Below are 57,671 nucleotides of genomic sequence, written 5' to 3'. Positions count from 1 at the left end.
CAGGCATCGATGTTCGGCCCAACGTTACGGCTGTACTCGCCCTTGAGAATCTCCGGCGCCGAGCACGCGTACTCGACGTTCTCGATCCCACGCTTCAACTCACCAGCGGCATCTTCCAGCGTCTTGCCATGCTCTTCGCTGATCAACTGCGAGATACGCGCTTCGTTCTGCTCCAGCAATTGCTTGAAACGAAACATCACCTGGGCACGCTTGGCCGCTGGCGTATTGCGCCAGGCCGGGAAAGCCGCCTTGGCCGAGTCGATTGCACGTTGAATGGTTTCACGACTGGCCAACGGCACCTGGTGAATCACCTGACCGGTAGACGGGTTGTACACGTCGGCACTGCGACCGCTGTCGTTGACCAACTCGCCATTGATCAAATGCTGGATGAGGCTCATGCAGGGCTCCTGAAAAGTTGTTCTATTATAGAAGGAGAAATCAGTCGATCTTGTTCAGCACTTCGCCGACCGCATCGAACAGGCGATCCAGGTCCTGCGGCCGGCTGTTGAAAGTTGGCCCGAACTGCAGAGTATCGCCGCCAAAACGCACGTAGAAACCGGCTTTCCACAAGGCCATACCAGCCTCGAATGGACGCACGATGGCATCACCGTCACGCGGAGCAATCTGGATTGCACCAGCCAGGCCGTAGTTGCGGATGTCGATCACGTTCTTGCTGCCCTTCAAGCCATGCAGTGCATTCTCAAAATGCGGAGCGACTTCGGCTACGCTCTGCACCAGGTTTTCCTTCTGCAACAGGTCCAGTGCCGCCAGGCCAGCCGCGCAAGCCACCGGGTGGGCCGAATAGGTATAGCCATGCGGGAATTCCACCGCGTATTCCGGCGTCGCCTGGTTCATGAAGGTCTGGTATATCTCGCTGCTGGCAATCACCGCGCCCATCGGGATCGCGCCGTTGGTGACTTGTTTGGCGATGCACATCAGGTCCGGGGTTACGCCGAAGCTGTCGGCACCAAACATCGACCCCGTACGACCGAACCCGGTGATCACTTCATCGAACACCAACAGGATGCTGTGCTGGTCGCAAATCTCACGCAGGCGCTTGAGGTAACCCTGTGGCGGCACCAGCACGCCAGCGGAACCGGCCATCGGCTCGACAAACACGGCAGCAATGTTGGAAGCGTCGTGCAATTCGATCAGCTTGAGCAGCTCATCGGCCAGGGCGATACCGCCCTGCTCCGGCATGCCACGGGAAAAGGCATTGCTCGCCAGCAGCGTGTGAGGCAGATGGTCAACATCCATCATCGCCTGGCCAAACATCTTACGGTTGCCATTCACACCGCCCAGGCTGGTACCGGCGATGTTCACACCGTGATAACCACGTGCGCGGCCGATCATCTTGGTCTTGGTGGCCTGGCCTTTCAGGCGCCAGTACGCACGTACCATTTTCACCGCCGTATCGGCGCACTCGGAGCCGGAGTCGGTAAAAAACACGTGGTTCAGGTTGCCGGGGGTCAGGTCGGTGATCTTTTCCGCCAGCTGGAACGACAACGGATGACCGTATTGGAAGGCTGGGGAATAGTCCAAGGTGCCCAATTGCTTGGCCACTGCCTCCTGGATTTCCTTGCGCGTATGCCCGGCGCCGCAGGTCCACAGGCCTGACAACGAATCGTAGACCTTGCGCCCCTTGTCATCGGTCAACCAGCTGCCTTCGGCGGCCACGATCAAGCGCGGGTCACGCTGAAAGTTACGGTTCGCGGTGTAAGGCATCCAGTGCGCATCCAACTTCAGTTGGCTGGCCAGGAACGATGGGGCGTTTTCGGGCATGTTCATCAGCAAAACCTCGCAGGGCAAAAGGCAGCGTCGGGATTGAAAAGCATTGTTGCAGCTAAATTGCCACGACGATAAAGTCGGTGAAATCCAACTCTTCTAACCTTCAGTCAGGGCGCCACTAAACTATGAGCAGCCGTCGACCCGACCCTCTGGCCCAAGTCAGTGACTTTGATATTCGCCTGCTGCGTATCTTTCGCAGCGTGGTGGAATGCGGTGGCTTCTCGGCGGCGGAAACCGTGCTTGGCATCGGTCGGTCGGCCATCAGCCAGCAAATGAGCGACCTTGAGCAGCGGCTAGGCTTAAGACTGTGCCAACGCGGTCGTGCCGGGTTCTCGTTGACCGAAGAAGGTCGAGAGGTCTACCAATCCGCCCTGCAACTGCTGAGTGCATTGGAAAGTTTCCGCACCGAGGTCAACGGCCTGCACCAACATTTACGCGGAGAGCTGATCATCGGTCTCACCGATAACCTGGTCACCCTGCCCCACATGCGCATCACTCACGCCTTGGCGCAGTTGAAGGAACGCGGCCCCGACGTACAGATCCAGATCCGCATGATCGCCCCCAATGAAGTCGAACAAGGTGTCCTCGACGGTCGCCTGCATGTCGGCGTGGTACCTCAGGCCAGCGCCCTCTCCGGCCTGGAATACCAACCGTTGTACAGCGAACGTTCGCTGCTTTACTGCGCGGTCGGCCATCCGTTGTTTTACGCCGACGACAAGCAATTGGACGACGAGCGCATCGACAGCCAGGACGCCATCGCCCCTACCTTCCGCCTGCCTGCGGAGATCCAGGCCCACTACCAGGCACTCAATTGCACCGCCAGCGCCTCGGACCGCGAAGGTATGGCGTTCCTGATTCTCACGGGCCGCTATATCGGCTACCTGCCCGATCACTACGCCAACCTATGGGTGCAACAAGGCCGACTGCGCGCACTGAAACCGCCTACGCGTTTTTACGATTTAAGCCTGGCATCGGTCACGCGCAAGGGCCGTCGCCCCCATTTGGTGCTCGAAAGCTTCCTGGAAAGCCTGGCCGCAACGCGCTAACCCAGGGCTCACGCAAAAGCTGAGCAACTGGACAGCTTTTTGCAAGGGTACAAGTACCTAGAACCGTCCGCCTCGAGTTTGCCCGTCATGCCACCAGAATCTTCCAGCCCCAGCGACCTGATCTACGGCCTCAACGACCGCCCCAAACCTGCCCCGGCATTGCTTGCCGCACTGCAACACGTACTGGCCGCCTTTGTCGGCATCATCACGCCGCCGCTGATCATCGGCTCCACCCTGGGCCTGACCGCCCATTTGCCCTACCTGATCAGCATGGCGTTGATGGTTTCCGGTGTCGGCACCTTCATCCAGGCGCGTAGGCCGTTTGGTATTGGCGCCGGGATGATCTGCCTGCAAGGCACCAGTTTTGCGTTTCTTGGCGCCGTCCTGTCGGCGGGCTTCCTGGTGAAGCAACGCGGTGGCAGCCCGGAAGACATCATGGCGATGATCTTCGGCGTGTGCTTTTTTGGCGCGCTTGTGCAGATCGTGCTGAGCCGCTTTATCGGCCAACTGCGCCGCGTAATCACGCCTCTCGTCACCGGAATCGTGATTACCCTGATCGGCATCAGCCTGATCAAAGTCGGCATCACCGACCTCGGGGGTGGCTTCAATGCGCCCGATTTCGGCGCGCCCACCAACCTGGCGCTGGGCGTGTTCGTGGTATTGACGATCATTCTGCTCAACCGCTCCAACACTCCCTGGGTGCGCCTGTCGGCGATCATCATCGGCCTGGCCCTCGGCAGCCTCGCCGCCTGGTTCAGCGGCAAATTGGTGCCCCAAGCCCTGCCGGACCTGCCCCTGGTCAGCCTGCCGGTGCCGTTCCGCTTTGGTTTCAACTTCGACTGGAGCGCCTTCCTGCCCATCGCGCTGATTTATCTGATCAGCAGCATCGAAACCGTCGGCGACCTTACCGCCAATTGCATGATCGCCCGCCAGCCCATCAGCGGTCCGTCTTATATAAGCCGGCTCAAGGGCGGCGTGCTCGGCGATGGCGTCAGTTGCATGATCGCCGCCACCTTCAGCGCCTTCCCCAATACCACCTTCGCGCAGAACAACGGCGTGATCCAACTGACCGGCGTGGCCAGCCGCTACGTCGGTCTATACATCGGCGTGGTGCTGTTTTGTCTCGGCCTGTTCCCGTTTATTGGGGCCGTACTGCAGCAAATCCCCAAACCGGTATTGGGCGGTGCCACTCTGGTGATGTTCGGCAGCGTGGCCGCCGCCGGCGTGCGCATCCTCGCCCAGGCGCCACTGGACCGACGCAGCATGCTGATCATCGCCACCTCGTTTGGCGTAGGCCTGGGCATTGCTGCCCAGCCGAACCTGCTGCACCTGATGCCGACACTGGTGCAAAACCTGTTCGACTCGGCCATCACCAGCGGTGGTATGACCGCCATTGTGTTGTGCCTGTTATTGCCGGAAGCCAAAGCGGCCCATGCTGGCGCAAACCAAGCGCCGGAAAACGACACGCTGGAACCGCTTTGACGGTTTTATTGCATCGGGACTTGTCTGGGGCTTGAGGGTGGGTTATCTGTGCACACGTCGTCTCTATCGATCAGCACGGTAATCTCCATGAGCCTCGAAGTTCCTGCCCACAGCAACCACGCCGGTAAGCCCGCCAGCCGCATTCGGCAAAAGAACGAGCAAGCGATTCTGCGGGCTGCTGAAGATGAGTTCGCGCGCCATGGCTACAAGGGCACCAGCATGAATACCATTGCTGCCAGTGCCGGGCTGCCCAAGGCCAACTTGCACTACTACTTCACCAACAAACTGGGCCTGTATATCGCCGTGCTCAGCAACATCCTCGAACTGTGGGACAGCACCTTCAACGCACTGACCGCCGAGGACGACCCCGCCGTGGCCCTCACCCGCTACATTCGCACCAAGATGGAGTTCTCGCGGCGCCAGCCACAAGCCTCGCGGATCTTCGCCATGGAGATCATCAGCGGCGGCGAATGCCTCACCGAATATTTCGGTCAAGACTACCGCGCCTGGTTCAGCGGCCGCGCGGCGGTGTTCCAGGCCTGGATCGATGCGGGCAAGATGGACCCCATCGACCCCGTACACCTGATCTTCCTGCTATGGAGCAGCACCCAGCACTACGCCGACTTCGCCACCCAGATCTGCCGCGTCACCGGTCGCACCAAGCTGACCAAGCAAGACATGGAAGACGCCGGCACCAACCTGATCCATATCATTCTCAAAGGCTGCGGCATCAAGCCGGCCCTCTAAACGAAGCAACTTATGTCTTTCACGCTCACCGGCCTTTGCGAGTTTCGCGAAGAAATACGCAAAAGCCGCTTCATCACCCTCGCCGCGCCGATCTCCAGCCCGCAAGAAGCCCAGGCATTTTTCGAGCAGCACAGCGACCTCAACGCCACGCACAACTGCTGGGCCTGGAAGCTGGCCGATCAATACCGCAGCAGCGACGACGGCGAACCCGGTGGTACCGCGGGGCGGCCGATCCTGGCGGCCATCGAGGCCCAGGGTTTTGACCAGGTCGCGGTGCTGGTGATTCGCTGGTATGGCGGTATCCAACTAGGTACCGGCGGCCTGGCCCGCGCCTACGGTGGCGGCGCGAACAAGTGCCTGCAAAATGCCGAGCGCATCGAATTGATCAGCCGCGTGCCACTGAGTTGCGCCTGTGGGTTCTCCGAACTGAACCTGGTGAAACTGCGCGTCGCCGAACTGGGCGGGTTGATCGTGGAAGAGAGCTTCACCGCCAACGGCGTCGAGCTGCAACTGGCGCTGGGCGAAGCCCATATCGGCACCCTGCAGACGCAGCTCGCCGACCTGAGCCGCGGGCGCATCCTGCTGCAGCGCTGAAACTGCTAATGTTGTCGACTGAACACCCTGAACCGCGACTCTTAAAGGAAGCCTTCATGTCTACGCCAAAAACCGCACTGATCATCGGCGCCTCACGCGGGCTGGGCCTTGGCCTGGTCAAGCAATTGCTCCAGGACGGCTGGGACGTGACAGCCACCGTGCGTGATCCGAGCAAGGCCGATGCGCTGAAAGCCGTTGGCCCGGTACAGATCGAGAAGCTCGACATGGACGATCAGCAAGCGGTGATCGCCCTGAACCAGCGCCTCAAGGACCGCACCTTTGACCTGCTGTTCGTCAACGCCGGCGTCAAGGGCCCGGCCAACCAGGAGCCCGGCCACGCCACCCTGGCGGAAGTCGGCCAACTGTTCTTCACCAACGCCGTGGCGCCGATCAACCTGGCCCAGCGCTTTGTCGGGCAGATTCGCAAAGACAGCGGGGTACTGGCCTTCATGAGCTCGGTGCTGGGCAGCGTGACCATTCCCGATGGATCCGACCTGGCGCTGTACAAAGCCAGCAAAGCCGCACTGAACTCCATGACCAACAGCTTTATCACCCAATTGGGCGATCACAAGCTGACGGTTCTCTCGCTGCATCCAGGCTGGGTGAAAACCGACATGGGCGGCGAAAACGCACACATCGATGTCGACACCAGCGTGCGCGGCCTGGTGGATCAGGTAAATGCCTACACCGGCAAAGGCGGCCATCACTTCGTGGACTACAAAGGCGACACTATCGCCTGGTAACACCTCGCCCCTGTGGGAGCGGGCTTGCCCGCGATGATCTCAAGAGCAGCACGTTCCTACAGATAGACCCCATCAAGGACAATACGTAAACTCCTCATCTCGCCCTCCCCGGCGACCCTGGATCAGCAGACAGGGCAACACTGAGCTGGCAAACCTGAACCCATCATTCAGAGGAGCCGGCCAATGCCTGCGACCCGTATCTGGTTAAAAAACCCCCTCGCGATTTTCACCGCCAACGGCCTCGACGCCCGTGGCGGCCTGGTGCTGCAAGACGGTGTCATCACCGAAGTGCTGGCCCTGGGGCACGCACCCGCGCAACCCTGCACCCAGGTCTTCGATGCCCGCGAGTATGTGGTCCTGCCCGGGCTGATCAACACTCACCATCACTTCTACCAGACCCTGACCCGCGCCTGGGCGCCGGTGGTCAACCAACCCTTATTCCCGTGGCTGAAAACCCTGTACCCGGTGTGGGCGCGGCTCACCCCGGAAAAACTCGCCCTGGCCAGCAAAGTCGCGCTGGCGGAATTGCTGCTCTCAGGCTGCACCACCGCCGCCGACCACCACTACCTGTTCCCCGACGGCCTGGAAAACGCCATCGACGTACAAGTCGACAGCGTGCGCGAACTGGGCATGCGCGCCATGCTCACACGCGGTTCCATGAGCCTGGGTGAAGCCGATGGCGGCCTGCCGCCCCAGCAGACGGTGCAACAAGGCCAGGTCATCCTTGACGACAGTCAGCGCCTGATCCGCGAATACCATGAGCGTGGCGACGGTGCACAGATCCAGATTGCCCTGGCACCCTGCTCGCCGTTCTCGGTCACCCCGGAAATCATGCGAGCCAGCGCCGACTTGGCCAACGAGCTCGACGTGCGCCTGCATACCCATCTGGCGGAAACCCTCGACGAGGAAGACTTCTGCCTGCAACGTTTTGGCCTGCGCACCGTGGATTACCTCGACAGCGTCGGCTGGCTCGGCCCCCGCACCTGGCTGGCCCATGGCATTCACTTCAATCCGGACGAAATCGCCCGCCTGGGCGCCGCCCGGACCGGTATCTGCCATTGCCCAAGCTCGAACATGCGCCTGGCCTCCGGCATCTGCCCGACCCTCGACTTGCTTGCCGCCGGCGCCCCCCTCGGCCTGGGCGTGGATGGCTCCGCCTCCAACGATGCGTCGAACATGCTCCTCGAAGCGCGCCAGGCCCTCTATATCCAGCGCCTGCGCTACGGCGCGGAAAAAATCACCCCCGAAGGCGTACTCGGCTGGGCCACCAGAGGCTCGGCGCAGTTGCTGGGGCGTACGGATATCGGCGAGTTGGCCGTCGGCAAACAGGCCGACCTGGCGCTGTTCAAGCTCGACGAACTGCGCTTCTCCGGCAGCCATGATCCGATCTCCGCGCTGCTGTTGTGCGGCGCCGACCGGGCGGACCGGGTGATGGTTGGCGGCAAATGGCGCGTGATTGACGGGCAGGTGGAGGGCCTGGACCTCAAAAGCCTGATCGCCGATCACAGCCAGGCGGCGCGTAACCTGATCCATCCCCTGTAGGAGCGAGGGGGACGCCTAGTTCTTGCTCGCGAAAAACGTCAACGATAACGCGGGTTTTCTGGTTTAACGCGGCGCTCTCAGGTTCTTCGCGAGCAAGCTCGCGCCTACAGTCCCAGCAGCGACAACATGATAAAGGTCGCAAACAACACAAAATGGGTCATCCCTTCGATGGCATTGGTTTCGCCGTCGTTGAGGTTGATCGCGCTGACGATCAGCGTGATAAGCACCATCACTGTTTGCACCGGTGTCATCGCCATCTGGAACGGCTGGCCGGTGTAGAGCGCCATGGCCTCCATCACCGGTACCGTCAAGATCACTGTCGACAGGGATGCCCCCAACGCGATGTTGACCACCGACTGCATGCGGTTGGCCAGTGCGGCGCGCAAGGCGGTCAGAATCTCCGGCGCCGCCGAAATGGCCGCTACCACAATTGCGGTGATGACCGGTGGCGCCCCCGTCCCTTCCAGGCCCAGGTCGAGCGTCTTGGACATCACTTCGGCCAACGCGCCAATCACGATCACGCCAAACACCAGGGTGCCAATAGAAAACGCCAGGTTAACCGGCGGCGCCTGCTCGTCTTCCGGCAGTTTCTTACGGCGTTTTTCAGGGTAGCTGTAGCTGAAGAAATAACTGTGGGGCCCCACCTGCATGCGCAGGAACAGGGTGTAAAGCACCACCATCGCGCCGATGGTGAAGGCCGAGTAAATCTTCCAGTCGGCCTCAGGGATAAATTCCGGCACCACCATCGACACCCCCATGGCGGTGAGGATCATCACGCTGTAGGTCCGTGCCGAATCGTCATTGTAGGACTGCTCACCATGCTTGATCCCTCCCATCAGCGCAGCCAGGCCGAGGATGCCGTTGATGTCCAGCATTAGGTTTTTCTAGACACATGAATTCATCTAGAAGGTATAACCCTATACGAATCAACAGCTTAGATAACTATTTTGACACCTAAAACTTGACACCCATTTCCATGTGCTTCGGATACCTCAGACGGAAAAAACGCTGAATTCATCGACACTCCACCACCTCCCATAGGCTGAGAACGGAAGAGAGATCTCACAATGATCGATATGAGGTCATCGTGGCCAGGTTGCCCATCACCTCGGATTGACGGGTGGGAAGCCCTAGCGCACCGTCCATCGCCTTTGCCCCCCCCCAAATCACCAATCTCAAGGGTGGACAGCAGGCGCGTATCGCAGTGTTGTCTGCGGCGAGGCGCGGGATGTCCAGTCACACCTGAAAAAAATCACGGTTGCGCTGGACGTGATTCAAGCCGATTCGGAGCCTAACATTAGACTCGATACCACAAGCTAGGGGCCGAACACCAACCGGACTAAATATATGCGGAGGTAGTGCTTGTATTCCGTAGAACACGGCGACGAGATAAATCGATAATTGGTTCAAACGCTAAGTCAATATTGCTTTAATTAATGCCCCGCCAGCAATCCCGGCAAAGAGCTATTAGAGACCACCTGGTTGAGGATGACCAAGCAATCGCTCAGTGAAATACTCCCTAGGAACTAAGTACACTGGGAAGCAGCAACCGCCTTCCTTGCACTCACCCACGCTTAGGTATGCCGATAACGACGAACCCTCTCGTCCAGCCTAATCCTTCCCCCCCGGCGTATTCGCTGATCAGCGTCCAGGCCGGCAATTCCTTATCAGCGAAACACAGACCAACAGATATACCAAACAACATATCAATTGTCGGCCAACCTTTCACTGCGACGTGAGGTTAATGCAAAATCCCGTCCCGAAATACATGTAAGAGTATGCTTTTAATACACTATTTAAAACTTTATAAGCACGCACGAAAGTTCTTGACCAGAGCAACCAGATCACTACGCTATGCCGATTTCAACGTAGGATCTCATTATGCTTACCTACCAAGTGCAGGATGATCGCATCACATTCAAGTGGGATGATGATGAATGTATTCGCGACTACAGGATTTCTACTATCCACACTCCATCGTGGGTCGACAAAGAAGTGCTCTATAAAGTAGCCGAAGCGGTTAGGGTATTATGCGTCACTGGAGAGACTACTAGCTATTCAGGACGCTTCCGGGCAAGTAGATATATCTTCAACCACGTTACCAAGCTCCGGTTAAAGTTCCCACCTGCGGAAGATGACTGGAGCAACTTCATACTTACACACTACTCCCATCACCTCTACAACAAAGATCATAAGCCCAAAACCCGATATGACCATTGGAGCGCGGTGGCGTTTGTTTACAAAAAACTGAGGCGGGATGGATTCATACCGGAAGACACATTCATCCCAGATGCAAAAGCGAATTCCGTCAGTCAACCGGAGAATATGTCTCAACCGGCTGGTTACGGGACTGCACACACGCCTATTCCCAAAGGGCCACGATTTCTGCTTCCCAAAAAATACCTTGTGGAAGAAGGCTTGAGTTTTGAAGATGACGTGTACCTACTTAATCTTAAGAACACTCTCGAGACAAGGGCCGATGCCATTGTCGAATGCTCGGTAGACTACTGGAATCGAATGCTAAGATGCCACGCCCGAGGTGATGAGCTATGTAAGAACATCTCGAACGACGAAATCGAGGCGGTGCTTGAGAGCGGACAATTCAGCAAAAATGGGATTCATCTTGCGCATCCAGATTCGCCTACAGGTATTAACTGGTTTCTAGCCGTCGCTCGATATTACGCCGAACAGACTGACGAGCTTAAATCGATGACATTCGACGACCTGCAAGAACTACCTTTCTTCAGGCCCGTCATCTACAACTCCCATAGCAAGCCAAAACTTAGGGCACGACTATGGGAGGCTGCCGGCGACGACTGTATCGATAACAATACAGTTAACGAAACTTTCAACCGACTACTCGGCTACTTGTCACCCAGAGACTGCGCAGTTGCAAGTGCGATCATTGCATCAGAAAACCCTTCGTTCAATCCATCATCACTGACCAACATAAGGTTATACCGACGAGACGGAAAATTCTATCTACGCGGCAATAGTGACACCAAGCGAATAACAGTCAGCGTTAGCAAACCTCGCGCGCAGTCACGCAAGGTCTCTGTACTTCCCCCATTGAGCACTCGGATCGTTATGGATGTGATTCGGTGTACAAATATGCCAAGACGACGCCTTTTATCGGAGGGTAAGAGCGGGTGGAGGAAGCTGTTCCTTGTCTCGAGCAGAAACCAAATTGGCTCCAGTCCTAACTTTGCAAAAACCTTGACTACAAATGCTGGACTCTCTCTGCACGATTTATATAAAGATGAACTAGACAAAGTAGGCGTAACTCCAAGCATGGTCAATCTCTACACGATCCGATGCACTCAAGGGATTTTGGAGTTTTTGCGTACTGGTAGTCTCCAGGCCGTAGCGGACATGCTGGGTAACTCTTTGCAGGTGGTCAGAGATAAATATATTCCGGCCTGGATGGTTCATCGATGGGCGACGAGGTTTTTCAGGGTGCTACATCAAAAGGTCATCTTAGTAGCAACAGAGGGCGAGCCTTGGCAGTTAGCTGCATCTGACTTTAGCACTCGAGAAGAGCTACAGGCTTTTGTCCGACGGATACTATTAGGCCTTAAGAAGGGAGATCCCTTAAGCGAAGCCTTACGCTCGAAGCTTGGTCATTACTCGCTTGACCCCAGCTCTCTAATTGAAATGTTTGTAGAGCGCGAGCTGCTGTTTGATCGGAGTGCGGGTAGCCTTGCCGCGATCTACGCATACGCAGATGCCGTCGATAAGCTTGCACTAGAAGAACGCTCGGAGATCGATGAGCGAACCAGCGTGCCCCTATGGATCTTCCCGGTGCTCAGGGATTTAGTAGCGAAAACAGTTTCCCTCGATTTCGATAGCGCATCTAACGCTGAGATGGCTATCGCGGACAGGGTCTCGGGCGATTCCATGAGTGAACTCCGGAAATCGCATGCTCGTGCGACCATCCTGAAACACGACCTTCGTCCGCTAGTCTCGCTTTCTGTTTGGAAGGCCGTCTAATGGAAGACTTTTCATTCGACGAGCGTCGTATCAAAGCGATGATCGAACAAGCGGAACGGCAAAGCAAAATCTATAGAAGAAGCCACAGCTATCAAGCAGATTGGCTGGTAAGGGGCGGGATCGGAAGTCAGGAATGGTTGGTCAGTTTTCCTGGTGGATCAAAGCTTCAGTGCATGAGCTTTGATCGCTTGATGGCGGACGGCACCAACCTCACCGACGACTCTAATAAACTGCTGCTAGAAACGGTGCAGAAATGGTTATTTCACTGTCGCATGGGCACCATTACAGGTAAACCAGTCGCGGAAGGTCGATGGATTACATACTTTAGCTTCGCTATAAATTTGGCAGCACGCGCCAATCTTTATAAAGACACTTATGAAACCTGTACGCATGGCTTCCGGCTCTTCGATGAGGACGCGTGCAAAGCTATCGCCGAAACTTTCAGTCAGGGTGGATGGACTGCTGCTTTGTTGTTGAAGGAGCGTTTCATTTCACACCTGCTTGATATCTTACCTGTCTCCTTCTCATTAGAGGATCTCATATCAGCCCCTGACGCCCTACCAGTTGAGCTCACAAGAGAAGCGATTTCCTACTTCACTCGAAACGATCTCTATGTCTCCAGCGCCCAAAGCAGCACCTATGATAAAGGATTGCTTTCAAGAGACTATATTGGCTCCATTCTCGGTCGACCTTCAACGTCTCTGCATAATGCAAATTTCCGCCTGTTCATTAGGCAGTTTGAGCCAACCTTGGCCCATGACGACTTACTACAAAGAGGTGTGCGCACAAATCTTCACAGCACTCAAAACACTAAGACATTAGATGAAGCAGCTGACGGGGCAATGAGCATCAGCTCTTTCCTGGATACTATGTCATGCCTAAAATTGTTTTTCCAAGGCCATGATATCCTGCCCGAAGATATCCCCGACATCAAACTGAACATCGATCAACTTGCCCTTAATTACAAGCCACATTTAAAGCCAGGTGGCCACACCAAATTGTTACCTCTTGATATTGGCTTCAAATGCCTGAACCAAGCCTGCAAGTGGATAACCGTCTACGGGAATGCCATCGTTGAATCTCTGATTTTTTATATCGAGCAATTCGTCTCTATTGACGAAGATAATTCATTGTCGAAACAGTCCGTAAAAAAGAACGAGCTCTTCCAGAAAACGAAACACCTTTGGATGACGACAGGTATCGAAAACCTACCTGCGCAGCCGCTATTCCAAGCGCTCGCCATAAGCAGGCTCCAAACCAAAGAGAAGAAAAATTTCCCTGTAGACAAAACCAACTACAAAATGGTGATGGAATCTTTTTATGGCGCTTGCGCCATAATTATCGGCATCATAAAACCTATTCGGAACATTGAGCTTAGCACCCTAGAGCGCAACTGCCTTTCTACCGACCGGGGCAACAATGGCGCCTTTATGGGCCACATGGTCGGCAAAACTGGGGAGTTGGGTGCAAACGACTTCATTGAACGCCCTATCCCCTACGTTGCGGCTCATGCCATCCAGCTACTCCAAGTGCTCGGCGAAAAGCTGGCAGGTATCTATGGGGATGAATCGGAGTACGCACGGAGGCTGTTCTATATTCCTGGCAGGGGATTCAAATGCCCTAGTGGCGGAATTCCCGAATGGAAAGTAAACTTGTGCATTAATACTTTCTGTGATGCTGTCCACCTGCCCGTCGATAAATTGGGTCGGCGATGGTATGTGCGCATTCACGAGATGAGAAAATTCTTCCTCCTGCTCGTACACAGGCACGTAGGAGATTCAGGGAAGGAGTTGCTGAGATATATGGCAGGTCACTCCAATAGGAAGCATATTGACGATTACACAGATTATGAGCCATCAGATTCGGAAGCCGTCCGATATGAGTCCGAATGCATCGACGACAAGCTCATTGCTCTTGAAAACGGCTTACTGTCCAAAGATACAAACCAAGGGCTTCTAGCACTTTACACAGAAGCCTTGAAGCACTTTAAAGCCACTAGCATCGCCTCGATTAGCAACAAGGAATTACTCAAATACCTAGACAAAATGGTGCAACAACCTGAGTTCGATATGACCACATATAAAGTCAGGCTTGAAACTTACGATGAAGAAATCTACACCATCGATTTCGCTATTTGTCTAGGAGGCCAAAAAGATGAGAGATACAACAAATAAAAATCTCCACTCTCGTCACACTTGGCTTTCACAGGTGCTATCTAAAGAAATTACACCGTCGAAAGCCCAGCTTCGAGCTCTATCCTCGATGCGAGGCTTCTGCAAACTGGAGGTCGCTGGCTGCTTCACATCGATTTCGCTCAACTCCCTGAAGCAAGCGGCTAAGGTTGCACAGTTTGGCAGCTCTGGGTCAAGCCTGTGGGACAGGATGCTACAGATGAGAATTATGGCATTCGCCCTGTTGACTCCCAAGGTTAACCCGGCGCCGGCGCCTAACCTTCCTTCAGACAAGGATCAGGCACGCATCGCGCTGCTGGAGGCTCACATCGCCTCGATGGCGTACTTTGACATCCTGACTTTCCTAGAGCGTGTTGACCCTCAAAGCACCCGTAGCGCTGATGAAATCCGTGCAGCCATCGCACTTAAAGTCAAAACGTCCAAGGCCAAATATCACTCTTTCCTGATAAGCGACCAGATATTTTCTTCAGAGAAAATGAAGGTTATCGACGGCGGCAAAAAGGATGGGTAAGCAACTCTACACGGAATATGAGTCCGTAAGCGTACCAGACAAAGCTATGCCGGTTCGGAAGACTGGGGCGTTCATTGGAAAGCCACGCATTATCGAAAATTTCGTACTTATTCGTTGGCCCAACGGGAGGCCATGTAACCTTGCCAATCTATGGATGGATGAGATCTGCGCGTCCACCGGCGCCAGGGATTCTGCGCGGGTAGACGCGGCGCTCATCACGCACTTCGTTCGCTTCTGCTCTGTCAAGAACATTCAATTCAGTAATTTCAACGAAACTAATTTTCAGGATTTTACTAAACAGCTAGTTGAAGAAACCAAATCCACCCTTCGTGGTATCGAACCAGCAAGGAACAACAACCGCACCCGGCTAATTCAGCATACCATGCTTAACTTTCTGCACTGGCTAACCGAAAATTACCCAAATCTATCTAAAACACCATTGATAGGCTTAAAGATTAGCGGTGCAAACATCACGATCTCTTACGAAACAAATCCCAAAACCAAGCGATGCTACATGGTTCATCCACTGCTCGTAGCTCCCGTGCCGTACAACGATGACAAGGTGGCAATAGACGAACATATCATCCAAAAAATCCAGGATGAGATTTTCCGGAAGCGAGATTGGGAGGATCTGCCTGCTAGCTCCAGACTTAAATCAATCAGTGACCTCAAACTTTACGATGCTACCAGTGCGTATCTATACGAACGGCGGATGTTCACGTTAAGAATGATGAAGCTCACAGGACTACGTCCTGAGGAGCTGTTTGACCTCGACCTTGAGCTCAATCAAAACATTTCGAACACACTAGAGATTGTGATCCCCACTAAAAAGCGCGGAACTCCGGCACCCTTACGCCGTTTTAAAATCAATGCTGCAGATGCAAGGCGGTTTGCAATTTACGTGGAAGCTAGGAAGGCTTACATTGATTTCCTAGCAGATCGTAATATTTTTTTCGACCAGCCCAACAATATATTCCTAGGTGAAAACGGTAGTCGACTGAAAAAAGAGTCAATCACTAAGGAGTTTGACCGACTGTGTTTAGGTGCTGGTTTGTCAGGTACCCGTGTTTGCCTCTCTATGTTTAGACATCGTTTTGTCACACGTCAAATAAACATCAGGCTGGAGGAAAGATTCGCCGCGACCCCCGGTCTAAAAAACGGGTGGACACCGGCGCTGCGAGACGATGTTTGCGCAGAGGTGGCCCAACTCACCGGCCACTCAGACCCTGCTTCTCTCCATCATTATTTTCACGCTGAATACAAGGCGCTCACCTCAAGTTCTACCTACAGTTCGATGCTTGAAGCCCAGGACGAACTGGACTCTGTTAAAGACACGCTCACTGCTCTGGAGCATAAATCCAAGCTGCAAAAAATTGATCTGTCGGTTGAGATCAGAAGCGTCAAAGCCCTGGTTGAAAAGCTGGAAATGCGACTAAGCAGCCGCGAGAGTGCTGAGTAGTGCTGCTACACCACCCGAACGGCCTGAGTCATCACGGTGCCACGCGCTACCGGTGTGGGTTCACCGTTACCAAGGAGAATAGTCAGATGCGAATAGTCCGGGCGCTATGGGATCTCATCCGCCAAGACCGCCGTCCTCAGCGTGAGATTGAGCGCGAACGTGCGTTCATCCAAGCCGCGAACAGGCTCAAGACCCTTAGGGTATCGCCGGAAGGAGCCATGTTCATTGATCCCGAAGAGTTCCGGGAGCAGATTGTCTGCGCACGTGAGCAGTTGAAGCACCTCGTACCCAACCCAGGAGCACCTGGCGGGCCGTCCCGACCATCTGAGAACCATAGGGCGGATCAGCGCGCGGATTCCGCTGCAGAGGCTTCTGTGAGGCCCATGGACTGTATTGAGGCGGTGGCCTGGCGTCGGCTTCCCAGTGGCGCTGCTGTGCGCTACGTGTGCCTCCAGTCCACGCATACCGGTAGATATGCCGTAGCTATAGCCAGCATGTTCTCGGGCTCGTCGGAGATACTCCCTACTTGGATCGACGGCAACGTCAACAGACAGGTCGCAAACGCGCTACAGGGCATTGATTTCCAGTGGTACGCGACTGTGAGTGACGCGATGAATGCTTGGGATGCAGAGCTCTGAGCGCCGTGCACGCTTCACTGGCACCAAGGGCCCCAGGAAGGCGGGTTCTCGACGATATCGATTGAGATGCTGAGCTCGCGCTGCATGCGCTCGAATACCCTGTTCAGGGTCGGATGGGTATCGGACTCCTTCAGTGTTGTCACCAAGAGCAATAGCTCTCGACCTTGAGCCAAGGGCATCTGGACGTCGCAATACACTGTGTCGTCATCGTCTATCATTCCCATCGAAAAATCCTCATAGGATGCTCTTCGCTTCTGGCTTATCCGGCCTGGTGTTGGGGCGTGCCCCTGCGGGGATGGTCTGTCGTGAACCGAGTCTTCGTCTCGGCCCTCCGGGCTTCCATGCCGCACGCCTGCGCGCTCCGCTTGCGTCACATTGCCCTCTCGCTCCACATACAGTTAACCTAGCCCCTAGCTTCGATATCGTATGCTAAGGGTTTCAGCAATAGTTTGACGCTTATGCATCGCCCCTCCTACTCAAACCTCTTTCCTCTCTCCCTCAAAAAGTTAATAATTTTAAGTTGGCTCATCCAACCGCCATAAAAAAGAACAAAAAAACTTGCCTATGTAGGCGTTAGCCATGAATTCCCTTGCGCATAATTCCGACTATATTGCCGATTTGGTTTAACAGTTCCTTCGCCTCATCTTTTTCGAGTCCGTGTAAGTAGTGCTGGAGTCGCTCGATCTCAGAAACTGCTCCTGCATAGTCCTTACAAAGCGCGAGTATCTCTGCATACTGCCCCCTGACCTGAACCATCCTTCCGATTAAGCCCATCTCAGAGACTACACGCAAAACTTGTTGCTCAAGAATTTCTCTAGCTCCCACATACTCACCTGCTTCGGCAAACTCTTCAGCTGCATCCTGCCCCAACCTCACGAACGAATCGTATGCATTAACCATATTGTAGAATTTCATGGCATGGATGCGAGAAAAGCCTGACTTGCGTCCCTGCGCATTCAAAATTTTCGCATACAAATCCAGCGAGTCCGCAAGATGCTTGATGTCCTCACTCACGTCATCTGACCGCTTGATCACTTTCCAAAGTACATCTGGATTTTTGCCGAGGACATCTTTTGGCTCAAGCCCTAAAATCTCATAATATCCATCCATAACTGCCTTGCACAAAAGCTCTGCTGCTTTGTAGCGCTTAAGCTTCCACAGTGCGAAAGCATGGTTATAGTCGAATATCCGCCTGTGGATCGAATCTGGAATTTTTGGGGCAGCGGACTCAACCTCTCTCCCCACATCTTTTTCATGACCGAGGTATGCTGCAAATAAAATTTTTTTCATAGCTAGCGATAAATGCTCGCGAAACTCAAAGCCGTGAGCATCTAGAATTTGCTCCATCGTTGATAGATGGCATGAAGCTTCATCATAACGACTGTCTCTCATGAGAGAGAATACAAGTCCGTCAAGTGCCCAGAACGTTTGTCCTGGATCTAAACTTCCCGAGCTTACTGCACTAGCCAAACTAGACGCTACATCTACCAGGATCCCCATCTCATAGAATGTCTCCTCACCAGCGAGTTCGATGAGCGGCTCGACGTCATTAAGCTTAATGAAAACTTGAATCAGAAGTGCAATCCGCGAAGTGTCACGGTTTTTCTCCATTCCCTGGATCAGCAACTCCTTCAACGTCAGCAAGGCGGCAGTGACCGCAGGCTCACCCATGAGCTCCAGGTGACGTAGGCCTAGGGCACGGACGGCATCATGGACTTTGAGCGTTTTGGCGCCAAACACCTCAACTGTCCCCGTTGCCTGGATTTTCTTGATTACCGCAGCTGCGCCACCCGGCGACAGCTTGAGGGTGGTTTGCAGCAGGCGAACCACTTCTTCTTGCGTTAACCCGGTGTCGGCCAAACTGACTACAGCCAAGGCATTCTGTGTAACTGCGTCATAACCTTCGTAAACACGAGCCAGGATAATCTCCTGAGCGGTCTCAGCGACGTTTGCCTGCAGAGCAAGGTCAGCGCAGAGCGTTTCAATGTTCCCATCGTAATCAGCTTTGGCAATCGCAATGGCACTATCGACATATAGCGGAAGGCCCCCAGTATAGGCACGGAGCTGCTGGAGTGCCTGAGGACTGCCGTAGGCGCCCGCGCCACTGGCCACCTGCGCAACAGTGTCAAGATCCCAGCCCTGCAAAATCTCACGACGCAAACCCATGACGGCTTCGAGCTCACGTACATTTTCATGAGGCTGGCAAAGGAGTATGAAGCGGATGTGCCGAGTGGCGTTAAGGAGGTCGCGGATGTTCGTTACCGGTACACGATGCGCATTGTCGACAACAACAATCAGAGGCGCCTCAGCCTGCTCCAGGAATCTGTCGAATGCCCGAATCGCTTCGTAACCGCTCGCCCCTGGTAACAGTATCTTCCGAATACCATCAGAGTCTCGCTTCATGTATTTGGAGGCGAGCTCCCGCACAATCGAGCTTGCCAGAGCGGGCCCTGGTAGGTCACCAACATCGTAATAAGCGCATGGCTCAGGACTGTGTAGAGCCGCATGAGCGGCCCATGTGGTCTTACCTGCACCGGACAACCCGCAGATTATGCGCACCCGCTCCGCTGAAGTGAGCTCAGGCTCATTCTTTTGCGGCCTGTATGAGAGAGGCGGTGTTGGGAAGTCCTGCAGTTGAACAACCAACTGTTCGAATAGGCCAGGTAGCTCTGAGGTGTGGAAAACATGCCGAGCGTTTCCGCCCCCCGCAGCACAAGCGAGCATCACCAGGCCCGCCATTTTCCAAGTCAAAGAAGAAGGCGACAGCAGCGAGAAATTCAGCTTTTCAGCCTCTGCCGTACACCACTGAGCAGCCTCCTCCAGAGATGTCCAGGCGGGAGGAAGGCAAGCTGGACGCAACGCGCTTGAACCAGCGGAAAGGTATATCAAGTCAACGGACGCCTTCTGCTCATCAACCTCAGACCGGAGGGTTTCCCCTAACACTTGGTTCGCGACGATGACGAATTGGGCTGCACCTGGCCGCCGCCCAGCCTTGTGCTCCTGCCTCAGGATCTCGAAGCGCTCCAGAGCGCCAGAAACGTCAACCGGCATAATGGGTTTCGAGCGCGTTTTTACCTGGACGTACACTTGGCCAGCTTCAGTGTTGAGCTCGACGTCCTCGTCCCGCTCGACCAACACTTCACGTACGCCGGAAGATTGCGCCAACAGTAGGCACCCCACAGCGTACAAGTGCTGATAAAGAAACCCCTTATGAACAGACTCAATGCGCTTGAGTTGTGCAGGGTCTAGTACGTCGTTGTGAGGGATCTGGTCATTCGGTTGCATGGCAATTCCATTCGGCATGAGGTAGAGAAGCTCTTCGCGAGAAGTGCTGGCTAGGCGACAGCTGGCGTGGCAGCCTTTGTGGGTGACCGATAGCGGCAGCTTTCTGATCTCAGAAAACTGGTCTGTCCCCCAAGATGCCGTAATCCCTAACACCGCTAAGTCTATAGACATCGGTGGCCTTTTTGACCCGATCAAGGGACGGAAGAGTCTGACTCAATATCAGGTAAACAGACCTTTGATATTTCAAGCTTGAAAAAAGCGTGGCAGGCGTTCATCAAAACGGTCGCGTCGTGGAGGGCACGGTGGTGCTTGGTTGTTGGGAGGAGGCGGTAAATGTCACTGGCAGCCTCCCGGCCCACAAGCACCTCCAGAGGCTTCAACTGGAAGGTGGGCATCAGGTCTGCTGCTTCGTAGAGGACATCGAGCCAGAACCCGTCTTGTGGAGAGTCGCTGCAGAGAACCTGCCCTGAAAACAGCTGATTCATATGCCTGGCCACGACGTCGGCGAGATCACCTTGCTCAAGCAAATGATCTTGACTAAGACCATGCATATCTTGGGCATCAAACGACCAGTGCGTCCAGTAACGAGCAGGCTTGATCAGCGAGCTGAAAGTGGTGTCACTCGACACGACAGCTACCTCGATGGGATAGCTATCCGGTGCTATCCCTGAAGCCTCGAAATCGATAAAAAACGAAGGCCGCGCCATCCTGTTGCTCCTGTTGAAAGGCTGCGATTTTCAGCTATGCAGAATCAATCGCTCTAGCCGCTAGCGCATGCGCTACCCGGTGATTATGCAGGTGCTGCATCTCACGCTCCCATTCATCTAGAAACTTCTCCCAGTCGGTGGCGTAAGGCCCATCAGCAAGCCTGGTTGATCCGATGCTTGCCTGCAGGAAGCGTTCTCTCCACGGTTGGGGTATGTCGTGTTCCAGGACGATGTCGATGCCCGAATGGTGATGCTGTACAGGCACGGAGTCACGTACGTCCATGAGGGCGAGCGGTGTGTCGATTGGAGGTATCCCGTTTTCCTCTTGGCCGTCGAGGTGATCCAGGATGGCAATGGGTTCTGATGCGTCCGGATTACCTGGATGAAGATTGGCGAGTGCCCATAGTGCTCTTCGCCTAGTTTTCTCAAGCTCGCGGAGTTCATCGTGAGTCATTCGGCCTCCTTCATTTCCATGACGCGGGGGATGTTTGTGGCGTGCCGCCCCTGACGGAAGGGCCGTCGTGAATCGAGCCACGGCAAGCCGCGTCTCGCCCCTTCGGGCTGACATCCCGCACGCCTGCGCGCTCCGCTTGCTTGGTGCTCGTATAGGGGCGAAGTTTCGCGCTACGAATCTGGGACTTCCACTGCGCTGTCCGGCAGGTGAGGCAGTCATTGCATGTACCCCACCGTGCCGCCAAGTCTGTTACTTATGGAATTTACTGAAGCGACTCGAAAGCGCTGCAGACGCAATGATTTCCCATGTCTCTGGGTTACATGCCACAGTTCTACGCAGTTAGAGCTCATAGCCCTCAAACAGGTTGCGTCACGGGTGGTGCTGACTCCTTCCATCAATCCCCGAGTTGAACATCTCCAGGTTGTCGACCATCGCGGATTTACAGCCTTGTCGAGATTGACCTGAGGTGTTGCAGGGGAAGGAGAAGAAAAACTCAAACGTCAGAAAGTAGGAGGCCCCGCATAGCGGGGCCGTCACATAACCTAGTCTCTTCACCGCTTCGTGTAGCGCGGGAGTGGAGGTTCCTAGGGCTGCATATTCATTTTATGCGAAGAGCTCTCGCTTTCGAAACCCCAGATTGGGATTTAAGTTAGAAAACTTTCTGGCGTCTTCTGTGGGGCGAGTTGAGGTTTCCAGCGTGCTGGAAGCGGAGTACGGAAAAGTAGTAGTGATGGAGAAGTAATCAGAAGCGTAGCGGGTGAAAAACACAACCGCCAGAAAGGAGGAGGCCCCGTAGAACGGGGCCGTCACATAACCTAGTCTCTTCACCGCTTCGTGTAGCGCGGGAGTGGAGGTTCCTAGGGCAGCGGGGTTAGATTACCACCATCGACATACACGTCAACCCCCAATTTCGGAAATCAAGGCTCAAATCCTGGCTTAGGAAACGAAAAAATCACAGAAACCTTGGCCTGCATAAACTCCTTCTGAAACCGTCTCCGCTAGCCTGCGAGCCCGTGGCAAGCTCATACGCCGACAAGTTATGGCATTTTGCTTTCCGCCTGTGAGTCCTGCCTGTACCATCGCATCAGCATGTGTGAATTTATGGCGTTCAAGGGAGCTTGTGGGTAGATGGTCTGGCAAACGTTGGAGGCGAAGCTCTCCACTCCAAGAATGAGCCGCTACCTCAAAGGGCATCAGGGCAATCAGGATCACGCGGCTCAAGCCTACGTGCATAATATGCGGATTGCGGAGTCCCTAGTCTCGATTTTTCACGTGCTTGAAGTGGCGTTGCGGAACGCCATTCAGCGCGAAATGGTGCGTGAGTACCAGCGCGAAGACTGGTTTGAAGAGTTTGATGGCAGCACCAACGGTGACCTCGCCTCCAGCTATGAGAAAGTGGCAGACGCGCGGACATCTCTGAAGAAACGAGGGGTGACTGCCAGTGCGGACGACATTACCGCCGAACTGAGCTTCGGCTTCTGGACATCGTTGTTTAACCGGAAAGCCTTTCCGGACGTATCGAAGCCCCTTATGCGGGTTTTTCACCACGCTCCCAAGAATTCCAAGAAAGCAGATGTCATCCGCAGCCGTCTGAACAATGCAAGGGATTTACGTAATCGATGCTTTCATCACGAGCCGCTTTTGTGGCAACCGATCTATTTTCTGCATCGGGACATTACGGAAATCGTGCAGTGGATCGACCCAGGTTTATGCACCTGGCTCAAAGCCAATGACCGATTGCCGGCTGCTGTGGCCGACTGGAATAACTGGAAGGAAGCCGCTAGGCGCGCAGCCGGACAGCCTAGTGCTGTGGAAGCCGGTGAAGTGAGGCCAGAGGCCGTTGTAGTGGCTCAGTCAGCTCAGGTCGAAGTTGCGATGAAGGGCGATGAGAACACGACGGCAGCCAAGCCAGAGAAGAAATCTCGGCACGATAAGCCAGTGGTGAAAATCTCCGTCAGAGTGAAAGCGGACGCTCAACACAAGCCTGGTGCAAACCCAGCGCCTAAACGCGAGCCTGCCAGAATTCGCAAAGTGGAGATTCCACCGGCAGCTGAAAATGCAAGCGAGCAGCAGCCGCAGGCCACCGGGGGAGCTGGTGTTCGGCCAATATTGAGTCTTAATCGGAAGAAACCGGACTGAGTTATCAGCGCCAGTTTAACCCGACTGCCCCAGACGACTCGAATTAATACTCATCCCAATCGTCGTACTGCTCATCAGACTCGGGCTGGCCATCCTCACGCGTCAGATCATCGGTTATGAATCTCACTCGACAAACCTTATGTCTCACCAGCGTGTCAGGAACGTATTCAATCGCAGGCGTTTGCGATGAGTTGGTGCTAAGCAAGTCATCTAGGTTCGCGAAAGCAGTTCTAGGCTTGAGTGAGGCCACCACGGCATGATTAAACAGAGTCAGATTTGTACCTTTTCGCACTTGAGCCGATTCGAACAGTACACCGTCGAGCGGCGGGTCGAATTGTGTCGCTAGGTACTCTGCCATGACTTGTGTTGCCAGGTATTCGTGTTCCTGGTTCGGAAGCACTGGAACGGTGATTTTTGCGTGGAGCGTTTTCAAGAAGATGCGCCTACCCATTTGCTCTTCATAGCTGGCGTCAAAAGCACTCAACGGCCTCGCTTCGTAGGCTTCATCCAAAGCAATGAAATCCAGGACGCGAACGGGTCTTGTGAGTTTGAATTCGCCGCTGACGACTCGTCCTCCTACTGGCGGGCGAAGCTCGGCAACACAGGTTTTTCGGTCAAAAGCGCCATAAAAAGCGGCCAATCCTTTAGGGTTCATTCGACCAGCCCCTGCGGCCTCCTTGGGTGGCGGGCCGAGTTCTGCAGCAGGGTTGCTAATGATCGAGTCGTATTCTGAAGCGGAGTCACAGCGTCTGGCACGGAAGATCTGATCGTTCGCAAGCTCTCTGACAACGGACATCGAGCCATCAGGGCTTTTGAAGGATGATAGTCCTCGAAACAGCCAGTCCAGAAAATCCTTGGCATGCTGGCTAAAAAATCGATTCCCATGTTTCATTTCGTTCTGAAAATTCAGCCATCGGGTTTCTGCTTCTCTTGGTCGAATCACTCTCCACTCATAGTTCTCATCATCGCTATATCTAGCCTCTCCGCCTTGCATGATGTCGTAATGGGAGCTTTCGTTGAGGTCGCAGAGGACACGCTCGACGACCGGGTCGTCCTCATCCAAACCAAGCAATTCTGCGACATGGAAGATAAGGGGATCGCCAGTCTGCTCTGTCTCAGAGCGTTTTCCATTGTCATCGTACTGATCGTATATCGCTCCAGGATGGCAATACTTCTGGAGGACATCGTCGACCATACTGACCAGATTCTCGAGTGGGATAGCCTTACGCTTTTTTAGGCAGAACGAGCACTCTGCAGCCACGCCGGTTCGCCTGATCAACCTTTTAAGATGGATTTCGTTCAAGCATTCGTGGCAGATCAGGTCTTCATCCATGTTTTACGCCTAGCAGAATTCAATTGGCGGCGATTCTAAGTCAACATGGACGCTCGGCCCGATGAAAAACTTGCTGCACGCCGAGTCGCAGCCTTCAGGTTGCCCCATTTGAGGCGATACCTGGCTTGGGATGTTTTAGCTGCTGGGTCTAGCTCAGCCAAGCTTCCCAGCGTTAATACTTTTAAATGGAGTTGATTTTCAGGTTATGACCGCACCACATGCCGCGACCTACCGACGTCCCGCAGACTGGAAGCAATTCGAGCGTCTGTCACTAGCAGTAATGAGCTGCGTCTTTAAAACCAGATTCGACCAATACGGTCGGGAAGGCCAACGGCAGCATGGCGTGGATCTGTATTGCCGCCTCAAAGATGGTTCTCTCATCGCCGTTCAGTGCAAGGGGCGAAATGAGAACCTCGGCAAAAATCTGACCCTCGCGCAGGTAAACCAAGCGGTTCTCGAGACAGAAGACTTCCCGTTCAAGATCGATCACTTCTTCATCCTTACCACCAGTCCGCATGACAAGCTTCTCACCAATCGAGCTTTAGAGCTTACGGAAGAGCGAGCTATCGCTGGAAAGGGAACAGTGGACGTATGGGGCTGGGGGGCGCTTGAAGCTGTAATTCAAGAGAACGCCTCGCTTCAGGAGTCATTTTATCCTGACTACAAACCTAAGATTTCTCTTCGTGGTTGGATCCTCAGGGTCGGGTTGGCGAGCTGCTTTGCCGTAGCTGCCCTCGTGGGGATCCATAAGTACCTGGCCTATCAAGCCGATACAGCACAGATGAATCAGGCGACAATTGAGGGCCTCGCTGAGTATATGGATCTGAATGATCGGTTGATTCAGATCTATGAGGGTTGCCTTGGAATGCTGGACAAAGAGACGTTTGCCTTCTCATATTCTTTTCAGCAGTTTTGCATCGTTCCAGTGGAAAGGACACTGAATGCAATGGAGCATCAGGTGCAGCACGCCAGTTTAAAGATTGATATTGCAGCGATTAACCAACTGGATGTGCTGCTCAACCTTCTACGAGAGGATTATCGACAAGGATTGATCGCCAATCAGATGACTGATTTTTTTGAACAGGGCATCAGGGATAGCCAGAAGGCACTATGCATTCCTAACAATTCTGATGCGTCTGCTGAACGCTTGAAGCGGCTGCGCAAGCCAGCTGACGATGCGATGAATCGGCAGTTGGAGTTCTACTTCATCCTCCGCGATTTTATCCTGCCTGGGCTTCAATCCATGCAGGCAAATGTGCTGGTCGCAGCTCGGCAAAGTAATCGCCGAGGCCTCTCAGAACAAATGCTAAGTGACGCGCATCAGTTAAGCGAGCTACTGAAGCAGCGCCACCAGTATCGAATGGAGGAGCCACAGCAGCCTTTCACTCTGTCTGCTGTGAAGCATTTGAGTTCCCGAGGGATAACGATATCAGGCGAGATGGACACCATGATTGAAGATGCCCGCTACGCCCACGTTTTGCTCAAGGGGATTCGAGCATCATTTCTTGGCAAGCACGAGGACGTGAGTGAGCTAATTGAATGCGGGGTGTATGTTAAGGATGCCGGAGTAAGGTTCCGGAAGGATGAAGAAGCCATTAAGGCCTCCGCCGTACCAAACGCCTGAGATGAGCAGTCAGACTCTTGCTTTACCGAGGCGTTGTCTCCGGGCGATTAGGTAGCGCAGGTGCACAGAGGTATGTCACATGACGCAACCACTCTTCGATTTCGACCTCAATCGCGTTTCTCGCCAGCACTACATAACTGGCAAAGCCGCAATCAATTTCCCCTGCCCAGGATGCAGCACTGGTGGGTGGCATTTCCTGTCTTATTTCGACCGAGATTCGGTCGTCGCCAAAGTGTCTCTTGCAGGGATTCACTACCCGGATACCGATGCGTTTTTTGGTGACACGGGCATCACTGATGTGACCGAGCAGCTCAAAGAGCGTGGCTGGCGCGTAGAGGACAAACGGCTCTTTATGGCTGATCACTACAGAGCTGCTGCAGACATGATCGTGAAATGGGCGTTGAGCGATTCAAGACACTGCAATGTAGAGATCGCGGAATGGTTCCCTTCCCCAGAGGCGAGAAGTCAGCTGCTTGGTGTACTGGATCGTGGGAAGCCCAAGCTTTCGGAACTGAACAGGCTGCAAAAAGTGGAAGCTTGGCTAAGCTCGCAATAGGTGATGACGTCAGGTTGGTCAGTAAGACAGCCGTTGTGATACGTGCCGAATGAGAGCAATGGATATGCGCAAGAAGTCTCAGTCATGGTTTGTCCCGCTCCTGATTCTATTCGCTGTCCTGTGGGCAATGGGGAAGAAAGACACACCTCCTGCCCCTGCGCAGCCCAGCACCTTGAGCGCGCCGAGTACGCTGCCGTCAACTTCTCCTGCCTCACCGTCAACACTGGCCCTTACCTCTGCAACTGAGCAGTTCGTGAGCGCTGACAACCTCAATGTTCGGAATCACCCAGGCGGAAAGGTTATCTCCAAACTGAAGCGCGGGGAAAAGGTTCAGGTTTTCGAGACGCAGAATGAATGGGCGCGCATCAGCATTGATGGTCAACCAGCGAAGTGGCTGTCGTCCAAAAGTCTGTGTAGTGGATCGGGCTGCTACGTCGTGTCGAAATCCATACCAGCGACTCAGCCTGCACAGCCTTCTCGCCAACATACTCCAGCTTACGGCTCCTCGTGCCCCTGTTCCTCTGGAACAGTTTGCATAGGGCCAAGAGGCGGTAGGTACTGCATTACCTCAGGCGGAAACAAGCGCTACGGCGTTTGAGCGATCATCTGATGACGTATCGCCGGGGGTTACAATTTCGCAGGCGCTTTGGAGACGTAAGAACCGATAGACGAGGCCGTCTAGTGACGATAGGTTTCGTTGAAGATAGCTGAGTATTGCCTATGAATCCGTGACCCGCCTTGCTTTACATTTCAGGTGGTTCACCCTCTTTTTTTACTTTTTCAGCTCAGGGCTCGACATGCATACCATACGGAAAGTGGTAATCCAGAACTTCAAAAAATTCAAATCGCTCACGCTCGATTTCGAGCCTGGGAAGAGTGTTCTGATTGGCAACAATGAGGCAGGGAAAAGCAGCATATTGCTCGCTCTAGACCTCGCGCTCGGCGGGAGTCGCAATCGCATTGAAGCTCTGGGTGCTGAAACCCTGCTCAACCAGGATTCGGTGACCACCTTCCTTTGGGGAGAAAAGCCTAGAGAAACTACCTGAGCTGATAGTCGACGTGTTCCTAGAGGAAGGTGACGAAGAAAGCCTGTATGGAACCAACAACGCCCACCAGCGCCAGACAGACGGTGTGCGCATGATCCTTGCGGTGATGGCCGAGTATGGCGAAGCGGTACAAGCCATTTTGGCTGATGATCAACCGAACTTCCCATTCGAATATTACGCGGTGCGGTTTGAAACGTTTGCCGGCAGGCCCTATGCAGCGTTCAACCGCCCCATCAAGCATATGATGCTAGACGGCTCACGTATTGATGGCGATCACGCATCTCGTGAATACACGCGAGCCGTGTACGCTTTCAACGCCCCCGTTGAAGACCGCTATAAACTTGAGAACCTCTACCGCCAAGGCAAGCATGCATTTACAGGACAACATCTTGCAGCGCTCAACGCTGACCTACCCGCGTATCAGTTTGACCTACGGAGTAGCGTCCGGTCGAACTTGGAAACTGACCTGATCATCACGGAAGACAATATTCCGCTTGAGAACCATGGGAAAGGACGGCAGTGCTTCATCAAGACCGAATTTGCACTGAGCAAGCACAAGCAAGGAGGCTTAGATGTAATGCTATTGGAGGAGCCTGAAAATCATCTCAGCCATTCCTCTATGAAAGCACTTGTCGCCAAGTTAGCGGAGAACGAAAGCACACAGCTTTTCATCGCAACCCACAGCAGCCATATTTGTTCAAGGCTTGATCTTCGCCATGCCCTTTTGATCGGCCCGAATGCAGCTGCCGGCTCACTTAAAGCCTTATCACCTGACACCGCAGAATTCTTCATGAAGGCGCCGGACAACAATGTCCTGGAGTTCGCGCTTTCCAAGAAGGTGATATTGGTTGAAGGTGATGCGGAATTCATCCTGGTGGAAGAGTTCTATAAGCAATGCACCAATGGGCGTCTGCCGCATGCCGATGACGTTCACATAATCTCTATTGGCGGCACCAGCTTCAAAAGGTACATGGAGCTCGCTAACCTGCTTGGAATTCGGGTCGCAGCCATAAGAGACAATGACAAGAATTATCAGAAAAACTGCATAGAAAACTACGTCGACTTCGCTTCGGACAATGCCAAAGTCTTTGCCGACAAAGACGATGATCGTTCAACCTTCGAAATAGGGTTGCACAACGACAACGTTGAAACCTGCAAGGCCGTCTTCGGCCCAGGACGAAAAACCCTTTCACCCTTGGAATACATGCTGGCAAACAAGGCAGAAGCCGCGTTTGAGCTACTCAAGGGAAAACCAGGTGAGCTCACCGTTCCTGCCTACATCGCGGAGGCAATCCAATGGATAAACGAGTGATGTTCGCTGTGGCAGGGTCAGGGAAGACCACCTTGCTAGTGAAGCGTCTGAGCCTAGAAAAGCGCGCACTGATAATCACCTACACAGAGAACAACTACCGTCACTTGCGCGATAGCATCATCAAACGGTTTGGCCATGTCCCAAAAAACATCAACCTGCTGAGCTATTTCACGTTCCTCTATAGCTTCTGCTATCGCCCTCTGCTGCAGGTACATCTGGAGACGCGAGGAATCAGCTTTCGAGCTCCGCACGCCCGTACGCTAAAGCTCAAGCGGGACAATATGGCGTATTACGCCACTACGAGCGGCAGCCTGTACCACAACCGCCTCGCAAAGCTCGTGGAGACCGCTGGTGCAATTCCTGACGTGATGGCGCGAATGGAGCGCTTTTACGATGAGTTTTATGTCGACGAAGTTCAAGATCTAGCAGGTCATGACTTCAACCTGCTAATGGCATTAGCAAAAGCCAAGCTTGCGATGCTGTTTGTAGGTGACTTCTACCAACATACTTTCGACACCAGTCGTGATGGAAACGTGAACAGTTCGTTACACGCTGACATTGGGAAATACGAAAAGCTTTTTCAAAAAGCGGGTGTGACCGTCGACAAAGAGACACTGAGTCGAAGCTGGAGGTGTGGCGTCACCGTATGTGATTTTATTCGTACACATCTGCAGATTGACATGCAGTCACAGCATGCATATGAAACCGAAATCATTCCTCTGGCGAATCAAGCGGATGCTGACGCCGTGCACGCGGACGCCAGCGTGGTGAAGCTGTTCTACCAGGAGCATTACAAATACGGATGTCTGTCCAACAACTGGGGCGCCAGTAAGGGGCTGGATCACTACATCGATGTGTGCGTTGTGCTGGGTACTACTCACTGGAAGATCTATCAGACGTCCTCGCTCGCCGCGCTCCCCCCACAGACAAAAAACAAGCTTTATGTTGCCTTCTCACGGACTCGCGGAAGGCTGTACCTAGCGCCCGAAAAACTTTTCAAACCATTTAAAACGGACTAGGTCGTAGCCATGGGTGGTGATGTCTGGCGTAAGACCTTGTCCAGAAAGTATGCTCAGTATGAAGGGGAACCGCTGGGCATGACACCTAGCGTGATCAGTCGAAAGACTGGCCCTGCTCCATCTCCCCAATCCAGCTGTATGTGCCGTTTAGCCAAACGAAGACGCTGTTGAGCACCTCGCGCAAGTGCCGGATGTTGATATGCGTAACGTCTGGGAGATGGTCTTTACCACTGTTGGTCGTCGCATACCGAAACGCCATCGAGTCTGGGTCGACGTTGTCCAACTGGTGAATGAACTCGTGAACAGCAGTAGCGTTGACGTCAGAGCGCTCTAGACCCAAGTCCTTGAGCAGATGACGCAACTCCGACCACAGAGGCATCAACGGATGCTTATCGTAGTTCTTGGGCTCTTTGCCTGTCAGAGCGCGAGCACTCTTTAGCATCAGCTTGAACTGCAGCTCCAAGGAGTGGCGGTACAGAAAAAGCAAAGGATAAATGCCACTATCCAATGGCACCAGCCGATTCGCCATCGCCTCCACAAGACCGTCGGCGGCATCTTTGTATGCAAAAGCATAGAGGTCGGCACGAAAGTGAGACCAGTTCAGCATCGCGTTGTACTGCCAATCCTCACCCTGGATAAACAGCTGCTGGCCGGAGAAGTCTGCCGGCCACTGGATGGCCTCAAGCTCCGGGTCGAGCATCGGTAGCGATTCCTCATCCATATCGTCTCCTCACGTTGGCCATTCCATGGTGTAGAACTTTACGAATCTGGGTGGACTACCGGCAACCAGTAAGTGGTTTTCTGGCTTGGGCTACTGTGCGAGAAAGCGTGATCTCAGGTTCAGATCACGGTGTCCTTTTTGCGGGATACTGACATCGAAAAATGGCTCTGATCTATGCTGGGCACGGTTTCGTGTGCCTAATTGAGCCTCAGACCTGAGCACGGTCAACCGCCAACGTACCACAGCCGGTTAACTGTGCTCTTAGGCAGTTCTAATTGCCGGCAAACCTCCGCTTGAGAAAGGCCTGCCGCCTTAAGATCGCGCACCGCTTTGAGTCTTTCTGCGGCAGCGATTCTCTGGGGTGTAGTGAGCTTTTGGGGTTCGCCAGGTAGCTGCTCATCAAGAACACCAAGCTGCATGAGTTCTTTCATTGTGTCGTTCAGAACTGAGCGCGCGGTCTTGCCTTCATCGGCTGCGGCCACCAGTGTGAGAAAGGAGAGTGGCATTAGGCCTAGCGCTTTAGCTAAATCGGCACTGAGATCGACGGTTGCCGATGTCATCGATGCTTCCAAGCGGCTTATGTGTGCTTGGTCAGTCTGATGCTGGAGATCTGCTTGCGACAACCCATGTCGAACCCTCAGCCACTGTAGCGTTGCCGCATACGCCTTCCGCAAAGACATCCAGCGCACCTCTCCCCAAAAGGAGACGGTATGCCCCGTTTGATGAGTCCCACACAAATGTATATAGTCATTGCGATGGAACAACAGACGCGCCACCTTTGCGATCTGTACGTGCGCAGAACCCTATTTTCTTTGTCGCCAAGAGGATCATCAATTTATGGCTAATTCTCCTGAGCACGAGCTGCTCCAGGATTGTAGGCAGTCCTCCGCTGGCACGTCTCTATCTCACACCGAGGTGGAGGCATTGGTAGCGCAGCGCTTCGGTCGCAAGCCTTTTTGCACTGTTGAGGATTGGCTCATCTTTCATGTCGACGAGCCCCCTGAGTCGCTCGCGAAAGTGCGAGCAACAGGCCTAGAGCCGATGTTCATGTATGCCCATTGCGTCATCCATGACGGTCATGGCCGGTTCCCGCCAGGGGGATGGGTACGCTCAACCCTGTGCAAATCGTTCGACGGTGTTTGCCTTTTCGAAACGCGAAACACGGTGTACGTGCTCATGGGAAAAGGGCGCGAGATGACTGCCTCGCTGAAGACAATATTTGGCTTATGTTAATCGCAGGTGCGCTTCGCGGGCCTGCTCTACACGAGATACACGATGTTCAGGATTAGCATGCAAGACCAGGCCGGCCCGGTGGGAATGTTCGGGGACGGTCTCGCTCATTTTCACGCGGTGTCGCGATCCCTGGTCACCCATTGGTATCACGTGAGCCTAAAGCGACGACACGAAGATCGCTTCGTAGCTTACGAAGAGATGTTGAGCGACGAGCCCCGTTTGGTTGAGCTGCTTGTCTCTCAGAACGAGAACGTGCTCGTGCAGGAAGTTCAAGTCGTCACTCCAGGGTGGATGAACAAGGGGTCTAGCTGGAGGATGGAGAAGCTGACCTCGCTCTCAATGGGATTCAATCAGGCTGAAGTGCCAATCTGCGTCTTGAAGGTCGAGAGTGGTGATGTGTACGTCAATACTCATCAGCGTGATTTGGATGTTGAGTCTCTGACGGGATTGAGGGAGCTATACCGGAGGACTGCTCCAGAGACCACCGTAACTCCTGGATCGAGAGGTTCGTAACCATGGAAGAGATCAACACGGTCGCAGTCGATTTGCACGTGAAACGCTACTCGGACTTTGACCTGCTTCGCCTCGCCAAGGCAGCGAGCCAAGATTACGACGGGCTGGTTACTGCGTTTCTGGTGGATGTTCACATTTATGCCTGCAGCGCCATTGGTGTCGTGTTCAGTCACATTTGCCCAGGGCCATATCAACGATTTGCGGATGGTCGTCTGATTCGGACATCGGACATTCAGTCTGTGACGAAGCAAGGCAGGTTTTGGGTAATCAACACGGTCAACTCGAAATACGTTGTTGCGACTTTCAGGCGGAACATCGGACGGCATAGCCTGCGTGAGTTCATACGTATTGCGGGTGATCGGTTTATCCCAACGCCGAGTCGGCTGCATTAAATCCTCTATCGTTGTTTAACGGTGCCCTTTGCGACGTTATGCTGTGGTGAAAGGTTTTAAGGCTATCAACTAGCAGACGGAACTATCTAAGAGTAGGTCTCGCCCGAAGTGCAGGGCCGAACCGCCTGGACAGATACCGCTTTGCGTACCCACTGATGAACGCATAGCCTTCTTCGATAGTCAGCGAGGCGGTCTTGATTTCCTTCGCCTGCTGCTTGAAGCCATGCCGTGACTCGAAACCACTGATCGAAAAATTGTTAGCAGTCAGCTCAAAGCTTTTCTGGATCTTCTTGTCTACAGGCACAGTCAAGCCGTACTTGGCCGTGTAGGACTCAATCGTTTCGAGAATCTTGTAGTAGGTAGTCCAACCACCCTTTTGTTCAAACAGCTTGACCAAGTGGTAAGCGTCTTGGTACTCGCAAGCAAGCGATACAAGGTGAAAAACCATTGCACTGTCTTCCCGATCACTGCCTCGCTTCGCTGAGGTTGGGAGAGCACCAAGAAGGCCATGCAGATTACGCTTTTCGACGTAGTTTACGCTCCGGCCTTCACGCAAAAGGCGCGCAATCAGGAAGGGGTGACGCTGCTTCCACAGCAAAGCCATAGCTCCGTTGAACAGTGAAAGAAGCTCGTGCGCTACCTGCCAGGCCCCATCAGGGTCATCTTCGGTATCGTCGAAATGCGAGGAGCTGAAGCTGAAGTGGTCATTTGTGCAGTCGAGGTAGTCGTCGACGCCTCCCCATACCCAAAAATGGCCGTTGTTATCGTTCTCGCGAGAAAGCTGATGCAAGTACATGGGGATGCCGCTGGTAAGTTCGACTTCCCATTGAATCGTGGAGCTCATTAGCGTCGTAACCTCAGAATCCGGGGCTTGCAGCCTGCCTGCCCAGCGTGAAGGACGGTGAATCTAAGGCAGGCAGCTGCAGGTCGGCAAGAGGGGGCCGCTCCCCGCGTGCAGGCCTAGGCTCAGAATGGCAGATCTTCCTCGCTGATTGGCTCAGGCTCCACCGGCGGCTTGGGCCTGAGGGCTTGGTGGATGCTTTCTAGTCGTACTTGGAGCTCATCAAAAGTCACCACCAATACATCCTTCAGGCCGCTTCGATACTGCTCGAAGGCACGCTGCTTAGCCAGATCCTTGGGAGTTCGGCCAATGATGACGATTGCCGCAATGGCGTGTGCGTGAACGCGCTCATCAAGCTCCTGGGACAGACCGAAGACCTCCCGTTGGAGCACGCTGCGTTGGCTAATGATCTGACCGACTGCACCGCTTAGCTCATAGGAAGGCACGAATGTCTGCCGGTATGACTGACCGAGCAGCTCAGTCTGAGGATGCTTGATCTCGATGACGGCAAGATTTCCGGTTGCTCTGGCGGCCATCAGGAAATCCGAGAACTGACCGCCCCGGCCACTGAAGCCTTTACCGCCGATGTATGGCCGGTCTGCAATCTTCTTCACCGGATACCCAAATGCCATGTCGAGCACGAATGGGTGTTCGCTTAAGAACCGCTGCCATCTAGGTTCGTTTGCTTTGTTGTCCATCATTTTTCGATAGATCTCAATGAGTTCTCCGAGTGTAACCAGCTCGATTTCTGCCTTGAGATTGAACAGTGAGTTGGGCGCAGATTTAGCAAGCGCAGGAACGTTTTGCTCCGTCAGCTTGGCTGCCTGTTGTTGATCTTTAGGCGAAAGCCGAGGCGACAGGGATCCTAGAGAAACCAAGTTAGCGAGAAGGTCAGGAGGCAGCTTCCTGGCGCGTGGAGGATAGAGCTCAGGCGCAGCTTCATGAAGCAGGCTTGTATAGCAGGCAAGCTTCTTGTCAGACGCTGTCTCCCGCTGGTGGCGCTGGGTTAACCGATCCAGGCTTTTCCGCAGCTGCTCTAGACGAGCAACGCCCAAGTAAAACTCGTTGCCTTTGAGTTTCGCATCGTTGTGACCAGTACCACCGTGTATCACGATGGTATCAACCCCCTTTAGGCTGCTCAGTGCCTGGACGATGCACCTGTATTCGTACTTGAAGCCAAGGCCGTAGCGCCAATCCGTATAAAGCCCTTCCGGAAGTCCATCGAGCAATTCATCTACTTCGTAAGGAGTGGCAGGATGGGAGTACGGTGTATAAACAGGTCTTGTAATGATGATCGACCTGATTCCGTGATATCGGGGCTGACCGTACTCGGGGTGTTCGGTTCTAGGGTTAATGGGATAAATGGTCAGGTAAGACGGTGCAACCTCCAGCAGAAGGTGCCAACCTGGCTCATTCTCTGCCAACGCGACGTCGCTGTAATAGACCCTAGAAATCCCATATATCTCGTCACCGATGGACTCGTACTCTTCATCTGATTCGATGGCCGAGAGTTCTTCCTCGCTCAAAGCCCCAGTGTCTTCGAGATCAAACCGAAGGAAAGGCCCTCCGTCGATGCGCTGCTGCATGGCGTACTGCGAGGGCCGCATAGAAGGCATAGTGCTGTCGTCCCTGATCAAGATAGTGATCGCCGAAGGCGTTATACCGAGTCTAACGAGCCGCTTGAGCTCCGGAAAGACGGGAACCAAAAGCTGATTCGCCGGCGGCATCAATGAGCGCCTGTGGCTCAAGGAGGAAGGTATGAGGCCCACTGACGCGATACGAGGAAAGGAAGGGGAGATTCGGCGCCTCATCGAGACCTATGGCTTCACTGAGCCAAAACTCTTCGGCTCTGTCGCTCGAGGCGATGATCACGAAGGAGTGACCTCGATCTGCTCGCCACCATCCCTCCAGCAATGGTCGGCAAGATTTCCCTGTTCGACATCGCCGGCCTCGAAGACGAGCTCCAGGCGTTGGTGGGTGTGTGGGTCGACTTCCACGTCCGCAACAACATGCCTGAACACCTTGGGCAATCTATCGAGCGTGAGATGGTTACGCTCTAGCTGTGAACATGCTAGCGATGATCCTGGCGTCCAGCAGGGCATGGTGAGGCAGTTCTTCCCCATCATTCGTCGCGGTCAGGGTCGTGGCATCAGTGGGAAAGTTTCTGACGTTCTTGGGCCATTTCCCATCGTGATAGGCGAGCTCGCAAAACAGCTCCCAGTCGTAGACAGGTGCGTCAGTGACAACCTCGAGCTCTTCGTCGTAGGTTGCCAAGAAACTTAGGAGCGCCGACCTGGCATCGGTCAGAGACATGGCGTACTCACCGCCCCAGAGCTGGGGCAGTACGATCTTCTTCACGAAGTCACTGCAGTCATCAACCTGCCACGTATCCTGCAATTCAACGTAGAATTCCCGGAAATCCTGGCCAACCAGAGCCAGGGAGATCAGCTTCGCCTGCGCGCTGAGCTGAGAGAATTCAGAATCTAGAAAGAGCCTCATGCTGTTGAAACTCCGTAATGACTAAGGCACGCCTGACTATGGCGCATGAGGGGCAATTATGGGAGATGGCCCTCGAGCATTTTGGCTCAGACGGACTGCTCCAGGTGGTTGTAGATATGTGGAGAGATGCTGCGCCTCCGCCGAGGCCTGTCGTTGAGCACCTGACAGGCGACAAGGTAGGCCTGGAAGTCCTGAATATACTGAAATTGCCCAAAAGCGAGTCGGAGCTTTTGTACCGGGCCGAAGTCCAGTTCCAGGTGTCGTGACGTTGTACGCTCTTCACGCCAGTGACCTCGCGGACGGGCTCATAACGCGGCTGCCGAAGGAGCTGCTTTCGCGAGCATGGAGAGGCTCATGTCTCGAGATCGACCTGGGCATTTGACTTCACCTATGCCCTAGACGGGCACTTGCGGAAGCCGTCCCGACAAACTTTTTAGCTTACTGCCCCCCCATTGAGATGTTTATGAGCGCTGATTTAACAGAGGAAGAAATGCGTCGTGCCCTTTTCGGTACGGGTCAGCCAGAACATCAGTTGCCCGCCGCTCCGGTACAGGAGCCAGTGCCAGTGCCAGATGTTGTGTTCACGAAGCCGGTAGTAGCTCCCGCAGCCAAGAAAAAAATGGCCAAAGCATTCACGCCGAGGCTCGGGGTCACTCTCCGGGTCGGGAACGAGTTTGAAGGGAAAATGTATGAGCTGATTCATGAGGCCGACACGCTGAGCTCGCTACTAGCAGAGCAAGAGGCTGTGAAGGCTGCTAGAAAGAAGTACAGGTATGTTGAGGTGGTCTCGGTCAAGTCGATGTAGACGCTCCCAGCAGTGTATGGGGCGGACTACGTAACCCGACCACTTGAGACTGCAAATTTAGAGCGAATCGATTGAGATCTAGCCACACGCCTAGCAAGGTTCGCTGAACATAGCGGCGATGTTCCTGCATCATTGTGGCCGTGAGAAAGTTTGCCGAAGGTACGAAGCTGCAGTAAGAAAAGTGAATTCATCATATTCTTCACCGAATATTAACCAAGCATGAAATGACTATAGATCAAAAGCCCTAGGGATAAATAAAGGTTTGCTAGTATGAAAAAAGATTTCAGCGCAGATAAAAAATCTAGGCGCAGCATGGGGTTGATAAATTTTTTCGCCGGGCAGAAGCCTCATACTTATGGGGCATTGTATTTTGTGAATATTATTTTATTTGGGTTTCTATATTGGCTTACCCCTGGGTCTTTTAAATGCGCGCTAAGCCTGGGCGTTTCTATGTATTTTAGCGTGGTCACAGCGACCACTCTCGGCTACGGAGATATTACGCCTAACTTAGGTAACCCCTTTATGCCTATGCTAGTGTCGGTTCAAGTTTTAGTTGGTATAGCGCTAGTTGGTTTATTCCTAAATGCTCTCTCTCATCGGTTAAGTGAGCAAAAAGACAAAGCTACCCAAGATCTGGAGAGTGCAAAAAAGGAAGAGCAAATCTCTAGGGCTCTGGTAATGCTTCGCCCTGTAGTTGAACAAGGCTTGCGCACCTTAGCGCAGCTGTATAAATTCACAGCGCCTGCCGAAAAGCTCGAATATAAAATCAGACCGAAAGACTTCTTAACTGATGACTATGCGAGACAGGTAAATGCGATGGTGTATTACAACCTGCATGAGTATGTAAATGGAAGCGTGCCGATGTACTCTTACTTTATCGAGGAGAACAAAAAGTTTTCCTCTCAGCTCGATAAGTATTTAGACACTTTTGCGCACAGCCTGCCCGTAACAATTCTTGTACTGCTTACAGACCTTGGTCGACATCGTTTTCTCAATGTTCCAAATATGCATCGCAATATACACCATATTGTTAAGATTCAAAGCCCGGGCAGTATTTATCCAGATAATTTCCCCGCGCCGAGTGATGGGTTTTCTCAGGGGGAATATGAAAATATTATCAACTTTAATATTTTGTTTTTAGAGCTGATCTACGAAATGGATCGACGCAACCCGGAAAGTCCTGTAATGATGACTATTAGCTTGCGAGACAATATCTACCCTCGCGTTGGCGCGGGTCTTCATCCGACCCCATATTAGAAGAACAAACGGCCAAAAGCAGGAATGCTCGAGACCGCCGTCGAACTAAGCAGGAAAAGCGGCCTCGCTGATCAGGCTTTTTATATTTAGCACTTCTGAATAGTGTTACTGGCTGTCGGTTATCCGACTACGTACGCTTGTTAGTGCCGATGCAAAACTGATCCACCTGGGCTAACGTCGCAGCCATTTGAGGCTGCCCATGTCAAGCAGCGGAGATCAAAGTGTTGGCCCGCCAAGGGCACAGCATTCGACAGACCGCCAAGACATTGGGCGTGTCCCGCAACACTGCTCGTGGCTATCTCAGAGAACCTTCCGTCCCGCGTTACTCTCGTGTACCCAGAGCCGCCAAGCTCGACGCCGTTCGTGGCTGTACGCACGAACGAGTCAGGCAGGCTCACCAACTCTGGCTAGGAATGAGCCTGCCGTTTGAATCGATGACTCCGGGCGAAAATTGGCGAATTGATCTACGCTCCCGTCAAACCTCCTAGCTTCGCTGATTAGATTCGAATGTTTAACTCAAGTCGACTCAACATTGATGGTATGCTTCGCAATGGAACTGAGCCGGGGATGGCGCCTAGTTTTCGAACGTACTAACGCACCGTGTTTGTAAGTTAAAATCTGTTGAGCTACAGTTAAGGAGAGAAGTAGGTGAGCGAGCAGGTCGACAAGGAAATTGTGTTTCACCCTATCAATATAAAAGTTAGATTTGAGATTCCTGCTGGAGAACACTCCTCTGCCGCCGCTCTGATGCGGTCTCTGTGTCCGGCAGACGATGCGCCAACTTTACACTTGCTAGACGTCTGCGCCATTAGCCACATCAAAACTCATTTAAAAAAGCCGCCCGCCCCCTCCGCTCCTGTTCGAGAGTCGATTTCTGAACTAATTAAGCTCGATAAACCTAGGGACGGGATCTCGTATATCGCAGCTTTTCTTGAGATAATCAGTGATTTGAAAAAACCTAGAGCTGATGAAGATCTCATAGCTGAAGTTTCAGGCGACATAGCCGCCATGCAGAAATTTTTCACTAAAGCTAGAGTGTATGAAAATAATCTTATAACACCAGCTATGATTCTCGAGCTCAAAGGTGAGCACCCTGAAGAGTTGGGCCCAGCCTATCTTGAGTTTCTTATATACGTTAACTCAATGGGGCTGCATGATAAGCCGCTTGCAGAAAGACGCCTTGAACTCGTTGCTGATATATGTTCTAAGGCGCAAAGTCTTGGAATCTTGAAAAATCATCCGGTTGTAATTGTTTCGGTCGCTTGTGTCTATAGCTTTTTGCCTGCTTTTAAGGTCATGAAGCTCAAGAAAAATCCTGACGAGTTCGATGCGAGCAATGCACTGGGAGATATTCAGTTAGTACAGCGCATAGCCAACTTTTCAAATATGATCCTTAATGTTTGGATTGCTCATGGAAAAGGGTACGCAAAAACTAAATTTTTCACAGATGATAGGAATTTGCGGTTGTTGCTGGACTGCTTCACGGTAACGAATGTGACGCGCAAAGAGATCGAAAGCCAAACTACAACCAATTATCAGATGACCACTGACTTTGCGCGCTTACTCCCTGTGCTGCACACTGAGGCCGGGCATATAAAAGGACTTGAGGAGGAGGACGAACGCTATGAGGTATATCGTCTTCTGGGGATTGCTTCATCCTGAACTCCCTGTGAATTCTATGACCCTTGCTCAATCGTCCATCGTGGCGTTTTGAGCGCTCTTCAAGCGGAGCGCGCCGACCGCGACGGGGCAGAGACTTGAGGATGAAAGCCCGCAGGGCCAAACCCTGGCGCAGTCCGGGTTTGGTTTACGCCAGCCGTGCCCCGAAGGGGGCAAGCCCAAAACGGATCTACCGGAAATAGCCATCCAACTACGAGACAGGATGGTCGCCAAAGGTCTCGCGAAGCAAGCTCTGCATCATCACAGATGCAGGGCCTTCGAGAAAGTGCTCCTGACCGCTGATATAAAACCTCACGGGATTGATGTGAACGACAGTCGCACCATGCCCCAACGCTCGTACCCATCGCTGAGGTGATTGAGCGCAAAGTTAGGGCTTCCGCAGAAACCGGCGCTGCGTTCGTGGCGCTTGATGAGTTGTTCAAGCCGTGACCTGACTGAGCTACCCGCATCCTCAGCGTCCTCTCGCCTGCACGACCGTGATCTCTCGTGCGAGCCTCTGAAAAATGCTGCCGCCCACCCAACATGAGAGTATTGCGCGATGTCATATTGATGTCTTTTCGTGGTGTAATTGGTTGGTTGGTTGGTTGGTTGGTTGGTCAAGCTCACGCATATGGAAGGCGCCCGTGTATATAACCCGTATTAAGATTAAAAACTTTCGCTCGTTGATTGATGTGGAAATTCTGCCTGTTAACTACACTGTTTTGGCAGGTGCTAACGACGCAGGAAAGAGTAATGTGCTACGAGCATTAAATCTTTTCTTCAACAACCAAACTGACGTGGGTAAGCAGCTAGTATTTTCAGATGACTACAGTCAAAACGCTGTTGGCCGTGCAAACAGAGCAAAAGAAATTATAGTTGAGCTCGAGATTCAGCCTCCAAGAAATTACACGGATAGTGATCCTGTTGTGTGGCGAAAAACTTGGCGCGAAGAAGCTTTAATGCCATATGATGAACACATGAAGATGGTCGGTGATAAAGCCTTTAGCGCTCGTTCAAAAACGGAGTATTGGCTGCGCCAAATAGGCTACGAATATGTTCCTGCGATTCGAGGAGAAGAGTTTTTTAACACGCTTAAAAGAAGACTTCATAATACTTTGGCGGAGACCATCGCACCAAAGCTGGCTAAAGCTTCAGGGCAATTCTTGAAGAGTTTGCGTACAGAAGTACGAGGAATTGAAGTTGAAGCGTTGAGGATACTAAGTCTAAAGACTGAGTTTTCTTTGCCAACCGACTTGGGCAGCCTTTTCGAAATCCTCGACTTCAAGACAGCGGATAAGCATGCAGCGACACCTTTGCAACACCGAGGCGATGGTGTCCAAGGGAGGCACATTCCTGTGATTTTGCGATTTTTAGCAGATCAACGGAAGGCAAACTTCGCCAAAGGAAGGCCATCACCCGAAACAATATTTGGTTATGAAGAACCAGAGAATAATCTGGAGTTGGCTAGGCAGGTTGAAGAGGCTGAGGAGTTTTACCGATGCTCAAATGTAATTCAGATACTTCTCACAACGCATTCGCCTGCATTTTACAGTATCGCAAAATCACAAGATAAAGCACGTGCTTTATATGCTTCCCGCATAGACGGAGCGACAGCGTTTGTAGATTCAACAACTACTGCAGCTTTGGATGATGGGCTAGGATTGATGCCTTTTATCGAGCCCTACCTGAAAGTTGCTTTGGATCAGCGACGGCAACTATTTGAACAGTTAAAGGAGGTTCAAGGGCAGTCCCTACACACTGATCTACCTGTGCTTTGCGTTGAGGGTGATACAGATAAACTTATCCTTGAAAAAGCCTGCTCTATACTGTTTGGCCCAACCATCCCATTCAAAGTGGTAACAAAATCAGGCTCTGGTGCCGGTACTAACTGGGTTGTCGGGTATGCCACAGCTCGGGCCGTCATGACGGATGTGAAAGGTCGCACTGCAATTTTGCTGGATGGTGATGAGGCTGGTGCTGCGGCAGAAACCACCTTAAGTCAACGGATGGACTCATTAGACCTGAAAGGGAAAATTAAATATTTCAAGCTCAACAAAATTAATGGGGATGATGAACTCCGACAAGCTCTAAAGGCTGGCTTTGAGTTATCAATTGCGATTGAAGAGCTTTGCGGGGCTGCGGCTTGGGATCATGCAGAGTCTAAGCTCTGGCTGGAGCCACGCCCGGACGTGGTCAAACTTAACTCTCAAAATTTAGACATTGATCAATCCTTTAATAGCCTTCTGACCACAAAGATCGCTAATGAAAAATGCCGTAGGTTAATTGCTAATCGTATCAATTGGATGAAAAAAAATGACTTCTCAAAATTTGTTATAAGACAGATGGAGGAAACAAAACAAGTCCCGGTGAGCGTGGAAAAGCTAGTCACTGAAATTCATAGATATTTTTCACGGTAGTTTTTAGTTGAAGGGTGATATTACCAAACGCGGCACACGTCATCCAAGGACGTGAGCCGCGACGCGTAATTCTTAGTTCTGCCTGGTCGTTCAGGCGCTAATTGGCCCAGAGAAAGACTGTGGATGCCGACCAACGCTAGCCGGATTCAGTAGAGCCCGCTGGATGTTCGTCATCCTCCCCTACCGCGCCCTTGATCTCAAAGCGCTCATCAAATCCTGGATACGCAGTGTTCACATCATCAAGGATGGCATTTACCAAGTGCAGCGCATCAGCAATGGTAGGTTCTAGCATCCGGTGGTATGCCAGTGGGATGCGATGGAACCGGTGCAGAGGGTTCAGGCAGTGAGTGAAGTTACTGTCCCTTATTGCACCCCATTGACCATGAACGAAGCCCGAGGCCCAACCGTAGTACCTGTCGTAGTCATCCTTCGTGCCTGACTCCTCTGCTAGCCTGCGAAGATCTTTACCGGCCCAATGGCCCAGATCGATCTCCACGTACTCTTGGAAGTAGTCTTCGTTCGCCAAGGTTTCCAAAGCCTGTTTGGTCACAAACCGAGCCTTCTGACCAGCCATCTCCTCGTGCTTGAGCAGTGCCAGCTTGGCTTGGCCGGCGCCATAGGAGCGGAATTTTTTCCACATCTCGTCGTTCCCACAGCGTACAAGATAAGCCAGCGAGATCCTGCACTCAGTGAGAGACCGAAGCAGTAGCCTTCCGGTAACGGCTGAGCTCAACGGCCCCATGCTCATCTCGGCTAAGCAGGCGAGAGCGAAGAACCCGAACCCGAAAACGCCATCATGTTTCTGATTCAGTCCAGTGGTGCTCAAGCTCGTGAACCAGTGAGCCAGTAAACCTTCACGGAGATCATTGATCGTATTGCCCAAGATTTTGGGGTCATGGGCAGATTCACCTCTGGCCTTCAACGGAGCTGGGAGGCAGTGGGTATGTTCCAGTGTGTAATCCCAAAATAATTCGGGCCAGATGCTCGGTTCTTGATCCGGTTTGACGCTGATTACAGCCATTTCCATGGATCTAATGGAGGGGCGGACTGATCTCATATCTCCTCGGTGTGGATATTCGATAATTTCCTGAATCCGCTCCGTCATCTCCTCCATGACGAAGATTTCCCCTAGCCCTAGTTTGAATAGTACGCTTAACCAGCGCACATCCGTTGCTTCTTGAGACTGGTGGTCAAAGGTTTTCAGTACCGCCTGGCCAAGTGTCTGCCAGTCGTCCTCGGTTGCTTCAGCAGCGAGTGCTGCTTTCCACCAGTCTTGGCCTGGAAGGTTCTCGAGGAGCAGTAACGGACGCAACGCTTGCAAGCCTGAATGGCAGCGGAGCACCCGGCTCACGAGGGCGTTAAAGAGTTCTCTCGGCTGGTTCGGCAAATCAGAGTGGCGAAGCGACCAGCCCAGTGCTGGTTTTGACTCCTGGTCGTGTTCATCACGCCGATAGCGAATGCCGATGGATGCGATGTCTCGAAAAACTTCGATTGCCTCTTCACGCGGTATTACGGTGACGATCAGACAGGCCCAAAGCATCTCCGGCAGGCGAGTGTTCGCCCATGACGAGAAACTCATCCCTGTGAGTTGCATCATGGGAGGTATAAGGGCTTTGCCTACCCTTTTATGATCTGCCAGTGATGACGTAACCTTTCCGGAGCGGTTTTGCTTTTTCTTCCTGTTAGACATGAGCTACTTCCTGTTTGGCTATGCACTTTTCAAACCGTCCCGAATAGACGCGTTACGACGAGTTCGTGCCGTTAGATAGCCCGCATCCAATCTAGGCTGGTACGGAAAACAGGAAACTCTTGATCAATCATCTCTGGCTCCCAGCTTCGGATATTGTCTTCCTGAGCGATGATGGCTGCCTCTCCCTTCTCCTCAATGTTCAATGCATCCTCAATGCACCCCATTGGCCAGACCCAGGTTGTAAAATCTTTCATTGCCTCATGAGCAGCATTCGCAAGAACTTGGCCGTCAGCATTTCTTGCAAAAGCAGCCCAGCAGTCAGCTGCTGAGCCGTTTTTGGAGTTCTGAGGCATGCCGTTACCACCGATCTGGAATCCTTCGGTTTGGCCGATGACTTGCAGCACAGATATCACCTTATCCATCTCTTCGCACTCCTTCGCCAGCCAGGGCCCCCTGGCGTGAGTGAATGCAAAATCTAAGTCAGCGATCACGCCGCATTTGATACCCATTGCGGTCAGTACAGAAAAGCCCTTGGGAATGGAAGTACAACTACCTAGAGCAACAAAGCAGATCCGTTCGAGTTCAGGCCGGACTCCGTAGAGCTTTTCGTAGATGAGTGGAAGCAGTCTCTGATCCGTCTTGCCCTCGCAGAGAATTACCTTTTCTGCGAAATAGATTTCAGCGATATTCCCAAGCTCAAAAAGGGTTCGAGATTGGGCTTGCGCCTCTGCCATAGCCTGCGCAACCGCCGCTCCCATCGGAATGCGAACCTCGGAACCATTCTCCCGTGATCTGCGCACGATGACCGTTTCGGGCGCGTTATCCCTGCTCACCATCAATGGCGAATGGGTGGTGAAAACAACCTGGTAACCGGATTTTGAAAGCACATGAAGTGCTTCTCTAAGGCCTCTGACACCTTGAGGGTGGAGGAAAATCTCAGGCTCGTCGATCAGCAGAAGACGACGCGCAAGGTCTTGATCGCGGGTTTTTCGGATATCGGCCAGAAGCCGGATCAAGGCCATTTGTATAGCGCGCTGCGCCCCGCTACCTAATGTGTCGAAACGTCTGGTTTGACCGGATATCTCATCGGTCACGTTTAAATCACCGCTCTTGAAAAACTCCTTAACGTCAATTGACGGTACGTCCAGGTTTAACATCAAACCGGGGAAGAAGCTTGAGAGGGCATTGGTGGCGCTGGTGTCGAACTCAGTCAGCAGAGGGGATCGGTTCTCACCGTCGGATCCCAGTATATTCCTGACTGCTGTGAGTGCATCCTGAACCTCTTGGTGAGCAGAGAGGATGGGGGCCATGATTTCATCCAACAGCCCACGAATTGTGCTGCCAGCTTTGCCTTTGCCTAGGTCTTCCTGGACATCATCCATGGCGCGGATATGCAACGCTTCGGGTAACAATGCCGAAATGGCTTGAGGCAACCCCGTCGGATAGGAGCGCCACGACGTAGGGAGACCTTGCTCATCTATATCAGCATTTCCCCAGACCTCCGTGGTCGGTTTGGTCGAGCCTGAAGCGGAAATCCTTATCCAAAGGTCACCGTTGATGCAGTAGGGGGTAATCGCTGCTTGATGTTTGGCTTCAGGGATTTGCGCAATCAGTTCTTCGGTAATCCCTGACACGCAGGCGCTGATGATGATGGGCTGAGTCGGATCATTCGCGTCTGTCTTCGCAAATGCCTTGGGCGCAAGCACTAATCTGATCGCGTCGAGGATGGTGGATTTTCCTGCATTATTTTGACCAACCAGTGGGGTAAAATCGCCCAGTGGCAGGATTACTTGCTTGCAAGAGCGGAAGTTCTTGATGTGTATTTTGCTCAAGGCGTGCATGGGGTGAATTCCTTTTCTACGGTGGGCAAGGCGCCTCAGCGTAGCTGGAAAGTGGCGATGCGCCATAGCCCTGGCATTATTGCTCAAGGATGGAGCAGCGCTGTGAGCACATATCCTCTCTCTCGCAAGCGGAGCGCGCCGGCCCAGGATGGGCGAGAGGCTTGAGGATGAAAGCCCGGAGGGACAAAACCTGGCAAAGCCAGGGTTTGGTTTACGACAGCCGTACCCCGAAGGGGGCAAGCCCAAAAAGGATTCTGCGTGAGTCGCCATCAAGCTGCGAGACACCAACGCAGATACTTAGGGCTATTTGGGCTAATGATGTGAGCTGGTTAACTAAAGCTTTGCGGGTACGTACTGCTTTGAGTCGCCCCTGGCCCAATCATCGCTCCAACAAACCGTTCGTGGTTTGCCGTGCTCGTGCCACACCACACCTTCTGAGCGGCGCCGAGATGCATTCTTGTTTTCACCGCCCGGCCAAGCGCTACGTTCCGTGACAAAGATCCATACGCAAGCGAACCCATCCTCCTCTAGGAATGTCTGGAAAAGCTGTTGGTCTATGAAAGCATGGGAACCATCGCCAGGGCTCCTTCCGCAAACGAAGCGCGTTTCTCCAGTGTGATCCATATAAATAGTCGCATCCTCAGGATGGGGCATTAGGTTGAGCCGCTGGGCGAGCCACGGCGCTGGTATCAAAGCGTGAGCGCCTTCGGGCATTGAGACATCCAGATGTCGTTCCCAGTAGTGACGGAAGCAGGGATAGGCGACCTCTATCCCACCCAAGTCATAAAATTCGTAGGTTGACCACTGCTCTCGTGCCCATGTCGAGCGCCATGGCGCTTCTCTGAGATAACCGTCGTTAGTGAAGTCACGGGCAGTCCAAGAATCTACGTCCAATTTTTGCTTTGTCCGGATGTAATCAAGAAGTTGCTGTTCGTCTTCCTTTCTCACGACTACCGGTAACAGGAAGCGCCACTGTGATTGTTTGGAGCCATGCTCACGACCTTGCTTCTCTTCGTATCGCTCGGTTACTGAGCGATGTTCGTGCAGGACTACCCACGTTCCACCGGTTGAGTCCCGACGGCTTACCAGGTTCGTCATGCCGGCTGAAGGTTCCTCTTCAAAAGGCCATTTCCCCACATCCGCTTCGAGAGTCTCTCGAATTGATATCTCAAATTTCTCAACCGAAGGGTATTGCCTTTGGGGGCGACTGCGCTCGTCAGCAAGCAAAATGGTTGGATCGATTTCTCGATGAGTGCCGATGTCCAAAGGGTAGGCATACCGACGCGATCCCTGCTCAGTCCTTTCCGATAACCATCTGTTGTCGGCCAGGCTGCAAAGAAGCTCATCGAGAGCAAGCCATTGGTATTTTTTTCCTATGCGCTCAACTAATGGCCGATCACGACTGTAGTCATGCCGAAGGCTACGATCATGTGGAAACAACTTTTTCGTCCAGCCGAAGCTATAGGCTCGTTTGGCGACCCAGCGCTTTGCCGAATTTATGTCGATGTGCGGAAGCTGTTCACGAGCATTTCTAGGCGACTTGAAGCGTTTTTTATATTCTTTTTTATATCTAATCCGCTCTTCAGAGCTTAAGGACTCCAGCAGCAGGCTTTCAGTCATCTTGAAGTTTTTTGAGCTTTCTTCAACGTCTTGCTCAGAAAGACCGAGCCTGAGATCTCTGAAGGGATTAGGGCTAAAATCATGCATTAATTTTACGACGCGAGTCCTCAGCTCGCAGTGGTTAATGACCTCATCCTCGAACCTCTCATAAATTTCGGTAACGCTAAGTGGCTCAGGCGAAACCAGTGGTACGTTCAAAAATGAACTGACCCTAGGTTGGATTTGATAGCTCGCGAAATCGCCTCCCCAGCCAGTGCATGAATCCAAAATCTGGGAGTCTCCAGCCCGCTTTGCGACCTTTTCGAGGGCGTCCTCGGACACGGAAAGTCTGATGGTTTTGGAATGATAAGGCGGCATTGCTTTCACGATATCAACCTGCTCTGGCAGGTGACCTTTTAGCAGCGCGAGCTCAATAATCCCTAATGCGCTGTCCCTGAGAATAATCGAAAGCGGAACATCCTCTCTGTCAAAAACCGCTGTATTTGCGATCTCAGAATAGGCGTGTAGTCGATGCTGGTCTGGATTTATGCAGCATGCTCCGTAGGCCGCTGTGTGCAGACGTTCAAGGACGTAGAGATCGTCCACTCCGGAAAAGTCCGTGCAGAGCATCCCATACAAGCTGGGGTTCCAAATCATGAGCGACGTGAGCGCCTTGGTGGCTTTGTCTCGCAGTTCCCGGTTGGAGCTTGTGAAAAACCAAGTCAGGGTTATTGCGCAGAGATATTGAATCCCTGGATCTGTTTGTTGACTCTGCTCAAAGGCACTCCACTCAATCAATCGCTGGGCAGTATTTTCCTCGTCCATGGACAGGCTATTAAGCTGAATAGTCCATGAAGCATCACGTTTGGCCATGCTCTGAGCAGCTAGACGGCAGTGCAGGGATTTCGCATTCCATGGGTGGTCAGCGCTTGCACTCACCTGGAGAATAATGTCGAAATGCTCTTCGCTTTCGGATAGAAAAAAATTGAAGAGCTCAAGTGTACGGTTGCTGAAGGATTCGTTGGCTCGCCACCGGAGACTCTCGATAAATGCACTACGAACAGAGTGCTCATTTGCCCAGTGATCTACGCCACCAGGCATGACGTCAAGGAGCTCCTTTTGGAAACGTTCAGGTAGTTGTACGGAGAGCGCTTCCGTCAGTCCGGCCCACTTACCATGAAGCCGTTTACCATTGTGAATGAATTGAAGTGAACCGCTTTCCAACGCTTCAGCTGGATCTTCAACTTCGCCCAAAAGCCCCGAAGCCATCAAATAATCTTGTAACCTTTGGAAGCTAAAGCGAACAATGTCCTCTGGTGCATCGAACGGATCAGCATCCCGACTCTTCGGGTCTGGATCCATCCGAAACAAGCCATTCCGCTGAAGTATCTCAAACCAGGTTGTTCCTGCTGGAGCTGGAAAAGCGTGAAATTTTTCAGCGACGATTCGTATGGCATCGGAGTGGTGAACATAGTCACGTTGTTTCGCCGCCATCTCTGTAGCAATTATAGAAAGTGCCTGATTGGTAGGTTTGACAAGATCATCACTCCCATCCCTGCCCGCGCCTAGGTTTCGAGCAATACTTCTAAGATAAAACGAAAAGACTTGTTTCGTACCCGTTAAACCTCTGGGAAACCATTTTTGATTCTCTCTCTCGAGCGCAGTACAAGCACTTCGCAGGAATAACGGATTGACGAACTCGGCGGCTAACCAAGGAGTGTTGGGTTGGGAAATCCCTCTTTTTCCAAGATACATACGTGCAGCGCGGGTTTGCTCGTCATTGGTCACGAATCCGCGAACCTGAAAGGATGGGATTTTTTCGTTGAGAGTCGCAGGTATTACGTATGGCGTATATTCCGTCCTGCAACTGAACACGACGAGCAGGTTTTTATGCTTTTCAATTCTTCCGATAAACTCGGCAAGTTCCTTACGCCAAAGAGTTATACCTGACCCTTCGTTCAAAGCATCAATCAAAATCAAACCGCGCTTGCCCGTAACCTCAGCAGCAGCACTCAAAGCTTGAAGGAAAGTGTCAGGATCGATATCGCCAAGCCCCAGCCGGTTAGTGACTTGGCTCCAGACGCTGTCATTATTCAAGTGTTGGCCCAGTACCAGGATGGCGACCCTGCCGTCTAATATGGCTTGCTGAGCAATGTTGCCGAGTAAGTGAGACTTTCCAGTGCCGGCTTTTCCGAAGAGAAAGAAGCTACGACTAAACGCTGCAGAAAAGTATCTGTCTTGAAGAGATGATCTGAATGCGTACGATGCGTCACTAAGTTCGCTCAGGCGATGTTGTAAGTATTCTAAAGAATGGTCGCTTGAATCTTTTCCCTTGCGTCTCTCTTCCTTGGCTTTCCAAGTAAGGTTTTCAAGGGCGTGGACGTCGTCCGATATTTCTTCAATATACGTAAGACACTCTGCCAGCGGCCAAGTTTCCCAAGCATCAGATGTGAGCTTCTGTCTCAGGTCGCCAAGCGTTTTCACCTGCAGCGTAACGCGTTCTAACAGATCAGCGCTGCCATTTCCTAGCAGGCTCTCTACATCATTGATCTTGGCTAGCGCAGAGAGCTTGTCGATCTTTCCCTGAAGTTCCGAAATGATGCTCTGGTCTCGTAAAATTATCTGAAATAACTTTTCTATGCCGACTTCAACATGATCTTCAGGATGATATCTCTCATCGAGGGACTTAACTGCCCATTCGACTTTTTCTGACAACCATTTCGGCGAAAACTCAACGTCCCCAAACCAATACCTTCTTAACCCCTCGGCATCTTTTTGTAATAGTCGGTCAGTTAGCTCAGAGGCCGTCCAGTAAATGAATTCCACTTCATGGCCTTTTGGAACATAAGACTTCCAGATAGCCTTATGAGCCTCCCAGTGTTCCCAGCCTCTTTTACCGCCACCTTGCTTGCCGCTCCTATCAGTCAGGTCGCAGGCTAAGGCCACAACATATTTGGTTAAAAATGGATGTGACTGCAGTGCGCGTTTAACGGAGTCGTCAATATTTGCCCAATCAATTTCGCCTGCTTTTAGATAATATTTTGCTTGGTAACCAATTTCGTCCCCATCACTTAGCAACCAGTAAGCTTCGATACCCCCATCCCCACCGGCACCTTCTATTCGCCTAAATTCGGCGTCAACCGCTGGTGATTCACGCCGTGCAAGCTGGCAAACGAGTTCTTCAAAGGCGAGGCGCTGTCCTGAATCCATGCCTCTAATACGCTTGTAATCCATGATGTGTCCGTGACGAAAGCTGGCAGCCGTGATGGCAGAATGCCTATAGTGTACCGTCTTCCGAGCAGCTAGAATTGTTCGTTGCGCTGCTGCATCATATAGGACAGGGATGTTTACCAAGAGGGCAACAGTGCTTGCCCCATGCGTAAAAAAAGCTGTAGGAAACTCCCCGGATCCGAAGCAAGCGCTCAGCTTGAATTGTCTACGTTGATGTTCTACCAGAAATAGCCGTAATGCCCTTAACGATAACCATCGCAACCATCCCTACGAGCGCACCTACTAGGCAGTGAATACCTAGATTCGCGACGGTTTCCCAGGCCCCTACCCCTTCCACCAGCTCCTCAGCAAAGTGCCGTATTGGCTCAATGCCTTCCGTGATAAATGCCCCTCCAACCAGAAACATCGCAACAGTTCCAATCCAGGACAATGCTTTCATAAGCTTTGGTGCAGCCGACAGCAACCATCCCCCAACAGTCCTCACCACAGCCCCCCATGTACCGGTAGCTTTAGACTTCTGGAGAATAATGCCGGCATCATCCAAGCGGACGATCCCCGCAACCAATCCATAAACGCCCACTGTCATGACCACCGCGATCAGCGCTAACGTCAAAATCTGTTGGAGCATCGGGGCATCAGTCACGATATTTAGGGTGATGACGATGATCTCGGCGCTCAGAATGAAGTCCGTTCGAACAGCCCCTGCAATCTTCCGCTTTTCAAAAGCTGCAAGCTCTTCAGGCGTCTTTGGCTTCGTTTTTTTTGGTTGCCCTGTGTCATTTTCTCGACCAGCCGTGAGCTTGTCCTTGATGGCCTCAAAGCCCTCATAACAGAGATATGCTCCCCCTATCATGAGCAGCCAGTGAACCGCAGCAGGCAGCAGTGCGTTCAACACCAAAGCACAAGGCACCAGGATGGCTTTGTTTCTCAACGAGCCCTTGAATACAGCCCATACCAACGGTAGCTCTCGGTCTGCTTTCATGCCGGTAACCTGCTCAGCATTCACAGCAAGGTCGTCGCTCAGGACACTCGCCGATTTCTTTGCAGCGACTTTGCTCATAAGCGAGATGTCGTCTAGCAGTGTGGCAATGTCATCCAATAGTGCGAACAAGCTACTGCCGGCCATCTAAGGCTCCTTGCGTTGATTTATTCTGTTCCCCGACCAACCTCATGCATACCGACGCTAATGCCCCGCATATGCTCCCTCCGCAGGCTCAGGATCACCCTGTCGCCAACGTGTTACGGAGAGCACCTTTCTAGACAATGGGCACACCACGCCGTTCATCTTCGAATATCCGTAGATCTCGAGCAGAATCGGACACAAGCTCAGGAAAATTTCTGGGCTTCCGGGGTATGCCATAGATAGAGGTGTGTCAGGAAGGACAAGGCAAGAGCACTCCCAATCAAATGCATATCTTAATCTTCCCCATCAAGAGCAAGAGCAAGAGCAAGAGCAAGAGCAAGAGCAAGAGCAAGAGCAAGAGCAAGAGCAAGAGCAAGAGCAAGAGCAAGAGCAAGAGCAAGAGCAAGAGCAAGAGCAAGAGCAAGAGCAGGTCAAAGCCTAAGGGCTTTGACACCAAAGCGGAGTGTGTCTAGAAAATCACCGCCGAGTAGATAGTGTCGCGTACCAGGGTTGGCGAGGGCTCATTGCTCATCATGATCGCCAGGATCACCACTTCCACCAGCACCGCGGCCAACGTCAGGATCATGGTGCCGTAGGGGTCGCCGACTTTTTCCGCCAGTTGCTCGGCATGGTGCGCCACGCGCATCGACGCCACCACGATAAAACCGATCAGCACCAGGCCGGCCAACAGCGCGACGACTTGCCCGCTGTGCAGCATCCAGTGTTCCAGCGGGTAGGCAGCGATGGCAGCAATCAGCGCCAGCAGCATGAATTTTTCTTGCTTGAGGGATGTGAGCATTACGGGCCTTTTCAAACAGCAAATCAGTCATTGATGGGGTACAGACTGCGCCACGCCGCTAACGTTTCGTTACACCTTAGTTCACGCCGCCCTTGCGCGAATAAAACGAATACTCTCCTGCCGGTCAGGTTTTTCCGATTATTTCAGCCATGACCTGTAGAATGCCGCCATTGCATCTGATGAGATTTTAACTATGTACGATTGGCTCAACGCCCTGCCCAAGGCTGAACTGCACCTGCACCTGGAAGGCTCGCTGGAGCCTGAGTTGCTGTTCAAGCTGGCCGAGCGCAACAAGATTGCGCTGCCGTGGAGCGACGTCGAAACCCTGCGCAAGGCTTACGCCTTCAACAATCTGCAAGAGTTTCTCGACCTGTATTACAAAGGCGCCGATGTGCTGCGCACCTCGCAGGACTTCTACGACCTGACCTGGGCTTACCTGCTGCGCTGCAAACAGCAGAATGTGATTCACACCGAACCCTTCTTCGACCCCCAGACCCACACCGACCGTGGCGTGCCCTTCGAAGTGGTGCTTAACGGCATTGCCGCGGCACTCAAGGACGGCGAGCAGCAATTGGGCATCACCAGCGGCCTGATCCTCAGCTTCCTGCGCCACCTGAGCGAAGCCGAAGCCGAGAAAACCCTCGACCAGGCGCTGCCGTTCCGCAAAGCGTTCGTGGCCGTGGGCCTGGACAGCTCGGAGATGGGTCACCCGCCGAGCAAGTTCCAGCGCGTATTCGACCGTGCCCGTCACGAAGGCTTCCTGACCGTGGCCCACGCCGGCGAAGAAGGCCCGCCCGAGTACATCTGGGAAGCCATCGACCTGTTGAAAATCCAGCGTATCGACCATGGCGTGCGCGCCATCGAAGACGAACGCCTGATGCAGCGCATCATCGACGAGCAGATCCCGTTGACCGTGTGCCCGCTGTCCAACACCAAACTGCGCGTGTTCGACGACATGGCCCAGCACAACATCCTCGACATGCTCGAGCGTGGCGTGAAAGTCACGGTGAACTCGGATGACCCGGCGTACTTCGGCGGTTACGTCACCGAGAACTTCCACGCGCTGTACACCTCGCTTGGCATGACCCAGGACCAGGCCAAACGCCTGGCACAGAACAGCCTGGATGCGCGGCTGGTCAAGCCATGACCCGTCTTCACTGACGCCACGGAGCCTCAGGCGGCAGCAGGCTTGGCTGCGATGGCGGTGTATGGCCGGCTATTGATTGCCTGACCCTCCGTCAGGCTGCCTAGGACATGGCCAAACGGGCGATTTCCGCCTGCCCGTTGTCGTTGACCAGCAAGGCCTGGGATTCGTTGACCAGGCTGATCCAGCTCGACTGTAGAAACAACTGCAACAGCCCGGCGCCCAGTGCGCCCCCCAGGTGAGGTTGCTGCTGGCTCCAGTCAAAACAATCGCACACCAACGGCGACGCCAGGGCCTGAGTAAAAATACCCAGGCCCGCCAAGTGCTGCGAGCCCTTGACGGTAACGTCGATGCGTTGCTCATGACGCTCGATCCACCCCGCCACCATCATTCGTTCATACAGCCCCGCCGCCATCTCACCACCCAGGTGGCCACGGCACAGGCGGGCACGACGCAATGACGGCGGCGCCAGCAAGACCGGCGGCGAAGCCCGTGGCGCGCTGCGCACCGCACTGGCGACCGTGGTACTGGCCAGGGCATCGATGGCGGCGCTGACATCTGCGGCCGCCACGCGGAACAAGCGCTTGCCACGCCGTGCCTCGGTGCGCAGCAAACCGCTGCCCGTGAGCCGCGCCAGATGCGCATTGGCCGAGGCCGGTGACAACCCGGCAAGTGCCGCCAGTTCTTCCGACGATCTGGCCGCCCCATCCATCAACGCCCAAAGCATGGCGGTGCGCTTGGGTTCGGCAAGCAAGCCGGCGATCTGGCTGATGCAAGGTGTTGCTTCCATTATTCACTCCCTGTCGAATTATTTTTGTACTGCGGTTGGCGCCAAAGTATAGGGGCGCCAATTGCTGGTTCCGTGGCGTCTTACAGCTCGGATAGGGACAGGATCTGAGTGAAATGTCTTGCTGTGGTGGAGGCTGTTGCCCAACACCTCATCGCGCCGGCAATTGCGCGGTTAATGTCGCACAACGGGACACGAGCATTTCCCGCAGCAGGTTAATGGGTTTGCTCAGTTGCGCCCGATGTGCACACAACAGATTCAGCGGCGTGCGCTCACCCCGCAGCTCCGGCAGGATCAGGCGCAAGCGCCCGGCCAGCACATCGGCGCTCACATCCAGCCAGGACTTGTAGGCAATCCCCACCCCCGCGACCGCCCAGCGCCGTACCACATCGGCATCGTCGCTGAAGCGGTCGCCCGATACGGTCAGGCTGACGTCGCGCCTGCCATCGTGAAAGGTCCAGTGGTCATGCACGCGACTGCCGAGCATATACAGCAGGCAATTGTGCTGGGCCAACTGCTCCAGGTGCCGAGGCTCGCCGTGACGCTCAAGGTAACTGGGCGCGGCGCAGAGCACGCGGATATTGTCTGGCGCCACGGGCAGTGCGATCAGGCTGGAGTCCTCGGGCTCGCCGTAGCGCAGGGCGATGTCTACCGGTTGGCGGAACAGATCGGCGATCCGATCGCCCAGCAACAGACGCACGTTGAGTTGCGGGTATTGCTGCTGAAACGCATCGAGCCACGGCAGCAGCTGGTTACGGCCAAAATCCGAAGGCGCCGACAGTTGCAGCACGCCACTGACATGGTCCTGGCCACTGGCCAATAAGCGCCGCCCTTCATCCAGCGAACTCAACGCGGCGCGGGCGTACTCCAGAAAACCGTCACCCTCGGCCGTCAGCCGCAGGCTGCGGGTGGAGCGCGCCAGCAAACGAGCGCCCAGTTGCTGCTCAATGCGCTTGAGCGCGGCACTGGCCACGGCGGGCGACAGGTCCATTCCCCGCGCCGCCGCCGACAGACTGCCCAGGTCTGCCGCACGCACAAACAACTGCAAATCATCAAAGCGCAGCATGCAATCCATCCATTATCAAAATTTCATTGAAACAGAGTGCTGTTTTAGCCGCTTTTATCTGCACGGGAAATAGCCAATCATTTACCCATCTCGTTCATCACGTGTCAGGAGTCGAATATGTCCGCTGCCTTCAACGTCATTGCCACGCTGATCGCCAAACCCGGCCAAGCCGCCACCCTCGAAACCCTGCTGCGCGGCCTGCTGCAACCGACCCGCCTCGAAGCCGGTTGCGAGCAATACGACCTGCACCAGGACCTGCAACACCCCGAGACGTTCTACATGCTCGAGCGCTGGAGCGACGAGGCGGCGCTGGCCGACCATGACCAGAGCGCGCATATCCAGAGCTTCCGCGCCAAGGCCGCTGATGTGCTCGAACATTTCGAACTCAAGCGCCTGAAGTTTCTCGCCTGATCACCGCCTTTTTCCGGAGCCACCATGAAAGCCATTGCCTACTACGCATCGCTGCCGATCAACGATGCCAAATCCCTGCAAGACATCGAACTGCCAGAACCGGTCGCCGGCCCCCGCGACCTGCTGGTGGAAGTCAAAGCCATCTCGGTCAACCCGGTGGACACCAAGGTGCGCCAGAACGTCGCCCCGGAAAACGGCGCGGCCAAAGTACTGGGCTGGGACGTGGCCGGGGTGGTCAAGGCGGTCGGCAGCGACGTGACCTTGTTCAAGGCCGGTGACAAGGTGTTCTATGCCGGCTCCCTGGTGCGCCCAGGTGGCAACAGCGAATTGCACACCGTGGACGAGCGTATCGTTGGCCATATGCCCAAGAGCCTGGGTTTTGCCGAGGCCGCAGCACTGCCACTGACCGCTATCACCGCCTGGGAGCTGCTGTTCGAGCGCCTGCGCGTGCGTGAAGGCAAAGACGATGAAGGCCAGAGCCTGCTGATCGTCGGCGCTGCGGGGGGAGTGGGATCGATCCTGACCCAACTGGCCAGCCAACTCACCGCACTGAAGGTCATCGGCACCGCCTCGCGCCCTGAAACCCAGGCATGGGCCCAGGCACTCGGCGCCGACCTGGTGATCGACCACAGCCAACCGCTGAGCGAAGCGCTGAAACAGGCCGGCCACCCGCAAGTGACCCACGTCGCCAGCCTGACCCAGACCGACCATCACCTGGACCAACTGGTCGAAGCACTGCAACCCCAAGGCAAGCTTGCGCTGATCGACGACCCCAAGGCGCTGGATGTGAGCAAACTCAAGCGCAAGAGCCTGTCGCTGCATTGGGAGTTCATGTACACGCGTTCGATGTTCGAGACGCCGGACATGATCGAGCAGCATAACCTGCTCAATCGCGTGGCCAAGCTGATCGATGCCGGCACACTGAAAACCACGCTGGGCGAGCATTTTGGCCTGATCAACGCAGAAAACCTGCGCCGTGCCCATGCCCTGCTGGAAAGCGGCAAGGCCAAGGGCAAGATCGTGCTGGAAGGGTTCTGAGAAAACGTCTGTAGGCGTCGTCCGTTATTCGTGTGAGTGATGGACGACACCGCTAGTCAGAGAATTGACCGCTGTCATATTTGTGAGCGTATTCGGGTTTATATTGGCCGCCTTTGCCACGATTCTTTTACGCGAGGAAGTCAGCAATGAAGATCCTGATAAAAGCGTTAGCAAAACCCCAGTGGGAAGTCCGCCTGGACCAGAAGTCCATCAAATTCCGCAGTGAAGCCGAAGCCCGTGCCTTTGCCGAGACGCTGCAAGCCCGCATCCAAGCCCCCCACCGCTTTCCGATCAGCCAGCAACAGGTCGCCGCTGGCTGATCCGCCCTTCAGACCTGCGCCTGCACGGTTCTTGCCCGCTGCAGGCGCTGGGTCGACAGGGCGACCGTCACCGCCAAT

49 protein-coding genes and 3 pseudogenes (2 of these 52 only partly in view) are annotated in these 57,671 nt (G+C 53.6%); 31 read left to right on the top strand and 21 right to left on the bottom strand.

Annotated features, from left to right (window positions below):
• On the bottom strand, positions 1-398 hold the 5' portion of the coding sequence (locus AB4O05_RS08280; protein ID WP_460131689.1) for a CoA-acylating methylmalonate-semialdehyde dehydrogenase. The gene continues 1,096 nt to the left of window position 1, outside the view; only the first 398 of its 1,494 coding nucleotides appear in the window; its start codon is at positions 396-398; its stop codon lies off the left edge, out of view.
• Positions 399-438: 40 nt separating this feature from the next.
• Positions 439-1,788, bottom strand: a complete 1,350-nt coding sequence (aptA, locus tag AB4O05_RS08275; protein ID WP_460131690.1) for an omega-aminotransferase AptA — start codon at positions 1,786-1,788, stop codon at positions 439-441.
• Positions 1,789-1,913: 125 nt separating this feature from the next.
• On the opposite strand from aptA, the gene AB4O05_RS08270 reads away from it, so the two are divergent.
• The 6 genes from AB4O05_RS08270 (at position 1,914) to AB4O05_RS08245 (ending at position 7,942) form a co-directional block, all read left to right on the top strand.
• Positions 1,914-2,834, top strand: coding sequence for a LysR family transcriptional regulator (locus AB4O05_RS08270; protein ID WP_460131692.1), 921 nt, complete (start codon positions 1,914-1,916; stop codon positions 2,832-2,834).
• Positions 2,835-2,921: 87 nt separating this feature from the next.
• On the top strand, positions 2,922-4,316 hold the full coding sequence (locus tag AB4O05_RS08265) for a uracil-xanthine permease family protein (RefSeq protein WP_460131694.1): 1,395 nt from the start codon (positions 2,922-2,924) through the stop codon (positions 4,314-4,316).
• A gap of 87 nt (positions 4,317-4,403) precedes the next feature.
• A complete protein-coding gene (locus tag AB4O05_RS08260) occupies positions 4,404-5,063 on the top strand; it encodes a TetR/AcrR family transcriptional regulator (RefSeq protein ID WP_460131695.1) in 660 nt (219 codons plus the stop codon).
• A gap of 12 nt (positions 5,064-5,075) precedes the next feature.
• A complete protein-coding gene (locus tag AB4O05_RS08255; protein WP_460131696.1) occupies positions 5,076-5,657 on the top strand; it encodes an IMPACT family protein in 582 nt (193 codons plus the stop codon).
• 56 nt (positions 5,658-5,713) lie between these two features.
• The gene (locus AB4O05_RS08250; RefSeq protein WP_460131698.1) at positions 5,714-6,400 is read left to right on the top strand and encodes an SDR family oxidoreductase; all 687 of its coding nucleotides are present in this window, start codon (positions 5,714-5,716) and stop codon (positions 6,398-6,400) included.
• A gap of 183 nt (positions 6,401-6,583) precedes the next feature.
• Positions 6,584-7,942 carry an 8-oxoguanine deaminase gene (locus tag AB4O05_RS08245; protein WP_460131700.1) on the top strand — a complete coding sequence of 453 codons (1,359 nt, stop codon included), beginning with the start codon at positions 6,584-6,586 and terminating at the stop codon, positions 7,940-7,942.
• Between the two features lie 104 nt (positions 7,943-8,046).
• Here the strand turns inward: AB4O05_RS08245 and AB4O05_RS08240 are convergent.
• A pseudogene (locus AB4O05_RS08240) lies at positions 8,047-8,820 on the bottom strand (calcium:cation antiporter); the annotation flags it as partial.
• A gap of 1,003 nt (positions 8,821-9,823) precedes the next feature.
• On the opposite strand from AB4O05_RS08240, the gene AB4O05_RS08235 reads away from it, so the two are divergent.
• The 5 genes from AB4O05_RS08235 to AB4O05_RS08215 all read left to right on the top strand — a co-directional run bounded on the left by AB4O05_RS08235 (position 9,824) and on the right by AB4O05_RS08215 (position 16,732).
• Positions 9,824-11,932 (top strand): hypothetical protein, encoded by a 2,109-nt coding sequence (locus AB4O05_RS08235; RefSeq protein WP_460131701.1) that lies wholly within the window; start codon positions 9,824-9,826, stop codon positions 11,930-11,932.
• Positions 11,932-14,106: a hypothetical protein gene (locus tag AB4O05_RS08230; RefSeq protein WP_460131703.1), complete on the top strand. Its 2,175-nt coding sequence runs from the start codon at positions 11,932-11,934 to the stop codon at positions 14,104-14,106. Before AB4O05_RS08235 ends, AB4O05_RS08230 begins: the two co-directional genes overlap by 1 nt.
• Positions 14,087-14,635, top strand: a complete 549-nt coding sequence (locus AB4O05_RS08225) for a hypothetical protein (RefSeq protein WP_323163152.1) — start codon at positions 14,087-14,089, stop codon at positions 14,633-14,635. Before AB4O05_RS08230 ends, AB4O05_RS08225 begins: the two co-directional genes overlap by 20 nt.
• A complete protein-coding gene (locus AB4O05_RS08220) occupies positions 14,628-16,094 on the top strand; it encodes a tyrosine-type recombinase/integrase (protein ID WP_460131707.1) in 1,467 nt (488 codons plus the stop codon). The genes AB4O05_RS08225 and AB4O05_RS08220 overlap by 8 nt, the downstream gene beginning before the upstream one ends.
• 86 nt (positions 16,095-16,180) lie before the next feature.
• Positions 16,181-16,732 (top strand): hypothetical protein, encoded by a 552-nt coding sequence (locus AB4O05_RS08215; RefSeq protein ID WP_460131708.1) that lies wholly within the window; start codon positions 16,181-16,183, stop codon positions 16,730-16,732.
• Positions 16,733-16,746: 14 nt separating this feature from the next.
• On the opposite strand, the gene AB4O05_RS08210 is transcribed toward AB4O05_RS08215, so the two are convergent.
• The 4 genes from AB4O05_RS08210 to AB4O05_RS08195 all read right to left on the bottom strand — a co-directional run bounded on the left by AB4O05_RS08210 (position 16,747) and on the right by AB4O05_RS08195 (position 21,178).
• Positions 16,747-16,956 carry a hypothetical protein gene (locus AB4O05_RS08210; protein WP_168426342.1) on the bottom strand — a complete coding sequence of 70 codons (210 nt, stop codon included), beginning with the start codon at positions 16,954-16,956 and terminating at the stop codon, positions 16,747-16,749.
• Between the two features lie 349 nt (positions 16,957-17,305).
• Positions 17,306-20,017, bottom strand: a complete 2,712-nt coding sequence (locus AB4O05_RS08205; RefSeq protein WP_460131710.1) for an ATP-binding protein — start codon at positions 20,015-20,017, stop codon at positions 17,306-17,308.
• 191 nt (positions 20,018-20,208) lie between these two features.
• Positions 20,209-20,724: a 3'-5' exonuclease family protein gene (locus AB4O05_RS08200; RefSeq protein ID WP_460164860.1), complete on the bottom strand. Its 516-nt coding sequence runs from the start codon at positions 20,722-20,724 to the stop codon at positions 20,209-20,211.
• 34 nt (positions 20,725-20,758) lie between these two features.
• The gene (locus tag AB4O05_RS08195) at positions 20,759-21,178 is read right to left on the bottom strand and encodes a hypothetical protein (RefSeq protein ID WP_152092378.1); all 420 of its coding nucleotides are present in this window, start codon (positions 21,176-21,178) and stop codon (positions 20,759-20,761) included.
• A 1,128-nt stretch (positions 21,179-22,306) separates the two neighbouring features.
• Between AB4O05_RS08195 and AB4O05_RS08190 the strand changes: the two genes are divergently transcribed.
• The gene (locus AB4O05_RS08190) at positions 22,307-23,317 is read left to right on the top strand and encodes a hypothetical protein (RefSeq protein WP_460131712.1); all 1,011 of its coding nucleotides are present in this window, start codon (positions 22,307-22,309) and stop codon (positions 23,315-23,317) included.
• Positions 23,318-23,360: 43 nt separating this feature from the next.
• Here AB4O05_RS08190 and AB4O05_RS08185 read toward each other — a convergent pair whose 3' ends face one another.
• Positions 23,361-24,650 (bottom strand): RES family NAD+ phosphorylase, encoded by a 1,290-nt coding sequence (locus tag AB4O05_RS08185; protein WP_460131713.1) that lies wholly within the window; start codon positions 24,648-24,650, stop codon positions 23,361-23,363.
• Positions 24,651-24,855: 205 nt separating this feature from the next.
• Between AB4O05_RS08185 and AB4O05_RS08180 the strand changes: the two genes are divergently transcribed.
• From AB4O05_RS08180 to AB4O05_RS08155, 6 genes are all read left to right on the top strand, one after another.
• The gene (locus AB4O05_RS08180; protein WP_323161541.1) at positions 24,856-26,274 is read left to right on the top strand and encodes a PDDEXK family nuclease; all 1,419 of its coding nucleotides are present in this window, start codon (positions 24,856-24,858) and stop codon (positions 26,272-26,274) included.
• 79 nt (positions 26,275-26,353) lie between these two features.
• Positions 26,354-26,830: a hypothetical protein gene (locus AB4O05_RS08175; RefSeq protein WP_460131714.1), complete on the top strand. Its 477-nt coding sequence runs from the start codon at positions 26,354-26,356 to the stop codon at positions 26,828-26,830.
• Between the two features lie 49 nt (positions 26,831-26,879).
• Positions 26,880-27,428 (top strand): SH3 domain-containing protein, encoded by a 549-nt coding sequence (locus tag AB4O05_RS08170; protein ID WP_460164859.1) that lies wholly within the window; start codon positions 26,880-26,882, stop codon positions 27,426-27,428.
• A 130-nt stretch (positions 27,429-27,558) separates the two neighbouring features.
• Positions 27,559-27,876, top strand: coding sequence for an AAA family ATPase (locus tag AB4O05_RS08165; RefSeq protein WP_460131715.1), 318 nt, complete (start codon positions 27,559-27,561; stop codon positions 27,874-27,876).
• 13 nt (positions 27,877-27,889) lie between these two features.
• The gene (locus tag AB4O05_RS08160) at positions 27,890-29,188 is read left to right on the top strand and encodes an ATP-dependent nuclease (protein ID WP_460131717.1); all 1,299 of its coding nucleotides are present in this window, start codon (positions 27,890-27,892) and stop codon (positions 29,186-29,188) included.
• Positions 29,173-30,207: a DEAD/DEAH box helicase family protein gene (locus AB4O05_RS08155; protein ID WP_460131718.1), complete on the top strand. Its 1,035-nt coding sequence runs from the start codon at positions 29,173-29,175 to the stop codon at positions 30,205-30,207. Before AB4O05_RS08160 ends, AB4O05_RS08155 begins: the two co-directional genes overlap by 16 nt.
• A 94-nt stretch (positions 30,208-30,301) precedes the next feature.
• Here AB4O05_RS08155 and AB4O05_RS08150 read toward each other — a convergent pair whose 3' ends face one another.
• Both AB4O05_RS08150 and AB4O05_RS08145 read right to left on the bottom strand, forming a co-directional pair.
• Positions 30,302-30,928, bottom strand: coding sequence for a hypothetical protein (locus AB4O05_RS08150; protein WP_460131719.1), 627 nt, complete (start codon positions 30,926-30,928; stop codon positions 30,302-30,304).
• 224 nt (positions 30,929-31,152) lie between these two features.
• Entirely contained in the window at positions 31,153-31,608 is a 456-nt protein-coding gene (locus tag AB4O05_RS08145) for a helix-turn-helix domain-containing protein (RefSeq protein WP_152092462.1), read from the bottom strand.
• A gap of 157 nt (positions 31,609-31,765) precedes the next feature.
• Between AB4O05_RS08145 and AB4O05_RS08140 the strand changes: the two genes are divergently transcribed.
• From AB4O05_RS08140 to AB4O05_RS08130, 3 genes are read left to right on the top strand one after another with little or no spacing between them, the layout of a single operon-like run.
• Positions 31,766-32,161: a DUF6957 family protein gene (locus AB4O05_RS08140; protein ID WP_152092373.1), complete on the top strand. Its 396-nt coding sequence runs from the start codon at positions 31,766-31,768 to the stop codon at positions 32,159-32,161.
• A 42-nt stretch (positions 32,162-32,203) separates the two neighbouring features.
• Positions 32,204-32,674 carry a hypothetical protein gene (locus tag AB4O05_RS08135; protein ID WP_152092372.1) on the top strand — a complete coding sequence of 157 codons (471 nt, stop codon included), beginning with the start codon at positions 32,204-32,206 and terminating at the stop codon, positions 32,672-32,674.
• A 2-nt stretch (positions 32,675-32,676) separates the two neighbouring features.
• Positions 32,677-33,066, top strand: coding sequence for a hypothetical protein (locus tag AB4O05_RS08130; protein WP_152092371.1), 390 nt, complete (start codon positions 32,677-32,679; stop codon positions 33,064-33,066).
• A gap of 82 nt (positions 33,067-33,148) precedes the next feature.
• Here AB4O05_RS08130 and AB4O05_RS08125 read toward each other — a convergent pair whose 3' ends face one another.
• From AB4O05_RS08125 to AB4O05_RS08115, 3 genes are all read right to left on the bottom strand, one after another.
• Positions 33,149-33,910, bottom strand: a complete 762-nt coding sequence (locus AB4O05_RS08125) for a hypothetical protein (protein WP_460131720.1) — start codon at positions 33,908-33,910, stop codon at positions 33,149-33,151.
• A 122-nt stretch (positions 33,911-34,032) separates the two neighbouring features.
• Positions 34,033-35,493 carry a Shedu immune nuclease family protein gene (locus tag AB4O05_RS08120; RefSeq protein ID WP_460131722.1) on the bottom strand — a complete coding sequence of 487 codons (1,461 nt, stop codon included), beginning with the start codon at positions 35,491-35,493 and terminating at the stop codon, positions 34,033-34,035.
• Between the two features lie 463 nt (positions 35,494-35,956).
• Positions 35,957-36,406, bottom strand: coding sequence for a hypothetical protein (locus AB4O05_RS08115; protein WP_460131724.1), 450 nt, complete (start codon positions 36,404-36,406; stop codon positions 35,957-35,959).
• Positions 36,407-36,869: 463 nt separating this feature from the next.
• Between AB4O05_RS08115 and AB4O05_RS08110 the strand changes: the two genes are divergently transcribed.
• The 5 genes and pseudogenes from AB4O05_RS08110 to AB4O05_RS08090 all read left to right on the top strand — a co-directional run bounded on the left by AB4O05_RS08110 (position 36,870) and on the right by AB4O05_RS08090 (position 42,544).
• Positions 36,870-37,211: a hypothetical protein gene (locus AB4O05_RS08110; RefSeq protein ID WP_460131726.1), complete on the top strand. Its 342-nt coding sequence runs from the start codon at positions 36,870-36,872 to the stop codon at positions 37,209-37,211.
• 270 nt (positions 37,212-37,481) lie between these two features.
• Positions 37,482-38,468, top strand: coding sequence for a potassium channel family protein (locus AB4O05_RS08105; protein ID WP_460131728.1), 987 nt, complete (start codon positions 37,482-37,484; stop codon positions 38,466-38,468).
• Positions 38,469-38,683: 215 nt separating this feature from the next.
• Positions 38,684-38,878: pseudogene (locus AB4O05_RS08100) on the top strand (IS21 family transposase); the annotation flags it as partial.
• Between the two features lie 238 nt (positions 38,879-39,116).
• Positions 39,117-40,130: a hypothetical protein gene (locus tag AB4O05_RS08095; protein ID WP_152092365.1), complete on the top strand. Its 1,014-nt coding sequence runs from the start codon at positions 39,117-39,119 to the stop codon at positions 40,128-40,130.
• Between the two features lie 641 nt (positions 40,131-40,771).
• A complete protein-coding gene (locus AB4O05_RS08090) occupies positions 40,772-42,544 on the top strand; it encodes an ATP-dependent nuclease (RefSeq protein WP_460131729.1) in 1,773 nt (590 codons plus the stop codon).
• Between the two features lie 136 nt (positions 42,545-42,680).
• Here AB4O05_RS08090 and AB4O05_RS08085 read toward each other — a convergent pair whose 3' ends face one another.
• The 4 genes from AB4O05_RS08085 to AB4O05_RS08070 form a co-directional block, all read right to left on the bottom strand.
• Positions 42,681-44,234, bottom strand: a complete 1,554-nt coding sequence (locus AB4O05_RS08085) for a DUF5677 domain-containing protein (protein WP_460131731.1) — start codon at positions 44,232-44,234, stop codon at positions 42,681-42,683.
• Positions 44,235-44,305: 71 nt separating this feature from the next.
• Positions 44,306-46,075 carry an ATP-dependent nuclease gene (locus AB4O05_RS08080; RefSeq protein ID WP_460131733.1) on the bottom strand — a complete coding sequence of 590 codons (1,770 nt, stop codon included), beginning with the start codon at positions 46,073-46,075 and terminating at the stop codon, positions 44,306-44,308.
• A gap of 333 nt (positions 46,076-46,408) precedes the next feature.
• On the bottom strand, positions 46,409-50,908 hold the full coding sequence (locus AB4O05_RS08075; protein ID WP_460131735.1) for an NACHT domain-containing protein: 4,500 nt from the start codon (positions 50,906-50,908) through the stop codon (positions 46,409-46,411).
• Between the two features lie 202 nt (positions 50,909-51,110).
• Positions 51,111-52,031: a DUF808 domain-containing protein gene (locus tag AB4O05_RS08070; RefSeq protein ID WP_460131736.1), complete on the bottom strand. Its 921-nt coding sequence runs from the start codon at positions 52,029-52,031 to the stop codon at positions 51,111-51,113.
• Between the two features lie 281 nt (positions 52,032-52,312).
• On the opposite strand from AB4O05_RS08070, the gene AB4O05_RS08065 reads away from it, so the two are divergent.
• Entirely contained in the window at positions 52,313-52,501 is a 189-nt protein-coding gene (locus tag AB4O05_RS08065; protein ID WP_460131738.1) for a hypothetical protein, read from the top strand.
• Between the two features lie 2 nt (positions 52,502-52,503).
• Here the strand turns inward: AB4O05_RS08065 and AB4O05_RS08060 are convergent.
• Positions 52,504-52,827: pseudogene (locus tag AB4O05_RS08060) on the bottom strand (calcium:proton antiporter); the annotation flags it as partial.
• A 193-nt stretch (positions 52,828-53,020) separates the two neighbouring features.
• Here AB4O05_RS08060 and AB4O05_RS08055 point away from each other — a divergent pair.
• Complete coding sequence (locus AB4O05_RS08055) at positions 53,021-53,974, top strand: adenosine deaminase (protein ID WP_460131739.1); 954 nt, start codon at positions 53,021-53,023, stop codon at positions 53,972-53,974.
• 100 nt (positions 53,975-54,074) lie between these two features.
• On the opposite strand, the gene AB4O05_RS08050 is transcribed toward AB4O05_RS08055, so the two are convergent.
• Both AB4O05_RS08050 and AB4O05_RS08045 read right to left on the bottom strand, forming a co-directional pair.
• Positions 54,075-54,761, bottom strand: a complete 687-nt coding sequence (locus tag AB4O05_RS08050) for an ArsR/SmtB family transcription factor (RefSeq protein ID WP_460131741.1) — start codon at positions 54,759-54,761, stop codon at positions 54,075-54,077.
• Positions 54,762-54,909: 148 nt separating this feature from the next.
• Positions 54,910-55,824: a LysR family transcriptional regulator gene (locus AB4O05_RS08045; RefSeq protein WP_460131742.1), complete on the bottom strand. Its 915-nt coding sequence runs from the start codon at positions 55,822-55,824 to the stop codon at positions 54,910-54,912.
• Positions 55,825-55,941: 117 nt separating this feature from the next.
• Between AB4O05_RS08045 and AB4O05_RS08040 the strand changes: the two genes are divergently transcribed.
• The 3 genes from AB4O05_RS08040 to AB4O05_RS08030 all read left to right on the top strand — a co-directional run bounded on the left by AB4O05_RS08040 (position 55,942) and on the right by AB4O05_RS08030 (position 57,593).
• A complete protein-coding gene (locus AB4O05_RS08040; protein WP_460131743.1) occupies positions 55,942-56,235 on the top strand; it encodes a putative quinol monooxygenase in 294 nt (97 codons plus the stop codon).
• A 24-nt stretch (positions 56,236-56,259) separates the two neighbouring features.
• A complete protein-coding gene (locus AB4O05_RS08035) occupies positions 56,260-57,273 on the top strand; it encodes a zinc-binding alcohol dehydrogenase family protein (protein ID WP_460131745.1) in 1,014 nt (337 codons plus the stop codon).
• Positions 57,274-57,419: 146 nt separating this feature from the next.
• The gene (locus tag AB4O05_RS08030; protein WP_460131747.1) at positions 57,420-57,593 is read left to right on the top strand and encodes a hypothetical protein; all 174 of its coding nucleotides are present in this window, start codon (positions 57,420-57,422) and stop codon (positions 57,591-57,593) included.
• An 8-nt stretch (positions 57,594-57,601) separates the two neighbouring features.
• On the opposite strand, the gene AB4O05_RS08025 is transcribed toward AB4O05_RS08030, so the two are convergent.
• Positions 57,602-57,671, bottom strand: partial view of a multidrug effflux MFS transporter gene (locus tag AB4O05_RS08025; RefSeq protein ID WP_460131749.1) — the end only. The gene runs 1,124 nt beyond the window's last position; only the last 70 of its 1,194 coding nucleotides appear in the window; its start codon lies off the right edge, out of view; it ends in the stop codon at positions 57,602-57,604.

This window comes from Pseudomonas sp. S1_G07 (assembly GCF_054668565.1).
Note: the sequence above shows the minus strand (reverse complement) of the source record. Positions and strands in the feature narration are given on the sequence as shown.

What these genes read in the sequence shown, in the direction of transcription:
- AB4O05_RS08050 (WP_460131741.1), bottom strand. Translation starts at nt 54,761, where the DNA reads ATGGAAGCAACACCTTGCATCAGCCAGATCGCCGGCTTGCTTGCCGAA.
- AB4O05_RS08250 (WP_460131698.1), top strand. Translation starts at nt 5,714, where the DNA reads ATGTCTACGCCAAAAACCGCACTGATCATCGGCGCCTCACGCGGGCTG.
- AB4O05_RS08080 (WP_460131733.1), bottom strand. Translation starts at nt 46,075, where the DNA reads ATGCACGCCTTGAGCAAAATACACATCAAGAACTTCCGCTCTTGCAAG.
- AB4O05_RS08115 (WP_460131724.1), bottom strand. Translation starts at nt 36,406, where the DNA reads ATGAGGCTCTTTCTAGATTCTGAATTCTCTCAGCTCAGCGCGCAGGCG.
- AB4O05_RS08205 (WP_460131710.1), bottom strand. Translation starts at nt 20,017, where the DNA reads ATGCAACCGAATGACCAGATCCCTCACAACGACGTACTAGACCCTGCA.
- AB4O05_RS08045 (WP_460131742.1), bottom strand. Translation starts at nt 55,824, where the DNA reads ATGCTGCGCTTTGATGATTTGCAGTTGTTTGTGCGTGCGGCAGACCTG.
- AB4O05_RS08035 (WP_460131745.1), top strand. Translation starts at nt 56,260, where the DNA reads ATGAAAGCCATTGCCTACTACGCATCGCTGCCGATCAACGATGCCAAA.
- AB4O05_RS08230 (WP_460131703.1), top strand. Translation starts at nt 11,932, where the DNA reads ATGGAAGACTTTTCATTCGACGAGCGTCGTATCAAAGCGATGATCGAA.
- AB4O05_RS08030 (WP_460131747.1), top strand. Translation starts at nt 57,420, where the DNA reads ATGAAGATCCTGATAAAAGCGTTAGCAAAACCCCAGTGGGAAGTCCGC.
- AB4O05_RS08215 (WP_460131708.1), top strand. Translation starts at nt 16,181, where the DNA reads ATGCGAATAGTCCGGGCGCTATGGGATCTCATCCGCCAAGACCGCCGT.
- AB4O05_RS08130 (WP_152092371.1), top strand. Translation starts at nt 32,677, where the DNA reads ATGGAAGAGATCAACACGGTCGCAGTCGATTTGCACGTGAAACGCTAC.
- AB4O05_RS08260 (WP_460131695.1), top strand. Translation starts at nt 4,404, where the DNA reads ATGAGCCTCGAAGTTCCTGCCCACAGCAACCACGCCGGTAAGCCCGCC.
- AB4O05_RS08200 (WP_460164860.1), bottom strand. Translation starts at nt 20,724, where the DNA reads ATGGCGCGGCCTTCGTTTTTTATCGATTTCGAGGCTTCAGGGATAGCA.
- AB4O05_RS08210 (WP_168426342.1), bottom strand. Translation starts at nt 16,956, where the DNA reads ATGGGAATGATAGACGATGACGACACAGTGTATTGCGACGTCCAGATG.
- AB4O05_RS08245 (WP_460131700.1), top strand. Translation starts at nt 6,584, where the DNA reads ATGCCTGCGACCCGTATCTGGTTAAAAAACCCCCTCGCGATTTTCACC.
- AB4O05_RS08110 (WP_460131726.1), top strand. Translation starts at nt 36,870, where the DNA reads ATGAGCGCTGATTTAACAGAGGAAGAAATGCGTCGTGCCCTTTTCGGT.
- AB4O05_RS08185 (WP_460131713.1), bottom strand. Translation starts at nt 24,650, where the DNA reads ATGGATGAAGACCTGATCTGCCACGAATGCTTGAACGAAATCCATCTT.
- AB4O05_RS08075 (WP_460131735.1), bottom strand. Translation starts at nt 50,908, where the DNA reads ATGGATTACAAGCGTATTAGAGGCATGGATTCAGGACAGCGCCTCGCC.
- AB4O05_RS08040 (WP_460131743.1), top strand. Translation starts at nt 55,942, where the DNA reads ATGTCCGCTGCCTTCAACGTCATTGCCACGCTGATCGCCAAACCCGGC.
- AB4O05_RS08055 (WP_460131739.1), top strand. Translation starts at nt 53,021, where the DNA reads ATGTACGATTGGCTCAACGCCCTGCCCAAGGCTGAACTGCACCTGCAC.
- AB4O05_RS08105 (WP_460131728.1), top strand. Translation starts at nt 37,482, where the DNA reads ATGAAAAAAGATTTCAGCGCAGATAAAAAATCTAGGCGCAGCATGGGG.
- aptA (WP_460131690.1), bottom strand. Translation starts at nt 1,788, where the DNA reads ATGAACATGCCCGAAAACGCCCCATCGTTCCTGGCCAGCCAACTGAAG.
- AB4O05_RS08065 (WP_460131738.1), top strand. Translation starts at nt 52,313, where the DNA reads ATGCATATCTTAATCTTCCCCATCAAGAGCAAGAGCAAGAGCAAGAGC.
- AB4O05_RS08150 (WP_460131719.1), bottom strand. Translation starts at nt 30,928, where the DNA reads ATGGATGAGGAATCGCTACCGATGCTCGACCCGGAGCTTGAGGCCATC.
- AB4O05_RS08135 (WP_152092372.1), top strand. Translation starts at nt 32,204, where the DNA reads ATGTTCAGGATTAGCATGCAAGACCAGGCCGGCCCGGTGGGAATGTTC.
- AB4O05_RS08175 (WP_460131714.1), top strand. Translation starts at nt 26,354, where the DNA reads ATGACGCAACCACTCTTCGATTTCGACCTCAATCGCGTTTCTCGCCAG.
- AB4O05_RS08220 (WP_460131707.1), top strand. Translation starts at nt 14,628, where the DNA reads ATGGGTAAGCAACTCTACACGGAATATGAGTCCGTAAGCGTACCAGAC.
- AB4O05_RS08085 (WP_460131731.1), bottom strand. Translation starts at nt 44,234, where the DNA reads ATGTCTAACAGGAAGAAAAAGCAAAACCGCTCCGGAAAGGTTACGTCA.
- AB4O05_RS08270 (WP_460131692.1), top strand. Translation starts at nt 1,914, where the DNA reads ATGAGCAGCCGTCGACCCGACCCTCTGGCCCAAGTCAGTGACTTTGAT.
- AB4O05_RS08195 (WP_152092378.1), bottom strand. Translation starts at nt 21,178, where the DNA reads ATGACTCACGATGAACTCCGCGAGCTTGAGAAAACTAGGCGAAGAGCA.
- AB4O05_RS08180 (WP_323161541.1), top strand. Translation starts at nt 24,856, where the DNA reads ATGACCGCACCACATGCCGCGACCTACCGACGTCCCGCAGACTGGAAG.
- AB4O05_RS08255 (WP_460131696.1), top strand. Translation starts at nt 5,076, where the DNA reads ATGTCTTTCACGCTCACCGGCCTTTGCGAGTTTCGCGAAGAAATACGC.
- AB4O05_RS08235 (WP_460131701.1), top strand. Translation starts at nt 9,824, where the DNA reads ATGCTTACCTACCAAGTGCAGGATGATCGCATCACATTCAAGTGGGAT.
- AB4O05_RS08155 (WP_460131718.1), top strand. Translation starts at nt 29,173, where the DNA reads ATGGATAAACGAGTGATGTTCGCTGTGGCAGGGTCAGGGAAGACCACC.
- AB4O05_RS08120 (WP_460131722.1), bottom strand. Translation starts at nt 35,493, where the DNA reads ATGCAGCAGCGCATCGACGGAGGGCCTTTCCTTCGGTTTGATCTCGAA.
- AB4O05_RS08140 (WP_152092373.1), top strand. Translation starts at nt 31,766, where the DNA reads ATGGCTAATTCTCCTGAGCACGAGCTGCTCCAGGATTGTAGGCAGTCC.
- AB4O05_RS08145 (WP_152092462.1), bottom strand. Translation starts at nt 31,608, where the DNA reads ATGTCTTTGCGGAAGGCGTATGCGGCAACGCTACAGTGGCTGAGGGTT.
- AB4O05_RS08265 (WP_460131694.1), top strand. Translation starts at nt 2,922, where the DNA reads ATGCCACCAGAATCTTCCAGCCCCAGCGACCTGATCTACGGCCTCAAC.
- AB4O05_RS08125 (WP_460131720.1), bottom strand. Translation starts at nt 33,910, where the DNA reads ATGAGCTCCACGATTCAATGGGAAGTCGAACTTACCAGCGGCATCCCC.
- AB4O05_RS08070 (WP_460131736.1), bottom strand. Translation starts at nt 52,031, where the DNA reads ATGGCCGGCAGTAGCTTGTTCGCACTATTGGATGACATTGCCACACTG.
- AB4O05_RS08190 (WP_460131712.1), top strand. Translation starts at nt 22,307, where the DNA reads ATGGTCTGGCAAACGTTGGAGGCGAAGCTCTCCACTCCAAGAATGAGC.
- AB4O05_RS08170 (WP_460164859.1), top strand. Translation starts at nt 26,880, where the DNA reads ATGAGAGCAATGGATATGCGCAAGAAGTCTCAGTCATGGTTTGTCCCG.
- AB4O05_RS08225 (WP_323163152.1), top strand. Translation starts at nt 14,087, where the DNA reads ATGAGAGATACAACAAATAAAAATCTCCACTCTCGTCACACTTGGCTT.